Origin of the sequence: Janthinobacterium sp. SUN100 (assembly GCF_030397705.1) — a bacterium.
In the GTDB taxonomy this organism is placed as follows: Bacteria; Pseudomonadota; Gammaproteobacteria; order Burkholderiales; family Burkholderiaceae_D; genus Janthinobacterium; species Janthinobacterium kumbetense.
The window spans coordinates 850229-906495 of sequence record NZ_JAPUBU010000002.1 but is presented as its reverse complement, the minus strand read 5'-3'; the positions used below and the strand labels follow the sequence as shown (position 1 = coordinate 906495).

Genomic DNA, 56267 nt, shown 5'->3' with positions numbered 1-56267 from the left:
ATGCATAGCGCACGATGCCGTGCAGGTCGGCCACGGGCAGCGCGTAAGCCTGTTCTTCCCAGCGCATCAGCAGCAGGCGCGCAAAGGTGTGGCGGCCGCGCGCCGCCGGCGCGCCCTGTTCGTCGATGCCCAGCAAGTGTGCCAGCGACATGCACGGATACAGCTTGCCGCCGATATTGACGATGCCCGCCAGGCCGCGCCCGCCGCGGTGTGGCAGCACGTGCGGCTTGGCCTGCGGCGCCACGGAGTCGAACACGCGCGTGGGCAGCGCCAGCCATTCGCGGCCGATGCGAAATACCAGCGCAGAGCTGTCGCGCACTTCGCCGCCCGCATCGATCTGGCGGAAGTGGCTGGCCCAGTCGCGCTGGTAGTGTTCATCCACGGGCCGCTGCAGGTTGCGCTGGGCGGCGCCCGCATACACGTCGCAGTTACGGCAATGTACGTTGGCCGGCAGCCTGGGGCAGCTCTGGTCGCCGACCACGCCGATATGGTTCCAGCAGTCGTCGATGGCGTCGGGGGACTCGGTGGCGATGAGGTTGGTCATGCTTGCCCCTTAGTTGGACGCCTGGCGGCGCTGGTAGATGCGCGCCGCGCGCGCCTTCAGGGTGGCGGCGGCCGTGTGGTTGCCATTGCGTTCGGCCAGCAGCGACAGGTGGCACAGCGCCTCGTAATGGTCGGGCTGCAGGTAGATGCAGCGGCGCCAGTAATCGTCGGCCAGGTCCATCTTGCCGGCCAGTTCATTGATGATGCCCAGCATGAAATACGCTTCCGCTGCCTCGGGCACGCGCGCCAGGTGGGCGTGGCATTTTTCGCCCGCTTCGCGCAACTGGCCACGGTCGGCCAGCAGGCGCGCCTCGGCCAGCAAATCGGCTTGCGCGGCCGGCGCCGGCGACGGCACGGACACGGGGCGCGTGCGCGGCGCTGTCGCGGCGGCAGGGGCGGCTGCGGCGGCGCGCCTTGGCGCGGGCGGCACGCTGCGCAGGGGGCGCGCGGCCGGCAGCGGCGCCACCTGCACGGGGCTGGCCGGCGCCGCCGTTTCCTTCTTCAGGGCGAAGGCCTGGCGGAACTGCAGCGGCGCAAAGCCGTTCTGGCAGAACGACGGCACTTCCGCATAGCCGGCCAGCAGCATGCCGTCGTCGGCCAGCAGGGCGGACAGGTTGTGGATGGCCGCGCGCGTGGTCGGTTTGTCGAAGTAAATCAAGAGGTTGCGGCAAAAGATGACGTCGTAATGGCGGCTGTAGGTGGCGGTATCGAATTGCAGCAGATTGCCCTGCCTGAAGGTGACTTGCTCGCGCAAGGAGTCGATGATGCGGTAGGCGTCGTCGGCCACGTGCGTGAAATAGCGCTCGCGGAAGGCCACGTCCTGCGCGCGGAAGGCGTTGCGGCCATACACGCCGGCCTGCGCCCGCTCGATGCAGCCGGGGCTCAGGTCATACGCGTCGATGCTGAACGCCTGTTTCGGCACGCCGCCGTCGCGCAGCGCCATGGCCATCGAATACGGTTCCTCGCCGCCCGCGCACGGGATCGACAGGATGCGCGTGGCGCGCCCCCGCGCCCAGCGTTCCTGCACCAGTTCGACGGTGGCGTAGAACGCCTGCGGGTCGCGGAACAGCCACGATTCCGGCACCACCACCAGCTCGATCAATTGCGTCATTTCGGCCGGCGTGAGCGCTTGCAGATAGGCTTCGCTGTCGGTAAAACCCGTTTGCTCCATGCGCTGGCCGACGGCCCGTTCGGCCACGGCTTTGGAGACGGACAGGCCGGTCGCGCGGCGCAGGAGGGCTTGGGCCGTCATGCCGCGCCCGTGTCTTGAAACAGCAGCGCGCGCACGTCCGGCGGCAGCAGGTGTTCGAGTTCCACCAGCTGCACGATGCCGTCGGCGTCGCTGGCCACCTGACCCAGGAACGGCGCCGTCGCCACGCCGCTATCCTCGAGCTTGTCCGCCGCGATGTCGGCGATGCCGCGCACCTGCGTGGCCAGCAAGCCCAGCGCATGCGTGGCGCCGCCAGGCGCGCGGTAGTCGACGATGACGATGCGCGTGTCGAATTGCGCGGCGGCGGCAGGCAGCCCGGCCAGGCGCGACAGGTCGATCACGGGCACGGGCGTGCCGTGCAAGTCCATCAGGCCGGCCACGTAGTCTGGCGTGAGCGGCAACTGTTTGAGCTCCAGCAGCGGCAAGACGCGCACGATGCCGGCCAGGGGCAGGCCATAGCGGTCGCGTCCGATGTGAAAGAGCAGCACTTTCATGGGATCAGATGGTGACGGCGAAGGTCGACACGCTCGACTGCAGGTCGCCCGCCGCATATTGCAACTGGTGCACCGCTTCGCTGGTGGCCTTCAGCGACTCCACCGTCTGTTGCGTGGCGTCGTTGAGCTGCATCATGGTGTCGGAAATTTGCGACGCGCCGATCGCCTGCGACTGCATGCCTTGCAGCACGGCATCGAATTGCGGCGTGAGTTTTTGCACCTGGTCCATCACGGACGACAATTGTTCCGCCACTTGGCGTACCTCGCCCACGCTGCGGCGAATTTCTTCCGAGAATTTATCCATGCCCATCACGCTGGCGGACACGGCCGACTGCATTTCCTTGAGCATTTGCTCGATATCCCAGGTGGAGACGGACGTCTGGTCGGCCAGGCGGCGGATTTCCGTCGCCACGACGGAAAAGCCGCGGCCCGCTTCGCCCGCTTTTTCCGCCTCGATGGCGGCGTTCAGCGACAGGATGTTGGTCTGGTCGGCTACTTTCGTGATGGTGATCAGTACGCTATTGATATTGCTGGCTTTTTCCGACAGGGCCGCCAGCTTGGCGTTGATGGAATCGGTGGCCGAGACCATGTGCTGCATGGTCGAATCCATGCGCTTGAGGTTGTTTTGCGCTTCGGCCGTGGCATTCGTCGTGTAGTCGGCCACGGCGGTGGCGTCTTCCATGGTTTTCAGCAACTGGCTCGTGTTGGCCGAGATTTCCTTGGTGGTGCTGAGAATTTCCACGCTGGTTTGCGCTTGCTCAATACCCGTGGCTTCCTGCTGGCGCGCCGAGGCGGCGATTTCCGTGGCGGAGGTCGTCACCTGGATGCCGGCCTTTTGCACATTGTTGAGCAGGCTGCGCAGGTTTTCAAACATCTTCGCCAGGCCGTTGCCCAGCTGGCCGATGGCGTCGTTGCCCGTGATGCCGACCTTGCCCGTCAGGTCGCCCGAGGCCGCCTTCGACACCACTTCCAGCAGGGAATCGACCTTGGCGCGCAGGCTATTCGTGGCGGCCAGTTCATTGGCCTGGTTGTCCTGGATGGTTTGCGCCATGCGGTTGAACTCTTCCGTCACCTTGCCCAGCTCGTCGCGCGAAATGATGGCGGCGCGTGCGCCTTGCTCGCCGCCGGCGATGCGCCCGACGGCGTCCGTCAGGCTGTTCAGCGGGCCGAGGATGGCCTTGGCCAGGATGAAGGAAATGCCCAGCGCCAGCACCACGCACAGCACGCCGCCCAGCGCCAAGGTCAGCAGCATGGTTTCCTGCAGGCGACTTGACGTGGCCGTGCGCTCGGCCAGCAAGCGGTTTTCTTCGGCGGCGGCTTCGTCGAGCAGTTTGTTGGCTTGCACGATGCCGGGCGAGCCGGCCGGCGGAAGCAGGCGCGCCACCGTTTCCGTGGCGCCCGGCGCATTGCCCAGCGCGCGGCGTTTCTCGATCAGGGGGGTGATCCACTCCTTGACCCAGGTGCTGCTCAGCTGGTCGATCTTGCGGAAGCGTTCCGATTGCACCTTGTTGTCCACCGTCATGCTGATGGCTTTTTGCGTGTGCTGGCTCAGCACCCCTGTTTCATCGGTTTCCGGCGTCAGCGAAGCTTCGTTGCCGGTCAGGATGAAACCGCGCGCTTCCACCTGGATTTGCAGGATGGAATTGTGAATCTTGTCGATCTCGACCAGCACTTCCATCGTGTGCCGGTCCCATGCATTGGCTTCCGACAGCCGCGAAAAGCTGTTGTAGGCCACGCCCAGCAAGATCAGGATGATGGCCACGATGGAGCCGAAGCCCAGGTACAGTTTATTCTTGATACTCAGGTCTTTGAACATGGGAGGGCTCCGGAAGCAGGAAGGTCAGCACAATTGCACTGTAGCATTTTGCCATGAGGACAGCAAAATGGGGGCGATCTGGGTACGCGCGGGGCGGTAAATCGCTGCCGAGTGCGTTTCAAACGTAAAAAAGCCGCCCGGAGGCGGCTTTTGGCGGGTGCGGGAGGTAGTGCCTCCCAGTAACTAATTACTTCTGGCCGCGCTTTTCGCGGGCGATGGCGGCGATGCGCATGCGCAAGGCGTTCAGCTTGATGAAGCCGCCGGCGTCGGCCTGGTTGTAGGCGCCGCCGTCTTCGTCGAAGGTGGCGATGTTCATGTCGAACAGCGAATCGGTCTTCGAATCGCGCGACACGACGATGACATTGCCCTTGTACAGCTTGATGCGTACCCAGCCGTTCACGGTTTCCTGCGTGTGGTCGATCAGGGTCTGCAGGGCAACGCGCTCGGGCGCCCACCAGTAGCCGTTGTAGATCATCGACGCGTAGCGCGGCATCAGGTCATCTTTCAGATGGGCAACTTCGCGGTCCAGGGTGATCGATTCGATGGCGCGGTGGGCTTTCAGCATGATAGTGCCGCCCGGGGTTTCATAGCAGCCGCGCGACTTCATGCCGACGTAGCGGTTTTCCACCAGGTCCAGGCGTCCCACGCCATGCTTGCCGCCAACTTTGTTCAGTTCGGCCAGCACGGTGGCAGGCGACATGCGCACGCCGTTGATGGCGACGATATCGCCTTTTTCGTATTCGATGTCCAGGTATTCCGCTTCGTCCGGCGCTTTTTCAGGGCTGACGGTCCAGCGCCACATGGTTTCTTCCGCTTCGGCGCTCGGGTTTTCCAGGTGGCGGCCTTCAAAGCTGATGTGCAGCAAGTTGGCATCCATCGAATACGGCGCGCCGCCGTTCTTGTGCTTCATGTCGATTTCGATGCCGGCGTCTTCCGCGTACTTCAGCAGTTTTTCGCGCGACAGCAGATCCCACTCGCGCCATGGGGCGATGATTTTCACGCCTGGCTTCAGCGCGTAGGCGCCCAGCTCGAAACGCACCTGGTCGTTGCCCTTGCCGGTCGCGCCGTGCGAGATGGCGTCGGCGCCGGTGGCGTTGGCGATTTCGATCAGGCGCTTGGCGATCAGCGGACGGGCGATCGAGGTGCCCAGCAGGTATTCGCCTTCATACACGGTGTTGGCGCGGAACATCGGGAAGACGAAATCGCGCACGAATTCTTCGCGGACATCTTCGATATGGATGTTTTCCGGCTTGATGCCGAACTTGATGGCCTTGGCGCGCGCCGGTTCCAGTTCTTCGCCCTGGCCCAGGTCGGCCGTGAAGGTGACGATTTCGCACTGGTAGTTATCTTGCAGCCATTTCAGGATGACGGAGGTGTCGAGTCCGCCGGAATAGGCCAGGACTACTTTTTTAATGTCGCTCATATTGCTTCCAGTTGTCGTTGTCGATGTATGTATTGCGATACTGCCAGGAGTTATGCAGTGCCTGGCGAATTAGTTGATTTTACCGAGTAACAGGTATTCGATCAGCGCTTTTTGCACGTGCAAGCGGTTTTCCGCCTCGTCCCACACCACCGATTGCGGGCCGTCGATCACTTCGGCGGCCACTTCCTCGCCGCGGTGGGCGGGTAGGCAGTGCATGAACAGGGCGTCGGGCGCGGCGCGGGCCATCTTCGCGCCATCGACGATCCAGCCGTCGAAGGCGGCGATGCGGGCCGCGTTTTCCGCTTCGTAACCCATGCTGGTCCACACGTCCGTGTTGACCAGGTGCGCGCCTTCGCAGGCGTCCGATGGATTGGCGAAGAAGGTGTAGCGCTCGGTCTTGACTTGCGCCAGGTCAATGTCGTAACCCTTCGGCGTCGACACGTTCACATGGAAGCCGAACACTTCGGCCGCTTGCAGCCACGAGTACAGCATGTTGTTGGCGTCGCCGATCCAGGCGACCACCTTGCCGGCGATCGAGCCGCGGTGTTCGATGTAGGTGAAGATGTCGGCAAAGACCTGGCACGGGTGGTGTTCATTGGTCAGGCCATTGATCACCGGCACGCGCGAATTGGCGGCGAAGCGCTCGATGATTTCCTGGCCGAACGTGCGCACCATGATGATGTCGCACATGCGCGACATGACCTGGCCCGCGTCTTCCACCGGCTCGCCGCGGCCCAGCTGGGAATCGCGCGTGTTCAGGTAGATGGCGGCGCCGCCCAGCTGGTGCATGCCGGCTTCGAACGACAGGCGCGTGCGGGTCGAGTTCTTTTCAAAGACCATCACCAGGGTGCGGTCGATCAGTGGATGGTAGATTTCGTAGTTCTTGAACTTGCGCTTGATCAGATGGGCGCGTTCGATCACATATTCGTACTCTTCCAACGTGAAATCGGAGAACTGGAGGTAGTGCTTGATCGGTTTTTTTGTCGACATAATGACCACTTGAAGATGCGCAGGCCGCCGGCGGCGTGCCTTTCCCGCCGGGTTGCATCAGCGTACAACATCTCGTCTGATGACTGCCTCGCCCGGCGCGCTGCTGTGTTGATCGGTGCCAGCGCGACGCCTGTCGCGCGGTACGATGCGGTTTGCCAAGTTGAAAATAATGCAATGGCAAGTACTTCAGCCGTTCAATTATAAGGGTTTTGCTTTTAGATTGGAAAGACTGCCCGGGCGCGTACTTGTATAGGCAAGCCTGCGCCCGGGCAACGGGGCGGTGGATTAATAGATGCTGGCGGGCGCGGCGCCGTCCAGCTGGGGCGCCACCAGCGGCAAGTCCAGGGTGAAGCGCGTGCCGGCGGGGCTGCTGGCCACCTGGATGGTGCCGCCCAGCAGGGCCGTGACGATGTTGTAGCTGATCGACAAACCCAGGCCGCTGCCGCCCTGGCCCAGCTTGGTAGTAAAGAAGGGGTCGAAGATGCGCGACAAATGCTGTTCCGCGATGCCGCCGCCATTGTCTTCGAAGACGATCCGCACGCGCGCCGCGTCCGCCGTGGCGGACAGGCGCATGCAGCCCGTGCCGACGCCGCCATCGTTGGGCGCGGGGGCGAAGGCGTGCAGCAGGGCATTGTTGATCAGATTGGTGACCACCTGGCCGAACGGGCCGGGATAGCTGTCCATGGCGATGCCGAAGGCTATCTCCATTTCGATGCGGTGGCCCGAACTGCGGATGCGGTTCATGACGGTGGCGATGATTTCATTGCTGACTTGTTGCAAGTCAAAGCGGCGCCGCTGCTCGGTGGTGCGGTCGACGGCCACCTGCTTGAAGCTGTTGACCAGGTCGGCCGCGCTGCGCAGGCCGCGCATCACCAGCGCCGACGCCTTGCCCGCATCGTCGATGAAGGCGGCCAGGTCGGAGCGGCGCAGGCCGGGACCGTTCATCAGGCGTTCCACGTCTTCCGTCTTTTGCTGCATGGTGCTGGCGATCAACAGACTGTTGCCGATCGGGGTATTCAGTTCATGCGCCACGCCGGCCATCAGCGAACCGAGGGCGGCCAGTTTTTCCTGCGATACCAGTTGCGCCTGGGCATCTTGCAATTGCCGGTAGGCGCTGGCGTTGTCGAGCGCGATGGCGCCATACGCGCACAGGGTACGGAAGATCAGCCGCTCGCGTTCGCCGTATGCGTTGGCGTGGCAGGCCTGCACCGTCATCACGCCGAGCACGCGCTCGCCCACCATCAGCGGCACGTACAGCACGCTCTGGTTATGCAGGGTGCCGGGCACCGTGTAGGCGTGGCGGCGCGGCGGTACCTGGTCGATATACACTTCGCGCCGGCCCAGCAGACAGCGCACGGAGTAGGCGCGTGGATTGCTCAGTGGAATGGCGTTGTCGGACAGGGGCCGGCCCGCCTCCATGCCATGCGCGCGGCGCAGCGCCGTGCCTGCGGCGTCGAGCATGTAGACGGCGAAGGTGTTGACTGGCAGCAAGGCATGCACGTGGCGGTCGAGCACCTGGAACACGGCGCTGGCGTCGAGGTGGGTGGTGATTTCCTGGCCGATGGCCGACAGCCGTTCCAGGGTGTCGCTGGTCTGCTGCAATACTTCGGCGCGGCGCGCTTCGGAAGCGGCCAGTTCGCGGTGGTGATAGCCTTCCGAGCGCGCATGTTCCGTCTGGTGGTAGACCTGCATGGCCGTGGCGCGGTTGCTCGCTTGCTGGGTGTGGCTTTTTTCGCGCGCCATGCCCGCATCGAGGGCGATATCGTAGGCGCGCGCATAATCGCCCGCATGCGCGTATTCGCGCGCCAGTGCATCGAGCAGCTCGCCGGGCGGCGAATAGCCTTCGATGGAAGCTGCCACCTGTAGCGCCTGGTGCAGGAAATGCAGGGCGGGATTGCGTTCCAGCATGTCTGCGGGCGGCGGCAACTCATGGCGCGCATGCAACATCGACAAGACGCGCAGCGCCGCCACCTGGTGCATGGCGTCGCCCTGCGCGGTGGCCAGCTGGCAAGCCCGCTCGGCCGCCTGCAGCGCTTCGTCCGGGCGGTCCAGATAGGACAGCGCGTGGGCGCTGCCGCGCTGCGCCATGCTGCGGAAATCGGCCTGGCCCAGCGCTTCGGCGCGTTGCGCCAGCCGGCTGAAGGCGTCGAGCGCCGTGTCGTAGTCGCCCTTGTCCAGGCTCAGTTCGCCCAGGTGGAACAGGGCGTTGGCATAGGTGCGCGCGCCAGCCACGGGCGCCAGGATGAGCAGCGCCTGGCGCAGCAAGTTTTCGGCCGCGGCCAGGCGGCCCAGCTTGCGCATGGTTTCGGCCGTATGCGTCTGGCAAGCGCCGATGCTGCGCGGCCAGCCGGTGGGGCGCGCCAGGTCCAGCGCGCACTGCATCCACTCCAGGGCCGATTCGTTGTCGTTGAGGCTGGCGAAACAGTCGCCGATATTGATGGCGGCCGTGATGGCGCCGCGCAGCTGGCCGCTTTCCAGCGCCGCCTCGTAGCTTTGCATGTAGTGGCCGGCGGCCGCGCCCAGGTCGCGCGAGGTGTGCGCCAGCAAGCCGCGGAAGTCATGCACCCAGGCGGCCAGCGGCGCGGGCAGCTTGCCGCTGGCGCTGTCGGCCTGGAAATGACTGCCCCAGCGCGCCTGTGCGGCTGGCGCATCGCGCAGCACGGCCCAGCGCGCCGTGGCCGCGTCGGCCAGGCTGGCGCGCATCGCATCGCCGGCGCCGCGCGCTTGTTCGGCCGCGGCCAGCAGTTCCGCATCGCAGCGGGCATGGTCGCCCCGGTCGACGGCAATCGAGGACAACAGCCAGTGGGCGTCGGCGCAGGCGGCGCCGTCGCCATGCGCGCACAGGATGGCGTGCGCCGCCATGGCCAGGCTTTCGGCCGCATCGAGCGTGCCTTGCAGCCAAGTCACTTCCGCCTGCACCAGTTGCAAACGTGCCTGCGCGAGCGCCAGGGCGGGGGGCGGCAGCTGGGCCTGGGGCAGCAAGGCTGCCGCTTCGGCCGCATGGTGCAGCGCCTGTGCGCAGTTGCGCTGGCGCAAATGCCATGCCAGCAGCATCAGCAAGGGCAGGCGCTCCAGGGCGCGCAATGGCCGCAGTGTATCTTCCCACTGTGCAATGTCATGTTCGAGTGCGAACATTTCCATCCGAAATCTCCCGCAAGGCGATGGTGTTGGCCAGCGGCCAGTGACACCTTATTGGATCGCATTGTAAGCTGCATCGGATGCAGTTGTTTGGTCGACTCGACAGTATTTTTTTATGCCCGCCCTTTCAGGCTGCGCAAAGCAGGCGGGGCGTGCACCAGCCCCTGCCGGCTGATGCACATGGGCAGCCTGGCACGGCTTGCGGGCCGTTTGCCGTGCTGTACCGTGCCGCGTGTGCTAGCGGCCGGCGAAGTGCACGGTGCTGGCCATTTCGCCAGCCTTGGCGACGGCGCCCGGAATATTGTTCAGTCCGGTAATGGCGATGACGTCGCCATCGTTGCGAAATTCCATGCGGGTGCCGCTGGCCGTTTCAAAGACGCCAGGCGCGCGGCCGAACAGCTCCACTTCGGGCTGCCCCTTGATTTGCGTGAAATAGCGGTTGACTTGCTGGCGCAGCAGCAAGGTATCGCCCGTGTCGAGCTTGTAGCTGTTGCCGTATTGGCTGAATTCCTGCGGGGCCAGTTTATACACCTTGCCGGAGACCTGGACCTTGTCCTGTTCGCCGATTTCCAGCGCGCTGGCGCTGAGGCAAGACAGGCCGAGGACGAGTGCGGCGCTACCGAGGGCGAGGGTACGCGAGAACGATGCTTTCATGATTTTACCTTGTGATCGAGATGCTGGTTGGAGTTAGACCAATGTTGTCTCCAGCAGGTTCGCTGGCGGGGACAATGCCAAGGTAGCAAGCGGGCCGGCGCCATGCCAGCGCAAAGCGATGAAATGCAGGAATCCGGCGCTGAAATGCGAAATCAGGCGACGGATGGTTTTGGAATGAATGGGAGAAAGCGGGCTCTGCAGCAGAATTTAATTCTGTTTAATTCGTGGTGGTAAACTTTTTATCGGTTTGGCGCCCGCCTCGACGACGGGCGCCAGGCGCGTTCAATACAGCGTTTGCGCCGATTCGTGCAGCAGCTGGCCATACAGGGTATGGCGCATCTTGGCGATCTTGCCTTCAGACAAGGCTTGCAGGATGGCGCATTGCGGCTCGATCAGGTGGCGGCAGTTATAGAACTTGCAACCGCCCAGGTAGGGCTGGAATTCGCGGAAGGCCCGCTCCAGCATGCCCTCGGACAAGTGGTACAGGCCGAATTCCTGGAAGCCGGGCGAATCGATGATGGAACTGTTTGCGCCCAGCTCGTCGAGCTTGTACAGGCGCGTAAAGGTCGTCGTGTGCTTGCCCGTGTCGAGCGCGGCCGAGATTTCGCGCACGGCGATGTCGGCGTCCGGCACCAGCAGGTTGATCAATGACGACTTGCCCATGCCCGACTGGCCGATGAGGATCGACGATTGCCCCGCCAGCAGGGGCGCCAGGGTGGCCACCGCGTGCTCCGGTTCGGCGCGCGCCGATACTTCATCGACGGGATAGCCCATCGAGGAATACGGCAGCAGGCGTTCGCGGGCGCGCTCCAGCGAGGCGGTCACGTCCGTCTTGTTGAGGATGATGCGCGCCTCGATGCCGGCCGCGTCGGCCGCCACCAGCGAGCGCGAGATCAGGTCGTCGGCAAAGCCTGGCTCCGTCGCCACGACGATGAACAGCTGCGTCAGGTTGGCGGCCAGCAACTTCGATTTGTACTGGTCCGAGCGGTACAGCAGGGTCTTGCGTTCCTCGATGCGGTCGATGACGGCCTGGTCGTTGGAGGTGCGCGTCAGGTGCACGATGTCGCCCACGGCCACATTGGTTTTCTTGCCGCGCGTTACGCATTGCAGCTTGGCGCCATCCACGTCGGCCAGGTAGTGGCGGCCGTGGGCGGCGATGATGATGCCCGTCAACTTGCCTTCGCTCATGGGGCCACCTGGCTGCTCTGGTAGATGAGGTCGGCCTTGGCGGCGCAGATGAAGTCGTTTTCGGACAGGCCGCCGGCGCCCTGGTTGACCGAGTGCGTGTCGTAGCGGACGGCGCAGGTTTTGTAAGTAATGATGAGCTCCGGATGGTGGTCTTGCGTATGGGTCATATAGGCCAGGGCGTTCACGAACGCCAGGGTCTGGTAGTAATTCTTGAAGCCGAAGTCGCGGCACAGCTTGCCATTTTGCAAGCTCCATTGCGGCAGCAGGGCGTGCAGTGTGGCAATGTCCGTGTCGCCCAGCGCCTGCTGGCGCGGCGTGCAGGACAGTTGGGCCAGGTCTTGCGAAGTCGATGGCGTATTCATGTCGTAGCCCCTTTCAGGTGGCGGATGCGCACGCTGGCCGGCGGGTGGCTATCGTAGAAGGCCGAGTGCAGCGGGTCGGGCGTCAGGGTCGACGCATTGTCTTCATACATTTTGACGAGCGCCGAGACCAGGTCGTCCGCCTGCGTGTGCGTGGCGGCAAAGGCGTCCGCTTCGAATTCATGCTTGCGCGAGCTGAGCGAGGTTAACGGTCCCAGCAGGAAAGTAAAGACGGGCAAGGCCAGCATGAACAGCAGCAGCGCCAGCGCATCCGTCGGCTGGCTCGTCAGCGCCAGGGCGACAGGGTCGACGCCCAGGCCCGCGTAAAACCATGGCTGCGTCTTCAGGAAACCCAGCAGCGCCAAGAAGCCCAGCGAAATGACGAACATCATGGCGATGCGCTTGACGATGTGCTTGAGCTTGAAGTGGCCCAGTTCATGCGCCAGCACGGCTTCGATTTCCTGCGGCGCCAGGCGCGACAGCAAGGTGTCGAAGAAAACGATGCGCTTGTTGGCGCCAAAGCCCGAGAAATACGCATTGCCGTGGGCGCTGCGCTTCGAGCCATCCATGACGAACAAGCCTTTCGAGGCGAAGCCCACGCGCTGCATCAAGCCTTCGATGCGGCTTTTCAGCGCTTCGTCGGCCAGCGGCGTGAATTTGTTGAACAGGGGGGCGATGACGGTGGGAAACAGCACCATCATCAGCAACTGGAAGCCGCTCCAGACGAACCACGCGTACAGCCACCACAGGCCGCCCGACTTGGCCATCAGGGTCAGCACGACCCAGATCAGCGGCAGGCCGATGACGGCGCCCAGGCCCACGCCCTTGAGCATGTCCGTGAAGAACAGCTTGCGCGCCATGGTATTGAAGCCGAAGCGCTGCTCCAGCACGAACTGGCGGTAGTAATCGAAGGGCAGGTCGATCAGGCCGGAAATGGCGGCAAAGGCGGCGATCAGGCCGATCTGGTACAGCATGGGCGAGCCAGAGCCCATCCATTCATTCAGGTGCAGCGCCAGCCATTGCAAGCCGCCCAGCAAGGTAAAACCGATCAGCACGGCATAGTTGACCAGCAAGGTCAGCAAGCCGAACTTGGTCTTCGCCACCGTGTAGTCGGCCGCCTTCTGGTGCGCCGCCAGCGGGATCTTTTCCGCAAATTCGGCGGGCACGGCGGCGCGGTGGGCCAGCACGTGGCGAATCTGCCGCGAAGCGAGCCAGAAGCGCACGGCCAGGGTCAAAACGAGGACGGATACAAACAAAATCGAAAACGCGAGTGAATACATTCTGTGCCTGTGAGAAAATGGCTGATTATTTAGTTTGATTAGGCCAAGAGAGAATTATGTCACAAGCGACCGACTTAACTGCATCCACCCCCGCACCGATTGTTCCGGCACGTCCCAATGAGATGAATCTGGTCTGGGTCGACATGGAAATGACGGGCCTGGAGCCCGATACCGACCGCATCATCGAGGTGGCGGTGGTGGTGACGGACATGCACTTGAACCTGCTGGCCGAAGGCCCCGTGTTTGTGATTCATCAATCGGATGAAACCCTGAACAAGATGGATGCCTGGAACAAGGGCACGCACGGCCGCTCGGGCCTGATCGACAAGGTCAAGGCGTCGACCGTGACGGAAGCGCAGGCGGAAGCGGAATTGATCGCGTTCCTGAAGAAATACGTGCCAGCTGGCAAGTCGCCCATGTGCGGCAACACCATCGGCCAGGACCGCCGCTTCATGGTGCGCGGCATGCCGAAGCTGGAAGCGTTCTTCCACTATCGCAATGTTGACGTATCGACATTGAAGGAGCTGTGCAAGCGCTGGAAGCCGGAAATCGCCACCGGTTTCAAGAAGCACCAGAAGCACACGGCACTGGCCGATATCCTCGAGTCGATCGAAGAGCTGAAGTATTACCGCGAAAATTTCATCAAGTTATAACTTTTCGCATGTTCCAAAGGCGAGGGCGGACCAAGCGCCATCCTCGCCTTGCCATTCCAGCGCAAACGGTCCCGTTTGCCGCAAGCCCGTGATCCACACTGTCTCGCCAGGTTCGCGGAAATATGCCGCGCACTGGCCGAACGGCTGCCCCAGCCGGCACAGCACCAATCCTTCGCCCGCCACGGCGCACCATTGCTCATTGATATCGATCAAGGCCACGGCCGGGTCGCCATAGAACTCGCCTAGGCTGGCTTGCCGGCCATCGGCCGCCGTCACCTTGGCGTGTTCATATTCATGCTGGACAATAAATCGGGCGCTGCGCACCAGTTCCGTGTTTGTCATGCGCTCTCCACGGTGGGCCAGACGGTTTCCTGGTCGGCGCGCGCCTCGGCGATCAGCCATTCGCAGAAGGCGTGCACGAGGGGCCGCGTTTCCGCCTGGGGCGAGCGCAGCAGGTAATAGCAGTGGGGGCCGCGCACGGCGTGCTCGAACACGCGCACCAGGCGGCCCGAGCGCAAATCGTCGCCGATCAGGGGGCTGGCGGCGATGGCCACGCCCTGGCCGCTGGCGGCCGCGTCCAGGCATAAATACGTGTGCGAAAAGCGCGCGCCGCTGTTGCCGCTATTGCCGCTGTAATGCACGCCGCAGCTGTGCAGCCAGCGCGTCCAGTCGATTTCGCCGGGCAGGTGCACTTCCGGCTCGTCGTGCAGCAGCGGGTAGCGCAGCAGGTCGGCGGGCTGGCGCAGGCTGGCCGCGTTGGCGCGGAAATCGGGGCTGCAGACGGCGGAAAACCATTCTTCCATCAATAAATCCACTTTCAGGCCCGGATAGCGGCCCGGTCCCAGGCGGATGGCCACGTCCACGCCATCGCGCGCCAGGTCGACCGGGTGCATCGAGGCCAGCACGCGCAGCTCGATCTGCGGATAGCGGTCGCGCAGGCGGCCCAGGCGCGGCATCAGCCAGCGCGAGACGAGCGAACTGGTGGCCGTCACCGTCACCACCTTGTCGTCGCCCTGGCGCCGCGCCTGCTCGGAGACGTCGGCCAGCTGGTTGAGGATCGGCCCCAGCGAGGCCGCATAGCGCTGCCCGGCGCTGGTGAGCACCACGCCGCGCGGCATGCGCTGGAACAGCACGATGCCCAACCACGCTTCCAGCTGTTTTACGTGGTGGCCGATGGCGCCGGCCGAGACGTGCAATTCTTCGCCCGCGCGCTGGAAGCCTTCATGGCGGGCAGCCGCCTCGAAGGCGTGCAGGGCGGCGAGCGGGGGCAAGGGACGTGACATGGCAGTCTTCAAGTGAATTGAGCCTCAGTAATATTCGGCCTATCCGTGAAGAATATTGGTTTGTTTCATTTTGCGCAAGCGAATATGATGCCGTCTATGCGTGAAGTGACCCGCAATAGGATTCACGCATGTATTTCACGCACGCATCACCTTCCAGCCTTGCTTGGCATTAATATTTACAACGCCTGGGAAAACCGTCGCGAGCGGCAGTGATTTGTGGCTGAGAAGCGCAACCGTATTTCAGTACGGTGAGCATCGCAGGCCGCAAAGCGCGACGCGCAGCAGGTTTGCCCTGGCGTACTCAAAGAGGTTTAGTCATGTCTGATCGCCGCGCTGTTGCGCTGGTGTTGCTATCGGCCGCCGGTTTCGGCAGTTCCGCAGTGTTTGCCAAGGCGGCGTATGCGTCCGGGGTCAACCCGTCGACCATGCTGGCCTTGCGTTTCGTTATCGCCGCCATGCTGTTGCTGCCGCTCGTGTGGCTGGGCGGCTGGCGCTTGCCGCGCGGCCGCCTGCTGGCCGGCTACATGCTGATGGGCTTGATGTACACGGCCCAGTCGCAAGGCTATTTCAATGCCCTCATGTATGCCAGCAGCGGCCTGTGCGGCATGTTGCTGTATGTGTATCCCGTGCTGGTGACGATCCTGGCGCTGGCGCTGGGCTGGGAAAAGCTGGACCGCCGCATGCTGGTGCTGATGGCGCTGGCGATTGCCGGCATGGCCATCACCCTGGGCGGCAAGCTGCAGGGCCAGCCCATCGGCATCGCCCTGGCCTTGATGGCCGCCGGCGTGTACGCCGTGTACATTCTGTTTGGCAACAGCCTGTCGAAAAGCCGCGAGAATATTCACCCATTGGCCGCTTGCGTGGTGATCCTGGGAACGGCGGGCCTGTCGAACAGCGCGATTGCCTTGTGGCAAGGCGTGTCTTTGCCGGGCACGGCGACGGGCTGGCTGGCCGTCAGCGCCATCGCTCTGTTCTCGACGGCCATCGCGATTGCCGCCTTCTTTGCCGGCGTGGCGCAAATCGGCGCGGCCAAGGCATCCATCATTTCCACGTTCGAACCCGTCATCACGATGGCGTTCGGCGTGACCCTGCTGAAGGAATCCGTCAGCGGCACGCAATTGCTGGGCGGCGCCATGGTGCTGGCCGCCGTGGTATTGCTGGCGCAGCGCCCCACGGCGAAACCGGCATCCATGCCGGCGGTACAGGCCAGCGCCTGAGTTCAACGCTGATATTTTCTCAACACTGATCAGTTGTATCGATCGGTCTCCTTTGCGCTGCGACGGGTTTCCTGTCGCGGCGCTTTTTTTGCGCGTAATTTTTTTCACATAAATAAGCCTTGATTGCGAATGATTCTCATTTATAATTAACTTCAGGATTCCCCCACCACCAGCCAGCCCATGCCAGCCAGTGTTCGCCTTGAAAGGAGACACCGTGACGAGCATGCCCCCTATTTGCAACACCGAGCTGGTCGCCAGCGAATTTGCCCGCCTGCGCCGCGAGAAGAAAGCCCGCCACCGCGACATCGCCGAGGAACTGGCCATTTCCGAAGGCGAGTTGATCGCCGCGCACGCCGGCTTGTCGCTGGCAGATGGCGCCTTGCTGGTCGCCGAGCGCCTGCAGGCCGACTGGCCCGCCATCATCGCCGCGCTGGAACCGCTGGGCGAAGTCATGGCGCTGACGCGCAACGCTTCGTGCGTGCATGAAAAGACGGGTGTCTATCGAAAAGCCAGTCACAACAACCACGTGGGCCTGGTGCTCGGTGGCGACATCGACTTGCGCGTGTTTTATCGCCAGTGGGCGCATGGCTTTGCCGTGCGCGAGGTGAACGAAAAAGGGGGCGGGAAGGAAGTGCAGCGCAGCTTGCAATTTTTCGATGCTGCCGGCCACGCCGTGCACAAGATTTTCATGAAGCCGCAAAGCGACCTGGCCGCCTATGACGCGCTGGTGGCGCATTTTGCCGACGCGGACCAGGCGGCCGGCATCGCCGTGACGGCGCCGGTTGCGCCGCCGGCCGAACTGCCCGACGCGCAGATCGACGTGGCCGGCTTGCGCGCCGCCTGGGCCGATTTGCGCGACACGCATGAATTTTTCACCCTGCTGAAAAAATATTCGGTCTCGCGCCTGCAAGGCCTGCGCCTGGCCGAGGCGCGCTTCGTGCAGCAGCTCGACAAATCCTGCGTGCTCGATCTGCTCAACAGCGCCGCCCTCGAAAAAGTCGCCATCATGGCCTTCGTCGGCAATGCGGGCATGATCCAGATCCATTCGGGGCCCGTGCACAAGATCGCCGTGATGGGGCCGTGGATCAATGTCCTCGATGCGCGCTTCAACCTGCATTTGCGCGAAGACCATATCGCCAGTGCCTGGGTGGTGAAAAAACCCACGGTCGACGGCCTGGTGACGTCGGTGGAACTGTTCGACGCCAAGGGCGACACCATCGTCATGTTCTTCGGCGAACGCAAGCCGGGCGTGCATGAACTGTGCGAATGGCGCAACGTCGTCGAGCGCGTGCTGCAGGAGGGTGAACTATGCGCCGCATGATCGCCGCCAGCGTGGCGCGCCGCATCGCGCTGAAAAAAATGGGGGCGGGAGCCCTGGCTCTGGCCGCGCCGATGCAGGTGCTGGCGGCCGTCAGCGACGCCGGCAAGCCGCTTGTCAAGGCGCGGCGTATCGTCAGCGTGGGCGGCGCCCTGACGGAAATCGTCTACGCGCTCGAGGCGCAGGGCGAACTGGTGGGCGTCGATACCACTTCGCTGTATCCGGCCGTGGCGCAGCAGCTGCCGCAGGTCGGTTATGCGCGCACCTTGTCGGCCGAGGGCGTGCTGTCGCTGGCGCCCACGCAGCTGATCGCCACCGAGGAGGCGGGGCCGCAAACGGTGCTGCGCCAGGTGCGCGACGCGGGCGTGCCGGTGGCGGTACTGAATGCGAATAACAGATTCGAAGGCTTGCTCGAACGGGTAAAACAGGTGGGCCAGATCACGGGACGCGCCGACCCCGCCGCGCGCCTGGCGCAAGCCTTGCAACAGCAGTGGGACGGCGCCCTGGGCAAGGTGCGCCAGCGCAGCCAATCACCGGTACAATCAGCGGTGCGCGTGCTGTTCATCCTCGCCCATGCGCCGAACCAGGTGATGGTGGGCGGGCGCGAGACGGGCGCCGACGCCATGCTGGCGTATGCGGGCGCCGTCAACGTGATGGGCGGGCAGGGCGGATTTGCCGGCTACAAGCCGCTCACGCCGGAAGCCGTGATCGCCGCGCGGCCGGACCTGGTGCTCGTCACGGACCAGGGCTTGAAGGCCTCGGGCGGCGTGGACGGCATCTTGAAACTGCCAGGGCTGGCGCAGACGCCGGCCGGGCGCAAGCACCGCATCGTCTCGCTGGAAGCCATGCTGCTGCTGGGCTTTGGCCCGCGCATGCCGCAGGCGCTGGCCGAACTCGATGCAGCGTTTGCCAAAGCCATGGCCGCATGAACGTGGCCTCCCTGGTGTCCGTCACGCCCTGGCGCTGGCCGCGCTGGGGCGCTGGCGGGCTGCTGGCTGCCGCCCTGGCGTGCGGCTTGCTCATCGCCGTGCAGGCGGGCGCCGTGCCGGTGGCGCTGGCCGACTGGCTCACGCCCTTGCAGGCTGGCGACGAGGCGCTGTCCGGCGGCGCGTATGTGCTGTGGCATATCCGCCTGCCGCGCGCCCTGTTTGCCATCCTGATCGGCGCCGCGCTGGCGCTGGCCGGCGGCTTGACGCAAGGGCTGTTTCGCAATCCGCTGGCCGATCCTGGCCTGCTTGGCGTGAGCAGCGGCGCCGCCTGCGCGGGCGCGGCCACCATCGTCTTTGCCGCCAGCCTGCACGTGGCGCCCGAGCTGCGCGTGTGGCTGCTGCCGGCCGCCGCGTTCGCGGGCGCCATGCTCATCTGCGTGCTGCTCGACCGGGTCGCCCGCTGGGCCACGCCCGGCTCCATCGTCGGCCTGCTGCTGACGGGCGTGGCGCTGAACGCCATCACGGTGGCCGTCATGGGCCTGTGCATCTACCTGGCCAGCGACGACCAGTTGCGCACCCTGACTTTCTGGACATTGGGCTCGCTGTCGGCCGGCAGCTGGCGCCAGGTGGCGGCCTTGCTGGTGGTGCTGGCCGGCGCGCTGTGGGCCACGCGCTTCCTGATGCGCTCATTGAATGCGCTGGCGCTGGGCGAGGCGCAGGCCCTGCACGTGGGCATCGACGTAGGCCGGCTGCGCACGCAGGTGATCGTGCTGGTGGCCGTGCTGACGGGTTTTGCCGTCGCCTGGTGCGGCGGCATCGGCTTCATCGGCCTGATCGCGCCGCATCTGGTGCGCACCTGGCTGGGCGCCGACCAGCGCAAGGTATTGCCGCTGGCGATGCTGATGGGCGGCTTGCTGCTGCTGTTGGCCGACACCCTGGCGCGCACGGTGGCCATTCCGGCGGAAGTCCCCGTCGGCATTTTCACGGCCTTGCTGGGCGGGCCATTTTTCCTGATGCTGTTGCGGCGCTTCCGCCACGGCACCGCCTGAAAGGATGCGCATGACGCCCCTGCTGGAACTCTCCTTCGCCACCACGCAACTGGGCCAGCAGTATTTTGGTCCCTTCAATCTGCAGGTTGCACCGGGCGAGCGCGTCGCCATCCTCGGCCCCAGCGGCGCGGGCAAGTCGACCCTGCTCAAACTGATGGCGCGCGAACTGCCTCCGCAGGCGGGCCAGGTGGCGTTCGCGGGCCGGCCGCTGGCGCAGTGGCCGCTGGCCGAACTGGCCCGGCGCCGCGCCGTCCTGCCGCAAGGCTCGAACGTGGCGTTCGGATTGCAGTGCGAGCTGGTGATCGGCCTGGGGCGGGTGGCGCGCCTGGTCGACCCGCAATTGGAACAGATTGTGCAGGACGCGGCCGCCCTGGCGCACGCCGCGCATTTGCTGGGCCGCCGCCTGGACACCCTGTCCGGCGGCGAACAGGCGCGGGTGCAGCTGGCGCGCATCTTCGCGCAGATGTGGGATGTACACGATGGCTTGATACTCGTCGACGAACCGCTGGCGGCGCTCGATCCGGGCCTGCAGTTCGATTTGCTCGACAGCCTGCAGCAGTTTTGCGCCGCGCGCGGCCACGCTGTCGTCGCCATCCTGCACGACATCAATCACGCCTTGCTGGGCTTCGAGCGCCTGCTGCTGGTGCGTTCGGGGCAGCTGGTGGCCGATATCGCCAGCGATGCCGGCGCCGTGCCCGCCCTGGCGGCGCTGTACGGCATCGCCCTGACGACGGCGACCAGCAGCGATGGCGACGTGTGCGTCATCCCTGCCAGAAGCGCGGTGCGCAGGGCCGCCTGAGCGACTTACTCACTTACTCACTGAATCAATTCGTCACCACACATCCGTCGTGCGCGGCCGCGCCATCTGGCCGCTGCCCAGCAGCCACACCATCAGCGCGTCGGCCTGTTCGCGCGTGGCCACCACCTCCTGCAGGATGCCGAACGCCTTCATGGCGCCGGCCGCCATCGCCTGCAGGCGCGCGCGCTGTTGCGCGTCCGCCTCGACCGACACCAGGCCCCGGCACAGGGCGGCCAGCGCTGCCTTGTTGTGCTTGAGCCACAGGCCGCGCCGCTTGCGGTCGATGTGCGCTTCATCGCCGCGTTCCTCTTCGAACAGCATGACGAACGGTATGCCATGGCGCAGCAGGGCGTCCATGTCGTTTTCCCACAGCGGGGCATAGCCGGCGACGGCCGTTTCAGGGCGAAAGCGCACGACGGGAAAATCGCTGACGTCGTGGATGGAAAAATGTGCGGGATTCGGTTTCATGGCGTGCTTCCTTGCGATGGGGTTGAAAATGCCTGCCAGCCGCCGCCCAGCGCCTTGTAGACCTGGACCAGCGACAGCGAGGCGGTGGCGCGGCTGTCGACCAGCGCCGCTTCGTTGTTCAACAGCGTGTTTTGCACATGCAGCACGTTGATCAGGTCCGTGCCGCCCTGGCGGTACTGCAGTTCCGCGCTGCCCAGCGCCCGGCGTCCCTGTTTGACGGCTTCATCGAGGCTGGCCTGGCGGCGAGCGTTGGCCTGGTAGCCAGAGAGCGCGTCTTCCACCTCGTGCCAGGCGGCCAGCACTGTCTGGCGGTAGGCGATGGCCGCTTCCTGCTGCTGCGCTTCGCGCAATTGCAGGTTGCCGCGCAGGCGGCCGCCATCGAACAGGGGCACGCTGAAACCGGGGCCGAAGGCGAAGCGCTTGGCGTCCCAGCCGATGTCGGATAGCTGCATCGCCTGCAGGCCGACGCTGCCCGACAAGGTGATGCGCGGATAAAAGTCGCCTTGCGCGACGCCGATGCTGGCCGTGGCCGCGTGCAGCTGCGCCTCGGCGCGGCGGATGTCGGGACGCCGCTCGGCCAGGCTGCTCGGCACGCCCAGCTGCACTTGCAGGGCCACGTCCGGAATGTCCTTGCCCGCTGCCAGTTCCGCCTGCAAGGCTTGCGGCGGCAGCGCCAGCAAGAGGGCGAGGGCATTGCCCAGGCGCGCTTCGCGCTGCTGCAGCGGCGGCAGGCGCGCTTCGATGGTGGCCACGTGGGCCGCCGCCTCGGCCTCGTCGAGTTGCGTCGCCGCGCCTTCGCGCAGGCGGATGCGCGTCAGGTCCAAGGTATGGCGGGCGATATCGAGCAGTTGCTGCGTGATGGCCAAGGTCTGCTGCGCGCCGCGCAACTCGATGTAGTCGCGCGCCGTCTCGGCCAGCACGGCCAGCAGCACGCCGCGCTGCGTTTCCACGGCCATGTCGACGCGCGCGTCGGCCGCTTCCACTTCGCGCCGCACGCGGCCCCACAAGTCCAGCTCCCAGGCCGCATCGAGATTGCCTTGCCACAGGCTGTAGGCGGACTGGCCGTTGTGGCGCGACGGGTCGCTCAAGCCTTGTTCGCTGTTGCGCGCGCGGCCATAGCTGCCATTCGCGCCCAGGGACGGGCCTTGCGCGGCGCCGGCCACGCCGCGCGCGGCGCGGCTCTGTTCCAGGCGGCTGCCTGCCGCCAGCACGTCGAGGTTGGCGCCGGCGGCGCGCTGCAGCAGGGAAGACAGGGTGGCGTCGCCAAAGCTGTCCCACCAGCGCTGTTCGATGGCGCCATCCTGGCTGGCGGCGAAACGGGCATCTTCCGCCTGGCGCCATTGCTGTCCCAGATCATGGGGCGGGCGCTGGAAGTCGCTGCCGACGCTGCCGCAGCCGGCCAGGCCAAGGGCCGTGAAGAGTATCAGTGCTTTCATCGCGCGCTCACCTGTTGCAGCTGTGGACGGCGCATGGCCGTATCGATGCGCACTTCGGCCGACATGCCCACGCGCAGGCGGGCGTCGCCATCCTGGCCGGGATCGAGCGCGATCCGGACGGGGATGCGCTGCACCACCTTGGTGAAGTTGCCGGTGGCGTTTTCCGGCGCGATGGCGGCAAACGTGACGCCCGTGGCGGGCGCGATGCTGTGCACCGTGCCGTACAGGAGCACGCCCGGATAGGCGTCGACGGCGATGCTGGCGCGCTGGCCCTGGCGCACGTGGGTCAGCTGGGTTTCCTGCAGGTTGGCGACGACGAAGCTGCGGTTCAATGGCACCACGGCCATCAGGCTGGCGCCGGGCGCCACCAGGGCGCCGACGCGCACGGCGCGGCGTCCGACGATGCCGTCGATGGGCGCGCGCAGCTGCGTATGCGACAGGTCAAGTTCGGCCCGTTGCAGGCTGGCGCGGGCGCGCAGCAGGGCCGCTTCGGCCGCGCCTTGCTGCGCCTGCAGAATGTCCGTCTGCTTGCGGGTGGCGACGAGGGCGGCGCGGTTTTGCGCCAGGCGCGCGCGGCTCACGTCGAAGCGCGATTGCGCCTGCTGCGCATTCTGCACGCTGCCCGCGCCCTGGCCGGCCAGGTGCTGCGAGCGGGCCAGCTCCTGCTGCGCCAGTTTGTCTTCCGCCTGGTTGGCGTCGACCAGGGTGCTGGCCTGGTCGATCACCGATTGCTGGCGCTGCAAGGTGGCGCGGGCGTTGGCCAGTTGCGCTTCGGCGCCGGCTACCTCGGCGCGGGCCGAGGCGGCGGCGGCCTGGTAGTCGCGCTCGTCGATGCGCGCCAGCAGCTGACCCGCCTTGACAGTCTGGTTGTCTTCCACCAGCACTTCCCGCACGATGCCGCCCACCTTGGGGGAGAGCACGGTGTAGTCGGCGCTGACGAAGGCGTCGTCGGTGGCTTGTTCGTCGCCACGGGCGAACAGCAGTTGCCAGGCGCAAAAGGCGAGGGCGCAGGCCAGCAAGGCCAGGCCGAGAAGAAATGCGCGCGAGCGCAGTATGGGTTTTTGCATGGTGAAGCTCTTTCGTAAAAATGGAAATCAGGCTGCGCGCGGCGGATAGACGCGCGTCGGCAGGATGGGAATGATCAGGATCATGGCCAGCGCGATGGCGGCGACAATGAGGTACAGGTCGGACGAGGTCAGGGTGACGACTTGCGCATGCATGCGCGCACCCAGGCCCGCCACGTCCACGCCGGTCGGCAGGTTGCCCAGGCGTTCGCTGAGCACCGTCGAATGAAAATGGTTGCGGCGCGTGATCAGCGCATCGAGCACGCCGGTGGCGACGACGGCCGACATGCCCTTGATGGTGTTGAACCAGGCGGAGGCGAAAGGGCCATCCTGCGGCGCCAGGCCCGTGGTGGCCAGCAGCAGCAAGGGAATCACGGCCATCGGTTGCGCAAAGATCTGTACCGCTTGCAGCAGGTAGAAATGCGTGCGGATCCAGTCCGGCGACATGCGCGCGCCGAGCACGCAGGACAGGGCCAGCAGGGCCAGGCCGATGGCCAGCACCCAGCGGCAGTCGACGGCGCGGATATTGCACAGGGCGGCCACGAGCGGCAGGGCGATCAATTGCGGCAGCGCCACCATCAGCATCACGGGCGCCGTTTGCAGCGGGCGGTAAGCGTGCACCTGCGCCAGGTAGGACGAGGGAATCAGGATCACGGCCAGCAGCACGAACAGCACGCCGCCCAGGGTCAGCAGGGCGTGGCTGAGGTTGCGCCGCGACAGCAGCTGCAGCTTGAAAAACGGCAGCGGATGCGACCATTCGTTGATGAAGAACAAGACGAGCAGCAGCAGGCCGCCGCCCAGCAGCACGCAGATCAGCGGCGAGGCGAACCACGCCAGGCGCTCGCCCTGCAGCAATCCCACCACCAGCATGCTGATGGCGGGCAAGCCAAGCAGCAAGCCGCGCCAGTCGAACTGGCGCAAGCGCTCCAGGCGCAGCGGGTCTTGCGGCAAGCCCCAGGACACCATCAGCAGGGCGACGATGCTGCCCGGGACGATTTGCCAGAACGCCCATTGCCAGCCCAGGTATTCCGTCCAGAAGGCGGCCAGCGGCGTGCCCAGGCTGGGACCGAAGGTGGCGCTCAGCGCATAGCCGCCCAGGCCATACAGCTTGATGTTCGGCGGCAGGAAGCGCAGCGCCACCGTCATCAGCATGGGCGGCAGGGAGCCGCCGGCCGCGCCCTGCACCACGCGCAGGAGTATCAATACGGACAGGTTCGGCGCGAACGGGCAGAGCACGCCGGCGGCCATGCAGACGAGGATGGCGGCGGCCGTCAGGCGCCGCAGCGAAAAGGTGACGGAGCACCACGGCGCGAACGCCATGGCCGACACCGAGGCGGCCGCATACAGGGCGACGAGCCAGCTGGCGTCGTCGCGCGCGATGCCCATGGCGCCGCGGATGTCGGCCAGCGCGACCTTGGTGATGTTTTCATTCAGGCCGGATACCAGCACGGCCAGCAGCACGCCGGCCAGGCCCGTGGCCAGGCGCAGGCCAAAAACGGGGGGCGCGGGCGGCGCGGCCGCGGGGACGGCGCCGGGAAGGGGTGCAGCGGACACAGGGAACTCCGTGGATGAGGATCAGTCCACGCAGTATAGGTAGCCGTTAATCTTGTGAAAATTGATAATTAATGAAGTCTGAATTGCGTCTGGTGCAATGATTGTGTGCTCAGACCTAAGCGTCCGGCGGCGTGCTGCCGCACAGCTCCTTGATCATGCGGCGCAGCCAGCGGTGCGCATGGTCGTGGTCCAGGCGCGGGTGCCAGGCCTGGAAGACTTCCACGCTGTCGACGGGAATGGGGAGCGTGAATGTACGCAGCCTCAAGCCCAGGCGCTCGACGATGGCCAGCAGGGGCGTGGGCATCAGCGGCAGCAGCAGGCGCGAATCGGCCACGGCGAAGATGGCGGACTGGAAGTTGGGGCTGATCAGCGAAACCCGGCGCGTGTAGCCCCGTTCGGCCAGGGCCGTGTCGAACGGGCCGCGCGCCAGGCCGCGCCGCGAGACGCTGATATGTTCGTACTCGGTAAAGCTGTCCAGGTTGACGGGGCCGTCGAAGATCGGGTGGTCGCTGCGGGCGATGCCGACAAAGCCGGTGGTAAACAGATGCTGCAGCTTGATGTCGGGCGCAAAGGCGCGCCGCGCGCTGATGTACAGGTCGACGCGGCCCGCGTGCAGGGCGTCGTTTTCCGTGGCGCCGTCGCCTTCTGGCACGAAGCGCAGCACCGTGTGCGGCGCATGGCTGGCCAGCAGGTCGCGCAGCTTGCCGCCGTAGGCGCCGACAAACACGTCGTTGGCGCACAGGCTGAAGGTGCGTTCCAGGGTGCGCAAGTCCACCTCGCGGCCGGACGTGAAGATGGCGTGCGCCTGCTCCACCACGCCGCGCACCTGTTCGCGCAATTCCAGCGCGCGCGGGGTGGGCGTCAGGCCGCGCCCGGAGCGCACGAAGACAGGGTCACCGATGGCGTCGCGGATGCGCGCCAGGGTGCGGCTCATGGCCGGCGCGCTCAAATTCATGCGCCGCGCCGCGGCCACGGCGCTGCCTTCCTCGAGCAGGATGTCGAGGGCGACGAGCAGGTTCAGGTCGGGGAGTTTCATGCGGCGATTATAGCCCGGGGGCCAATGCCAGCGCTGCGCCGGCAGGACGCCGGCGCATCAGGGGATGCTACTGCGGGATTACTCGGCTGCCGGCTCGGCGCCGCAGCATTTCTTGAACTTCTTGCCGCTGCCGCAAGGGCAGTCGTCGTTGCGGCCCACTTTCGGCTCTTCGCGCTTCATGGTTTGCACGGGGGCCTTGCGGCGGGGTACCCAGAAACGGTGGATGGCCGGCAGGTTCGCTTCCAGTTCCTGCGCCAGCTTGTGCGCCTTGACCGGGTCTTCCACCAGTTTCAGCTCTTCTTCCTTGATTTCGTCGGCGCCCAGCAGGTAGATAGGCTGCATCAGCTCGGCCACTTCGGAATCCCAGATTTCGTTCCACGAACCGGGACGCAGTTCCATGCCGTCCCAGAAGCCCCAGCACCAGGCTTCGGCGTCGATCAGGGTCTGGCCTTCGTAGTCGTGTTCGACGAACAGGGCTTCGAACTCCTTCGGCGCCACTTCAAACGTCACCAGCACTTCGTTCATGAAGCGCATGATCAGGTTGACGATGCGTTCTTCTTCCTTGCTGTTCTTGAATTTCGGCGCATCTTCGGCATCTTCGCCCCACACGCGCGGCAACCATTCGGCCGGCATGATCGGTTCCGGGCCGATGGCGACGGCCGTCAGATAGCCGTGCAGCATATCCATGGTCATCGCGTCTTCGGAGCAGCGCTCCGACAACAGGAATTGGTCTAATTCGTCGAATTCTTTTTCTGATAATGGCTGTTCGAGTTGCATGGCTTGCTCTTTGTATTGAATATAAGCCGCCAGTATACGCCTTGCGGCGCTTCATCACCGAAGTGTTTGCACCGGCGGCCCGCGCGCGCCTTACAATGTCGCTTATGTACAATGAAAACCAGCCGCACGAGGACGACCGGCCCGTCCATCCTTTTTCCGCCCTGAGCCCCGATTGCGTGCTCGACGCCCTCGACAGCGTGGGCTTGCGCGGCGATGGCCGCCTGCTGGCCCTGAACAGCTATGAAAACCGCGTCTACCAGGTCGGCATCGAAGACAGTGCCCCCCTGGTGGCCAAGTTTTACCGTCCCGCGCGCTGGAGCGATACGGCCATCCTGGAAGAACACGCGTTCGTGTCCGAACTGGTCGAGCGCGAAATCCAGGTGGTGCCGGCGCTGGAAATCAACGGCAGCACCCTGCACCAGTACCAGGGCTTCCGCTTTGCCGTCTTCCCGCGCCACGGCGGCCGCGCGCCCGAGCTGGGCGACCCGGCGACCCTGGAATGGATAGGGCGCTTCATCGGCCGCATCCACGCCGTCGGCGCGCTGTCCACCTACAAGGAGCGGCCGGCGCTCGATCACCAGACGTTCGGCGTCGAACCTCGCGAATTCTTGCTGGAAGGTAATTTCTTGCCGCCCGAATTGCTGGCTGCGTATTCCAGCGTGGCGCAGCAGGCGCTCGACGGCGTCAAGCGCTGCTATGACCGCGCGGGCGACGTGGCCGTGCTGCGCACGCATGGCGATTGTCATGGCGGCAACGTGCTGTGGACGGATGCGGGCCCCCATTTCGTCGATTTCGACGACAGCCGCATGGGCCCGGCCATCCAGGACCTGTGGATGATGCTGTCGGGCGAGCGGGGCGACATGGTGCGCCAGATGAGCGACATCCTGGCCGGCTACGAGGATTTTTGCGATTTCGACCCGCGCCAGCTATACCTGGTCGAAGCGCTGCGCACCCTGCGCCTGATCCATTATTCGGCCTGGCTGGCGCGCCGTTGGGACGATCCCGCCTTCCCCGTCGCCTTCCCGTGGTTTAACACGCAGCGCTACTGGCAGGACCGCATCCTGGAACTCAGGGAGCAGGTTGCCTTGATGGATGAAGCGCCATTGTGGCCTGTTTAAGCGCGCGATAAAACGCCCATGGCGGCGTTGCATTGCCTAGGCGTACTATTCGTACTGCCGTCGGCAATGCGCCTTGCCCTGAGCATTTTCTCGGACGCTTAAATCCCTGGCAAATCCTGAAAAGAGCGGTAAAACAGGCTCTTCTTGCCGCGCTGATTTGTGCATGCCTGTTCGATAATGGTGGTAATAAATTCCCATAAGCAACGGAATTCACCCGAATAAGCGAGAAATCATGCAAGCACAGCAAAATCAGCGCCAGGCCGCCTCCCTCACCGTCGCGTATTCCGCCGACGACGAGTTCGACCAGGACAGCATGGTCTCGCTGCATGATTTCAAGGACCTGGAGCGCAAGACCGAGGCGCCCGTGCCTGCTGCGCCAGTCACCGCTGAGCTCCCTGCGCCCCAGCCGCCAGCCGAACCGGCAGCGGAAACCGACGCCAAGGCGCCCGCCGCCGAACGCCAGAAAATGGAATTGAAAGCCATCCACGAGGCGATTGCCCGCGTGGAAGCGGAAGCGAAGGCCACCTGCGCCGCCGAAAGCCGCGCGCTGGCCGAGGCGCGCGTGCGCTCGCTGGCCGAGGACCGCGCCGCCATCGACGCCGCCGCTGCCGCCGCCGCACAGCAAAATGCGCAGGCAGCCGAAGAGGCGATTGCCGCCAACCGCGAACGTCTCGACACCATGCGCGCCGCCGCGCAAGCCAGCGTGGCCCGCCTGGAAGCCGTCAAGCAGGAAACGGCCGAATTGCGCGCCCGCGTGGAATCCGACAATGAAATCCGCCTGGCCGCCGAACAGCGTGCGCGCGCCGAACAGGAAAGCCGCTTGCGCGCCAGCGAGCAAGTGGCCGTGCAGTCGGAACTGGCCGAACAGGCCGCCCGCGCCGCTGAGGAATTGCAAGTGCAGACGGAGCAGGCGCGCCTGCAGGCCGTCGAGCGCGTCGCCGCCGTGCAGGCGGCCAAGGAAGAAATGGTGGGCATCGCCTCGGCCGACGCCAGAGTCGCCGTGCTGGCCCGCGAGCGCGAACGCCATGCGCACGGTGCGCGCCAGACGGCGCAGATGCTGGCCGAAGCGGAAAGCGAAGCGCTGGACTTGACGGTGCAGCGCGAGCGCGCCGACCAGATCGCGCTGGAATCGGCCTTCAACCGCGCCGCCGCCGAAGTGCGCGCCCTGGAAGAAGCGCGCGCGCTGGCGCACCTGGAGCAGGAACGCGAAGCCATCGCCCTGGCGCAGGCGGAATCGGAACGCCACGCGGCGCAATCCCTGCGTTTGCGCCTGCAGACGGAAAAGGAATTGCGCGACGCGGCCATCCACCGCGAGCGCCTGGAAATGGTCGCCGTGGCCAGCGCGCAGGCGCGCCGCGATGCCGACGTGCGCATCCTGGCCGCCACCGAGGCGCGCATCGAGGTGGACCGCCAGCTGCGCGCCGTGGCGCTGGCCCGCGTCACCGCGGAACAGGATGCGGAAATCGCCGGCCATGCCAAGCTGGAGGCGGAAACGGCCGCACTGGAACAGACCAAGGCACGCGAAGCGGCCGAGCAGGCCGCCGCCGTCGCGGCGGCCCGCGAACTGGAAGAGCAGCAGCGCGCCGCCAGCCTGGCGCATGAACGGGCCGAACTGGCGCGCCAGGCGGCGGAACTGGCCGCCAGCCAGAACGACGCCGAGCAGGCCGAGGTCGATGCCGGGAAAGCAACTTTAGCCGCGCAGGAACAGGCAGCGCAACTGGCGCAGGAAAAAGCCTTGCAGGCCGAGCAGCTGCTGCAGGCCGAGCAGGAACGCCTGGCCGCCGAACAAGCCGCCATCGCCGCCTTGAAAGAAAAACTGGAAGCGGAAGCGCTGGCGTGCAACGCGGCGCAGGAACGCATCGCCGCCGAAGGCGCGCAGGCGGAACTGCTGCGCGGCCAGCATGCGGCCGAACAAGCCTTGCGGGAAGCGGCGCAAAAAGAAGCCGACGCGATCCGCATCCTGATGGACCAGGCGCTGGTCGAAGGCGAGCAGAAAGCCGCCGCCGCGCAAGCCGTGCAGGCGCAGGCGCGCCTGGCCGTGGAACTGGGGCAAGTGCACAGCGAGCGCGCCCGCGTGGAAGAAGACAAGGCGCAAGCCGCCGAAGCGCTGCTGGCGTCCGAGCGCGATTTCGTCGCGGCCGAACGCGAGTCGCTGGCGCTGATTGCGCAAAAATTGGCGCAGCAGCGCCAGACCAGCAGCGCCGAAGAGCGCGCCTCGCAAGCGATTGCCGGCCGCCTGGAAGCGGAAAAGCAGGCGACGGCGGCAGCCGAAGCGCGCGCCGCGATGGAGCAGCAGGCGCTGGACGCCATGCGCCAGCGCGAGCAGCTGGAACTGGCCGCGCAGCAGGCCGCCAGCGAGAAGCTTGCTGCGCAGCAAACTTTGCTGGCCAGCGCCCAGGCCCACGCCGCCCTGCAGCGCAAGGCGGCCGAGACGACGCGCGCGATGGCCGAGGCCAAGCAGCAATTGCTGGAGATGGAAACGGCGCGCGCGCAGCAGCAGGAGCGCGAACTGGCCGCCCTGCGCGCCAGCCTGGAGCAGCCGCAAAGCGCGTTTTCCAGCTCCTTGAGCGCCGCCCGCGCGAAAGCCGAACAAGTCAGCTCGGCCAGCTTGACGCGCGAAGTGATCGAGCGCCTGACGCAGCCGAATGACGCGGGAGCCGTCTGGCGCTCGCGCTAGGCAGGATACCGAAGCAAACCTACTGCGCGGCGCGCTTTGCGGCTGGCGATGCTCACCGTACTAGAAGTACGGTTGCGCTTCTCAGCCACAAATCACTGCCGCTCGCTACGGTTTTGTTCGATATCGTTACTTTAGTGGAAGAGAAGTTTTTTACGTTTTTCCATCAGAATTTTCTCCCCATCCCCACCAGTAGCACATCCGCATCGCGGTGATAATCGCTCACAACCCGGTTCCACGCCACTTGCGCCACCCAGCGGCGGTCGACGTGGTAGCGGGCCACGGCCGACAGCAAGCCTGTCAGGCGCGTGCCGTGGCCCTGGCTGTCGCGCCCGTCCCACGCCACGTAGGGGCCGCCGCCCATGCCGAATTCCACCTTTTCATTGAGCGAGCGGATCAGCCACAGCTGGGCGGCCATGCCGCGCCGGTGCGCCAGGTCGGTGTTGCCTTCATCGAGGGCGGTGACGGTCCAGTCCACGTATTTTCCCGCCGCGCGCCGGTATTCCAGGGTGAACGGGCGTGAGGACTCGGAGCGCAGGCTGTTGACGATGGTGTGGCCCGTCGCCAAGGTCAAGGTGTCGTCGTGCGCCCAGTTCTGCAAGTGCAGCTTGGCACCGGGCACGCCGTCGTAGCGGTAGCCGGCGCCGATCAGCAGGTGCGTGGTGTTGTCCTTGCCGTCGGGCTTGATGCGGTTGAGCTGCGCTTGCGCATACCAGCGGTTGTCGAATTGCCAGCGTGCCTGCAGGCTGACGATGGAGCCCCAGCCGTGGTCATTGTCGAAGTTATGCAGGCCGTCGTCGGTCCTGGCCGTGTCGAAGAAGAAGTAGCGGCCCACGCCGGCGCCCAGCATCAGGCCTTGCTCCACTTTTTTCGTGCGCAGCCAGGCCTGGCCCGCCATGCCGTCGCGGTGATGGTCTTGCGGATGGCCCTCGTTGATGTAGGACAGGCTGACGGCATTGTAGTTGCCCACCGGCTGCGTGTAGCTGATGGCGGCCACAAAGGTGCGCTCACTGGTCGAGCTGACTTTCAGGGCGCCGGCCATGCCGGACAAGTCCTGTGCCTGGGCGGACAGGGGGTGCGAGGCGGCCAGCAGCGCCAGGACGATGAATGGTATGCGCATGACGTTTCCAGTGGCGGGTGAATACACGCTAACGATCGGCTGGCGGAGCGACATGCGATGGCACAAGAATCTTGCACATTGACTACATTTGTAAACTGTTCAGCCAGAAATTGTCACAAGTGTACAAGAAAGTGGGAATGTGTGAGGCACCGGCCTGGTAAGGCTGGCCGGCGCGGGACTGCGAAATTACGGTATTACTGGCTCAATACGACTTTATCGGCAAAATATTCCGTCTCGCCGAAGCATTGCGTGGGCACGCCCTTGTGCTGGCTGTAGGTGACGAGGATGCGCTTGCCGGCTGCGGCCGTCAATTGCTTCGCCACTTCTTCATCGCGCACGCTGAACTGGAATTTTTCCGGGATGGTGCCCGGCAGCGCCGTCAGCAGCAATTCACCTTCCCATGTCTTGCAGATCCAGCCCCGCTTGGAGAACTTTTGCAGGTAGCCCGCCCGTTCGCCTTCCGAGTACGAGAAGCTGAGGGCCATCCACGTGTAGGCTGCCAGCAGCAGGAAGCCGGCCACGAGGAAGATGGCGAAGGCGAAGGTGACTTTTTTGGTCGTTGGGGTCATGTTAGGAGGTGAATTGTTTAATTGGAGAAAGAATTAATCTTTCCGTCCGGCTTTCCAGTTGAGACCAAAGTTGTAGCGCTCGTCCATCGCCTGGTGCGCCGTGATTTTACCTTGGCCGCCGAAGTATTCCACCAATTTTGTCACCTGCAGGTTGCCGCCGTGGTTTTCCAGCATGGCGATGGCGCACATGGCGTGCTGGCTGTCGCTGTCGAGGCGCACTTCCACGGTCGGCTGGCCGGGAATTTCGATCGTCACGACGCCATCCGTGGCGGCCCAGTTCGGCACGCCTTCGTAGATGAACGCGTACACGAGCACGCGCTTGATCTGGTCGAAATGGGTGCCGTTGATGAAAATGTTTTCGCCGCTGCTGACGCTGCCCGTGCGGTCGTCGCCTTCCAGGTGGATGTACGGCGGACGGTCGTATGCGCCCCAGCTGTTGCCCAGCGCCTGCACGGCGCTCTTGGCGCCGCCGCTCATTTCGAACAGGCAGCCAATGTCGAGGTCGATGCCGCCCGCACGGCCGGCCGGCTTGTTGAACAGCTTGCCGAGGAAGCCCGTGTCCAGTTTCGAGGCGGGCGCCTGGCCTTGCGACGCGTTCTGGTTCCAGTTCAGGTTGACGCGGATGCGGCCATAGCCGCCGCTGTCGCGCTTGTCGAGCGAAATCTTGTCGCCGCGCTTTTCCAGGCGGATCTTCGACAGCGAGATTTTATTCGCCGCCGGCGGGGCTGCCGGCGTGGGCACGGGAACGGGAGCCGGCGCCGGGGACGATTGCGCCGCCTCGCTGCCGCCGAAGTGCTTCAGCAGCGCCGCCAGGCCGCCCGCGAAACCCTGGCCCACGGCGCCGAAGCGCCAGCTGCCGTCGCGGCGATACAGTTCGCCGATGATGACGGCTTTCTCGTCCTGGAAGTCATTGCCTGTGAAGGCAAACGTGGCCGCCTGGCCCAGCGCCATGCTGGAATTGCCCAGCGCGCGCATGCTGCCCTGTTCCGTCGCCGCCGTGAAGACCAGCTTGTCGATGGAGGCGGGCAGGCGGGAAAGGTCGACCTGGAAGGTGGAGCGGGGGCCGTTCAGCTCCACCGTGATGGCGTTGTCCGGCGCGCTTTTCTGGTTGAAGAACACCATGTAGCGGTCGTCCGACAGCTTGCCGGCCGCATCGACGCCGAAGCAGCTGACGTCCACTTCCATCGAACCCGATACGATATCGAGCGTGACGGCAAACGGGCCATTCAAGCCCAGGTCAGCCAGTTTGCCTTTTTGTCCGCGTGTGAAATTGGTCATGGTCGTGCAATCCCTTCGTCGCTTGAGAGTTGAGTCAATGAGGTAGTCGGTGCGTGCGCCGGCGCCGTGTCGGCTGCATGGCGGATGCCGAACAGGCGCGCCTGCTCGATGATGCGCTGCGCCCAGCTGCTGTGCGTGGCCACTTCGCACATCGATTCCTGCATGCGGAACACGGCCGGGCTGTCCGGATCGATGATGCGCAGCGCCAGTTCGATGTCCGACTGCGCCACCTGGTAGTGGCGTTCGATCTGCGGCACCTGGTCCGGATGGATGGCCGTCTTGGCGATCATGCCGTGGGCCATGTCCTGCGCCACTTCCGCGTCCAGCCAGCTGCCTTGCGACAGGTGTTCGAAGACGGGCGCCGTCAGCTGGAAGCCGTGCGGCTTGAAGATGGTCACGAGGCGGCCGATGACCTGTCCCAGCGGGGTTGAATAGATGGTGCCGCTGGTAGGGCGGCGCAGGCCCAGCAGGGCCAGCAGATCGTTGCCGCCGATGCGCAGGGCCAGGATGCGGCGGCGTACTTCCGGCGCCGACAGGAGGAGGCGGAACTGCTTCATTTCCTCGTCGTCGAACACTTCCGCCGTTTCCAAGGTCGGCATCAGCAAATGGTGCGTGTGGCGCACCAGCTCGAAATACGCGGCGAAGTTGTGGCGCGTGGACTTGGGCAGCACGAAGCCGCTCAATTTGTCGGCGCCGGGCATGGACAGTACGCGCGCCAGCACTTCGAGATTACGCACGCGCACGAAGCGCAAGGTATCCGATTCGGCACCCATGTTTTGCAGCGCCAGCGACAAATTGAACAGCGCGTAACTGAGATCGCGTTCCGCGATGGCGTCTTCGGTGCAAAGTATGACCGAACGCAAATGGCTGAATTTGTCGCCATTGGCGATCGCCAGCAAATCCTTGTGCGTGGTCGGCACATACATGGAGGCGCCCAGCGCCGCCTTGTGTTCGCTTTGTGGGTGTAGGGAGTTGTTATCCATCGACTGCGCTCCTGATAAGGGCGACCGCCTGGTAAGGCAGCGCCGGTTCTACTGTGACGGGTATGGCTTTTTCCTGCGCCAAAAGCAGCAAATGTGCCACGTCCGGCGCATTCGTGTCGCGCACGATCAGGCGCTCGGGCACGCGGCGCAGCAGCACGCGGGTCGCTTCGCCGATGCCTGGCTTGATCAGGTTGATGTCGCTGATGCCGTATTCCTGCTGCGCCGCGGCCATGTAGGCTTGCGAGCGGGCCGCCATGGCTGGCGCATCGCTCGCTTCGGCCAGCGGGATGCCGCTGCTGGCGGCAATCGCCATGGCGTCGGCCACGAGGCCGTCGGCGAAAGCGCGCGACTGGTCGTGCTGTTCGAACTGCGCGTAATACACGCAGCCGTGGAAGTCGTCCGGGCCGATGGCTTCATTCAACACGGAGCGGCTGACCAGGCCCGAGACGGTGGCGTTCAGGATGCTCGACGGGATCAGGTAGTCGTTGGACGAGGCGGCGCAGGCGGCCGTGCCGGCCAGGTCGGACAGCACGAACAGGCCGCCGTCGATCGCCGTGCCATTGGCGGCGTTGAAGTCGTTGACGGTCTGGCGCAGTTCGCGCGAAATCACGCCCTTGCCCGTCCAGCCATCGACGAAGACGAGGGAGGCGTCACCATGGCCCTGCGCCAGGATGTGCTGCAAGGCTTTCGCGTCGATGCCGCGGTCGCGGATGATGGAGACGGAATAATGCTGGCACTCGCGCTGGAACACCTGGCGCAGCAAATGGCCCAGGATGACGCCCACTGGCGTGCCGGCGCGCGCCAGCGACACCAGCGTGATGGGACCCGCGCGGCGCGCCGCGATCAGGGCCGCCAGGCGCAGGCAGTCGCGCGCCATCTGCAGGCGGTTGGCCGCGAACGCGCTCTGGAACAGGGCCAGGTAGGCGGGCGAGGGCAGGGATTCCGGCGACAGCATTTCGCTGTAGTGGCGCTGGCCCGACTGGATCAGCCGCTCTTTTTCGGCCAGGTCGAGGATGGGTTCGAGCGCCATCGGCGTGAGCAGGAACTCCACGTCTTCCTGGCGGTAGCTGCCGCTGAAATGCTGCTTGTTCATAGCGCCGCCACCGTGAGTGCCGCCAGCTGGGTGCCGTTGGGAATGATGGCGTAGTCGCAGGCGGCCATGAAGCGGGCGTCCGAACGGCTGTCGCCCATGCCGAAGCTGACGATGGGGCCGTGTTCGGCTTCCAGTTCCGCGCGCAGGTAAGCCACGGCGCGCGCCTTGTTCAAGGTCTTCGGCAGCACGGCCAGGTTGTTGCCGTTGCGGTGGATGAAGTAGTCGCTGCCTTCCGTGGCGATCCACTGCTGCAGCACCTGCTCTTCGATGTCGGCCAGGCGCTCGCCGCGCGCTTCATGGTCCTTGACGACGATGTAGAACGGCGTGTTGTAGTCCTCGATCAGGCGCGCGCGCGAGGGCATGCCCGTTTTGGCCTGGAAATCGTCGATGATGCGCATGGCGTCCCTCAGGCCGGGCAAGGCCGTCTGCATGTCATCCTGCATCAGGGACAGCCAGCCCGCATCGAGCGCGCCGCCCGGCTGCAGCACGATGCCGCCGTAATCGAGCACGCTGTAGCTGGTAAACGGCAGGTCGACCCGGCGGAAGGCGTCGCCATTTCTCGCCGTGGCGGGAATCAGGGTCATGCCGCTTTGCGCAAAGTCAAAGAAGGCGCGCTGGCGCGCCGTCGTAAACGAGCAGGCGTCGCCATTTTTCAGATAGGCGGCTGGCTGCAGGTCGGTCTCGCCGGGGCATTTTTTCGGGGTCTGGAACAGTGTGTCGTCCAGATCAACAAACAGGAATTTCTTCAATTTTGGTCTCTGACTGAAAGTGGAACAGGCGGCCATTGAGCTGGCCGGCGAGTTGCATGAGGGCCGGGCTGGCCGGGGTTTCATGGCAGATGAAAACGTGCTGGTACTGGCCGGGCGCCACGTTGTACAGGTAATTGGCGATGCCTTCGCCGTAATTGTCGTCGCAGCGGACGATGTGGCCGACGGAACCCCACGACAGGATGGGGGAGCGCGTGGTCGATTGCACCACCACGTTCTTGCCCAGGCTTTCCAATTCGCGCGCGAGCAGGAACGACGGATGCATGAATTCGCCCGTGCCCAGCACCAGCACGGAGTCGCCGGCGCCGATTTCCTGCGCCAGCTGCACCGCCAGGCCTTGCGGCGGATTCAAGGCGCGTCCCACGCCGATGCGGCCGAACGCGGGGCTGGCGCCCCGTTCCGCATTCGCCTCGAAGCGCTGCGCGCTGGCCGCCACGGGCGCCGGCGCATCGCCTGCCTGGAATGCGTACTGGCCGGACAAGGCTGCGCCGATGCTGGTGGGCAGGCCGAAACGCTCGCTCAAGCCCGCGTTGGCTGCCTGGCCCATGAAATTGGTGATCACGCCCAGGTGCAGCTTTTCCAGCTGCGGATAGCGCGCGCGGCACACTTGCACCAGGTTGGCGAAGGTGTTGCCGGTCGACGCTTCATCGTCGATCAGCACCAGGCTGCGTGCGGTGGAAAACAGGGCGCTGGCCGCGTCCGACAAATGCAGGAACTGGCGCGGCGCGTGGCTGTGCGATTCCTCGAATTCGAAGAAAGGCACGCTGCCCACGCGGTAGCGTGAGCTGTGCAAGAACAGGGCCTTGCCATTCGGGTTCGCGCGCAGCCACGCCTCGAACACGCCCTGGCCCAGGCCGACGGCCGTTTCCGCCATGGCGATGAAGACCACGGGACCGGGCAGGCTGGGGGGAATCTGCGCGGCCAGGTCGTCGTGGATGGTTTGCATGGCGCGCGGCGTGACGGGCCAGTGCTTGCCCAGCACCTTGGACAGGAACAAAAAGCCCCGCTTGGCGTTGGCGCGCGCGGCAAAGCCGATCAGCCAATCCAGCGGAAAGCGCGCCTCGTCCACCTTCAGGGTCAGTTCGCCCGTGGGCATCTGCTGCTTGACGAGGTTCATGGCAGCTCCACGGCGTAGGCGGCTTCGCCCACGCGCATGCCTTCCTGGATGGCGGGCACGGTGAGCTTGTCAAAGCCCTGGTCGAAACCGGCCAGCGCCAGGTAGGGCAGGTTGGGACCGGCCGCGCACGCCATGCCGATGCCGCCCGACATGCGCGGATTGATCTCCAACAAGGCCAGGCCATTCGCGCCTTCGCGGAACTGGATGTTGAAGACGCCATTCAGGCGGTAGTCGCGCGCCAGTTTGTCGCAGGCCGCCAGCAAGTCGGCGCGCAGCTCGATCAGCTGGCTGCTGCCGCCCCCGTGCAGCTTCTTGCGCGGCACGGCGCAAATGAGCTTGCCCTGGTCGGCGACGCAGTCGGCGCTGTATTCGTGGCCATCGAGGTATTCCATCAGCAGCAGGGTCTTGAACGTTTCCATCTGCGCCAGGCCGTTGCGCAGCTCTTGCGCATTGATCTGGTAGGCGGCGCCGGCCAGCAGCAGCTGGGCGCTGGTGCGCTCTTCATCAAGGATGGCAAAGCCCAGGGCATACACGGATTCGGACGGCTTGATGCACAGCTTGCGGTGCAGCGGGCGCAGTTCGGCGCACGCTGCGTCGTATTCGGCGATGTTTGTGACGGCGCGGTAGTCGGCCGGGCGCGCCATGGGCAGATCGAGGCCGTCGCAGAAGCGCGCCTTGTCATGCATCAGGGTCAAGGTCTCTTCGCTGGCCACGCTGAGCACGCGCGTGCCGATGGCGGCGAAGCGCGCGCTGGCGCTGCCGATCAGGCCTGCTTCCTTGCCGGGCCAGAAAATCGTGATGCCCCGGTCGCGGCAAAATTCCAGGCACCACTCGACATAATCGAGACCCGTGAGGCCGGACGGTTCGACCGCGTATTCGTGGGCCGCCAGGAAGGCGGCCGCGTGCGCGTTCGTATTGCTGCATACGAGGTGATAGCGGGGCGCACCGTTTGTCGCGGCCATATCGGCCTCGCGGATCAGGCGCATGGCCGTGCCGACGGAGGAAAATGTTTTGTTGAACCAGACTCTTTGCATGTACGGGGACCGGGTGGAAATAGGGGGAAGCCGCGCGCAGGTGCGCGCGCGGGGATTCTAAGCGGCCAGACTTAACCTGGCCTTATAGAGGAGGGGGAATCAGCCGGCTTTGCCGCTGGCCGTCCACTTCAGGAAGGCGTCGCGGTTGCGCGAACAGATGAATACCTTGCCCGAGCCGGAAAAGCGCAGCACGATGCCTTCGCCGCTGGTCACGCTGTTGACGATATTGCCGAGGAAGCCGCCGATGCCGCCGCCGCCCGTGGTCACGGAAATCTCGTATTTCAGGCTATTGTCCCAGCACACGACGTGGGAATTGTCGATCACGACATCCTTGCCCGGCTCGACGTCGAGCTGGAACATGGAGCCGAAGCCCGACACCACCACTTGCCCCGTGCCGGCCGTCTCCATGACGAAGAAGCCGCCCGACTGGGCGAACAATGCGTTGCCGATGCTTTGCGTGCGCACCTTCATTTCCGTGCCCGAGGTGGCGGCGACAAAGGCGCCGTCGTTGAGCAGGTACTGGCGCGCGCCCACGTCGACCACTTCGATGGCGCCCGGCAGGGTGGGCGAGAGCAGGCAATCGCCGCTGCCGCGCACCGCTTCGATGTGCTGCTGGAAGAACGATTCGCCGTTGGCGAAGCGGCGCATGATGGCGCTGCCCAGGCCGCCCGTCATCTTGCCTTTCAAGTCCAGCGCCGTCTCCATCATCACCATCGCATCGGATTCGCAATAGATGGTTTCGCCCTGTTTCATGCTGACGTGGAGGAAAGGATCGACGTCGCCCGTGACACTAAATACTGGCATGATAAATCTCCAAAAAAAAAGCCGCCTGAACTGTGCAGGCGGCAGTAATGATATGACACTAGTCCAATTCATCGCAGAAAGCCAGGCAGGCTTTCTGCGTGTGAATTTTAGGCATTGACGCCGAACGAGCGGGCCAGTGGGCCCAGGCCGCCGTTGAAGCCCTGGCCGATGGCCTTGAACTTCCATTCGCCGTTGTAGCGGTAGATTTCGCCAAAGATCATCGCCGTTTCCGTCGAGCTGTCTTCGGACAGGTCGTAGCGGGCGATTTCTTTTTCGCCTTCCGCGTTCAGGCAGCGGATGAAGGCTTTCGAGACCATGCCGAAGTTCTGGCGGCGCGCGTCGGCGTCGTGAATGGTGACGGTGATGCTGATGCGGTCGATGTCGTTTGGCACGCGGGTCAGGTCGATTTCGATGCGCTCATCGTCGCCTTCGCCTTCGCCCGTCTGGTTGTCGCCCGTGTGGACGACGGAACCGTCGGTCGACTTCAGGTTGTTGTAGAAAATGAAGTCAGAGTCGCCACGGACTTTGCCGTCGCTTTTCAGGAGGAAAGCGCTACCGTCAAGGTCGAAGGTGGCGCCGTCCGTCGAACGAGGATCCCAGCCGAGGCCGACGATGATCTTCTTCAGGTTCGGTGCTTCCTTGCTCAGGTTGACGTTGCCGCCTTTTTGCAAACTGATTGCCATGTGGTGCTCCTTTTCAGTAATTAACTCAAAACGCCAATCAAAACCTACTGCGCGTCGTAATTTGCGGCCTGCGATGCTCACTGTACCTTCGTACAGTTGCGCTTCTCTGCCACAACTTCCTTCCGCTCGCTACGGTTTTGTCAGGTGTTGTTAAACATGCCTTCATGGGATGAGCGCAAGGCGCTCGTGCCATTACTTCCTCAAATGGGGGCGGAACCCCCGATTTCAAGCTTGTGCCGCGTGCCGTTTGCGATAACGCAAGGATGACCACAGCGAGACCAGGATGAAGGCCACGCCCGACAGGCCCGTGAACCACTCCGGAATATGGTACTTGACGGACGCCAGCATGATCAAGGCGAGGATGCCGATCGCATAGTGGGCGCCGTGCTCGAGGTAGACGAATTCGTCCAGGGTGCCCTTGTGCACCAGGTATACCGTCATCGAGCGCACGAACATGGCGCCGATGGCCAGGCCCAGCATGATGATGACGACGTCGTTGGTGATGGCGAACGCGCCGATCACGCCGTCAAAGCTGAACGAGGCGTCCAGCACTTCCAGGTACAGGAAGCCGCCGATGCTGCCGCGCGCTACCGTTTTTACCAGGTCGCCATTGCCGTTCCTGGCCGGCGCGGCGCTTTCTTCTGCGTCATCCTGCAAGTCCGGTTCGCCTTCTTCCAGCAAGCCGCTGATCCAGTTCACGCCGATGTAGACGGCGATGCCGACGATGCCCGACGCGAGCACGCTGTATTTTTGTTCCACGGGGCCCATCGCCACGCAGGCAGCCACGGCGCCCATGGTGATCAGCACGGCCAGGCTTTCGGTGCCCAGGGCGTTGACTTTTTCCTCGGCCCAGCCCAGCCAGTGCAATTCCTTCTCGTCGTCGAACAGGAAGTTCAGGAACACCAGCAGCAGGAAGGCGCCGCCGAAGGCCGCCACTTGCGCATGGTTGTCCGTCAGGTGCTTGGCGTACACATCGGGCGTCGTGGTGGCCATGGTCCACACGTCGACGAGGCCCAGGCCCGTGGCGACGGAAACGATGACCAATGGAAACAGCAGCCGCATGCCGAAGACGGCCACGAGGATACCTACCGTCAAGAACAGTTTTTGCCAGAATTCATTCCAGTGACGCAAGACTGAGGCATTCACCACGGCATTGTCGAACGACAGCGACACTTCCATGATGCCCAGCACGCCCGTGATCCACAGCGCCTGGATCAGGCCCGGCATGCCACTATGGCTGTAACCCCACCAGCCTGATACTGCCATCAGGATAAAAGTGACTAAAAAGGAAATTCTGAAATGCCGCATGAGTACCCCGTTGCAAATATGAAGACGTTTGATTATCCGCGCCGCTGTACGCGCCGCACTCGGTGTTGATATACGTCAATTGTTGTATATGCCATGATTTTATATTAGTTGCCGCGGGGGGCGGCGTTTTATAGGCCGACGGAAGACAGTTCTGCTGGCGCGGCCGATCTGCGATAATTGCGGCGCGCCAGTCTGGCTGCCGCAGCCCCTGACACATTCTCTACATATATATAAGAAGGAATACCCCGTGGATATCGCTTACCTCGTCACGCCCCTGATCACCTGGATCCTGGTCGGACCGATCAAATTCCTGATCAACAGTGTCCGCACGCGGCAATGGGCGTTCGGCCTGGTCGGCAATGGCGGCTTTCCCAGCAACCATAGCGCCGTCGTGTCCAGCATGGCGACCCTGATCGCCTTGCGTGAAGGCATCGGCCATCCCGCCTTCGGCGTGGCAGTGACCCTGGCCTTCATCGTCATCATCGACGCCAACAGCCTGCGCCAGCACGTGGGCAAGCAGGCGGCCGCCATCAACCGCCTGGCCAGGGAAGCGGCCAGCCCCGCGCATACCTGGTTGCGCGAGCGCATGGGTCATACCCTGGTGGAAATCGCCGGCGGTTTGTGCACGGGCGTGGCCATCGGTTTCCTGATCAACTATGTTTTCGGCCGCTAAGTTCGCTTCCCCTGAAACGCAAAACCCCGCTTCAAGGCGGGGTTTTGCGTTTCAGGGCGTAAAAACTACGTTTCATCCATTGATTAAAGCATTACAGGAAACCGCCGATTGACATGCCCGGACGCGCTCATGGATACTTTGGCGCTTGTGGTTTTAATAAAAATATTATGCCTGCTATCGCTCGCAGCCCTATCCGGGCCGCGGGAACGGTAGTGGTGCTATCTATCCGGAGAATTACCCATGTTGCGCAAAACCCTGTTTGTTCTGGCAATCGCTTCTGCCCTGGCCGCCTGCGGCAAAGAGTCCAAAGATCCCGGCAAGGGCGGCAAGAATGCCAAGGAACAGGCGGGCGCTGCCGCCAATTTGCTCGTGTCCCCGGAAGACTTGCTGACCATCCAGAGCAATGCGCTGGCGTCGGGGCCGGTCATCACCGGCTCCGTGCAGCCCGAGCGCAACGCGGACTTGCGCGCCGAAGTGTCGGCCGTGGTGATCCAGGTCATGAAGGAAAATGGTGAAATCGTCAAGCGGGGCGACGTGCTGGTGCGCCTGGACGAAACGTCCATCCGCGACGGCCTCAATTCGGCCGAGGAAGCCAGCCGCGCCGCCGGCCAGGTACTGGAGCAGTCCGAACGCATGTTCCAGCGCATGAAAACCCTGCGCGCTTCGGGCATGACGTCGACGCAGGCGTTGGAAGACGCGGAAATCCGCCGCAACAATGCGCAAAGCGATCTGTCCGCTGCGAAAAGCCGCGCCGTGCAAGCGCGCCAGCAGTTGCAGCGCACCCTCGTGCGCGCGCCGTTCGACGGCATCGTGAGCGAGCGCAAGGTATCGAATGGCGATACGGCGCAAATCGGCAAGGAATTGATCAAGGTCATCGATCCAACCAGCATGCGCCTGGAAGGCCTGGTATCGGCCGACAAGATCGGCGTCGTCAAGGTGGGCCAGCCCGTATTGTTCCGCATCAATGGCTATCCGGGACAGGATTTCGCTGGCAAGGTGCGACGCGTCGATCCGGCCGCCAACGCCATCACGCGCCAGGTGGCCGTGCTCGTCGATTTCAATGACAAGGAACAACCGCGCGTGGCCGGCCTGTATGCGGAAGGCCGTATCGAGACGGAAACCGTCAGCGCGCTGATGATCCCCGACTCGGCCCTGGTGAAGGCGGGCGACGTCACGTACACGTGGAAAGTCAAGGACAAGGCCTTGCATAAAGTCAACTTGCGCATCGGCGCGCGCGACGTGCGCACGGGCCAGTGGGAAGTGCAAAGCGGCCTGGCCAGCGGCGATACCGTGCTGCGCACGCCGGGCTCGACCTTCAAGGATGGCCAGAAAGTGGAATTGACGGCCGCCAAGGCCGTGCCAGCCGCCGCCGTGGCCAGCAGCAGCACCGCCGTTGCCGGTAAAGGAAACTAAGCCATGTTCCTTTCCGATTTCAGTATCAAGCGGCCCACCGCCACCATCGTCCTGATCCTGGCAATGATGTGCGTCGGCTTGCTGGCGCTCAAGAAATTGCGCGTCAACCAGAACCCGGACGTCGAGGTACCGTTCATCGTCGTCAGCATTCCTTATCCTGGCGCGTCGCCCGACACGGTCGAGCGGGAAGTGGTGAACCGCCTGGAAAAGTCCTTGCAAAGCATTTCCGGCGTGACCGAAGTCAACAGCGATTCGAATGAAGGTTCGGCCAGCATCTTCCTGAAGTTTTCCTTCAATACCAATTTGATCGAAGCGTCCGACAATATCCGCAATGCGATTGCCGCCGTGCGCTACAAGTTGCCGACGGAAATGCGCGAACCTATCCTGCAGCGCATCGATCCGGCTGCAGAGCCCATCATGCAGCTGGCCCTGTCGTCGAATACGCAAAGCCATGCGGAAATTTCGCGCCTGGCCGAGGACGTGCTGTCGGACCGCTTCCGCACCGTCGATGGCGTGGCGCTGGTCAACGTGGGCGGTTCGCTCAAGCGCGAACTGTCCGTGCTGCTGCGGGCGGAAAAGTTGCGTGAATACAATGTTTCCGTCAGCGATGTCGTCACCGCCTTGCGCAACCAGAACACGAATGCGCCCGTGGGCAAGGTGCGCGGCACCCTGGACGAGAAAAGCATCCGTCTGGTGGGCCGCATCGAGTCGCCAAGCGACTTCGAAAAAGTGGTGATCAAGCGCCGCGGCGAGGAAATCGTGCGCCTGGCGCAAGTGGCCACCATCGAAGATGGCTTTGCCGAAGTCAACAGCCTGAGCATGCGCAGCGGCAAGCCCAACGTGGGCATTTCGATCACCCGCGTGCGCGACGCTTCCACCGTCAGCGTGGCCAACAAGATCCGCGACATGGTGGCGGAAATCAACAAGACCTTGCCGAAAGGCACGATCCTGCAAGTGACGCGCGACGGCGGCGAAAACGCCCAGCATAGCTTGAACAATGTGATCGAATCGCTGGTGCTGGGCGCCGTGCTGACGATTTTCGTCGTCTACGCCTTCCTGAACTCGTGGCGTTCGACCCTGATCACGGCGCTGAGCCTGCCTACGTCCGTGATTGCCGCCTTCATTGCCGTGTGGCTATGCGGCTTTACCCTGAACTTCATGACCTTGCTGGGCTTGTCGCTGGCCATTGGCGTGCTGATCGATGATGCCATCGTGGTGCGTGAAAACATCGTGCGTCACATGCAGATGGGCAAGGACCGCCGCACGGCCGCGCTGGAAGGCACGGCCGAGATCGGCATGGCCGTGGCCGCCACGACCTTCTCCATCATCGCCGTCTTCATTCCCGTCGCGTTCATGCCGGGCATTTCCGGCGAATGGTTCCGTCCGTTTGCCTTGACGGTGACGTGCTCGGTGCTCGTCAGCCTGGGCATCTCGTTTACGCTCGACCCGATGTTGTCTGCCTACTGGGGCGACCCGGTCGAGGAACACTCGGCGCCGAAAAAAGGCATCGGCCGCGTACTGGAAAAATTCAACCACTGGTTCGACCACCAGGCCGACCGCTACGGCCGCGTGATCGCCTGGGCACTGCATCACCGCCGCTGGATGGCCGTGATCGCCTTCGGCAGCCTGGTGGGCGCCATCGCCCTGCACGCTACCCATGGCGGCACGAGTTTCCTGCCAGCATCCGATTCGGGCAACTTGATGATCAATGTGCGCACGCCATCGTCGAGCAGCATCGAGTATTCGCGTTTGAAACTGGAAGCGGCCGCCGTGCTGGCGCGTACCTTGCCTGAAACCAAGGATACCAACAGTTCCATCAATGCGGGCGGCGGAAGAGTTTATGTCGACATCGGCAAGCGCAATACCCGCAAGCGTTCGGCCAAGGAAATCGCCGTCGAGCTGCGCGAAAAGATGTCGCGCCTGGTGGGGGCCGAATACGTGGTGCAGGATGACTTGAGCAACGGTTCGCAAAAACCGATCCAGGTGGAATTCACGGGCCCGGATTCGCGCAAATTGATGGAAATCACGAATGCCTACATGGACAAGCTGCGCACGATTCCCGGCGCCGTCGACGTGGGCCTGTCCGAGCAAGACCCGAAGAACGAGCTGCAGATCGAGCTCAACCGTGGCCTGGCCAACTCGATGGGCATTTCCGTCAATGACGCGGCGCAATCGTTGCGCGTGGCCTTTGCCGGAGTGGAAGTGGGCGACTGGGTCGATCCGACGGGCGAAACGCGCGACGTGGCCGTGCGCCTGCATCCTGATGACCGCGTGGCGTCGGAAAACATCGAGCGTCTGCCGATCAGCGTGACGGGGACTTCGCAAATGGTCCCGCTCGACCAGATCGCCACCATCACCATGGGCAAAGGTCCGTCCGGCATCGAGCACAAGAATGGCAAGCGTACGATTACCGTGTCGGCCAATGCGCAAGGCCGCTCGAATGGCGAAGTGACGAGCGACGCCATGAAGCTGGCCAATTCCATCGACTTCCCGCCCGGCTACGGCCTGGCGCTCGGTGGCGCCGGCCAGGACCAGCAAGAGCTGTTCACGGAAATGCTGATCGCGCTGGTGATGGGTATCGGCCTGATGTATTTGATCCTGGTCATGCAGTTTGGTTCATTTACCGCGCCGGTGGCCGTGATGATGTCCTTGCCGCTCAGTCTGATCGGCGTGGTGGTGGCGCTGGTGATCACGAATAACACGCTCAACCTGATGAGCTTTATCGGCATCATCATGCTGATGGGCCTGGTCGCCAAGAACGCCATCCTGTTGCTGGACGCGGCGCGCAAGCGCGAGGAAGAGGGCCATGGCCGCGAGGACGCGCTGATGTACGCGGGCCGCATGCGTCTGCGCCCCATCCTGATGACGACGTTCGCGCTGATCGCCGGCATGTTCCCCGTGGCGCTGGGCCTGGGCGAGGGCGGCGAGTTCTACCGTCCATTGGCGATCGCCATCATCGGCGGCACCATCACTTCGACGATTCTGACCTTGCTGGTCGTGCCGACCTTCTATGACAGCATCGAAATCGCCCGCGACGGCGCCGTGGCCAAGTTCCACCGCCGCGCCGCGCGCATGCCCGTGGCCGTAGCCATGATCTTGACCTTGATCGAGTGCGTGCTGACCCTGCTGCTGGTGCGCTTCGCCTACCGCATGCTGAAAAAGGCCGTGCTGTTCCTGATGGGACGCCGCACGCCGAAGGCGGCGTCGGTCAGCCTGCAAAAGTAAAACCGGGCCAAGGCCAGCTTGCGCTGCGTCGTGGTATTTCAAGAGCCTTCCGCGGAAGGCTCTTTTTTTGCCTGCCCGGTTGGCCAGGATGCAGCGCGCTAGCTGTTGCGCGGTGGTGGCGTGGTTCCTGTACCCGTGCCGGTTCCCGGTGTCGTGCCGTTGTTAGGCGGCGTGGTGGAGGGCGGGGTGGTCGTGCCATCGGGGGTGGTGGTGGTACCCGGTGCCATGCCTGGCGTGGTGGCGTCCGGATTGGTCGTGCCCGTGGTGCCGGACGTGCCGCTGGTGGCGGGCGGCGTTGCCGGCGCGGTGGCGGCGGGCGTGGCGGTGGTGCTGGTATCGTTGCGCTTGTTGCAACCGCCCAGCAGCGCACAGACGATGGCGCTGCCGAGGACGAGCTTGCTGGTGGTCAGGAGTGGAGCCGTCATGATTGTTCCTTTTCAGTGAAAGACTGTCGTGGAAACGCATGCCTCGCCAGATTGCGCATCTGGAACAAGGCTGGCATCGCTTGCAAGGTTTAGAGTAGGCGGGCCGGTACAGGTTCACCGGACTTGCACAGGCGCGATGCTGGCGGAGACGGGGAGCGCGCTGCGTTTGACGCAGCGCAAATCCGCAAGGGATATGGGGTGGACCAGGACAGGACGTCCTGGCCGCGCAAGACGATTTATTTGGCGGCAGGGGCCTTGCTCACTTCCACTTCCCAATCCACGCCCGACTCGACGTGGTGCTTGGCTGCAAAGTCGCCCTGGCTGATGGCGACGGCCACGTCGAGCAGGCTGTTCAGGTAGACGAGGGGCTTGCCCTTGGCGACGCCGCCAAACGTGTGCTCGAACGGCGCCGTGACCTTGGCCACTTGCTTGCCTTTGTGCAAGATGCGTACTTGCAGCGGGTCGTGCAGTTTTACCTGCAATTCATCGAGCAGGGATTTCGGGATATTCGTCCATACATTCCCGTATTTCACATCCAGCACGGGCACGATGCCGCGAATCGTGTTGCCATCGCGTACAGGCTTTTGATACGCGATCTTCACCACGGATTCGCTCGGCAATTGAGGACCCACCTGTTCATAGCTGATGGCGCCCGACGCCAGGCGCGCACCCACGTACGCGTACACGTCGCGGCCATGGAAGGTGTACGACTCGCTTGATCCCGCCAGGCGGTTGACCTTTTCATCGATTTCGCGCAGTTCGGCCACGCCGTCGCGCTCGGCGATCAGGGTGAACAGGCCATTGTCCGGCCCCACGAAGTAGCGCCCGCCCTTGGTTTTCAGCACTACCGACTTGCGCGCCGTGCCCACGCCCGGATCGATGACGGAAACGAATACCGTGCCTTGCGGCCAGTAATTGGCCGTCTGGTACAAGCGGTAGGCGCCCAGCCAGATGTCGTAGTCGGGAATCTGGTGCGTCAGGTCCGAAATGGTCAGCTGCGGATCGACGCCATAGGCCACGCCATGCATGGCCGACACGGCGCCATCGGCCGTGCCGAAGTCCGTCATCAGCACCAGCGGCGCGCCGGCCTGGGCGGACGACAGCAGGAGGGCGCTCAGGCAGGTGCCGGCGACGAGGTGGGAGAGGCGTTTGATGATCATGATTTCCTTTGTATCCAGTGTCAGAACGTGTAGCTTAATTTAGCGTAAAAGTACGCGCCATTGACGCCGATGGGGTTGATGAAATTGTAGGGCAGGGCGCCGCCATACGTGGCGTTATTCGTTTCCCGCACGCGCTGCGGATAGCGGTCGAGGATGTTGTTGCCGCCTACGCTCAAGGTCAGTTGCTTGCTCAGTTTCAATTGGCCTTCCAGGTCCAGCGACCAGACGGCGCCGAAGCGCTGGGCGGGGATGCCGTCGATCAAGGGGGCATCGCTGTCGTACGAAAAATCTTTCAGCTCGCCAAAGCGCGTGGCGCGCGCCTGCACGCCCCAGCCGGCTGCCTGCCAGTCGGCGCCGAGGATTAATTTGCTGGACGGTGACGCATGTTTGATGCGGAACAAACTCGTCTCCGTCAGCAGGGTCAGACTGGGATCGATGTTGGCCAGCGCAGCGGAACTCTGGCGTACCTTGTCAAGGCTGGTCTTGTTCAGGTTCAGCGCCGCATTCAGGTTCAGCTTGCCTGAGGTGAACGCCAGGTCGTGGTTCAGCACCACGTCCAGGCCCTTGGTTCGGGTGTCGAGCAGGTTGGCCAGGTAGGCCACGGACTGGATGTCGCTGCGGTCATTCGCGGCCAGGTAGGCCGTGACGGCGTCGCTTTGCAAGTCGCTCGAACGCGTGATGCGGTCGCGGATGCGGATCACGTAGGCGTCTACCGTCACGCTGGTGGTGGCGGCCGGTTTCCAGGCCAGGCCCAGCGAGACGTTGGTCGATTTTTCAGGTTTCAGCTGTTGCGCGCCGAAGCTGCGTGCCAGCGGGTCGCTGGCCGGCAGCAGGGCCGCCGTTTGCAGGGCCGTGCCATCGGCGTTGAAGTTCAGGGTGGCGAAGCGGAAACCCGTCTGCACGAGGGCCGGCGCGCGGAAACTGTTCGACAGCGAACCGCGCAGGAGGAAGTTGTCCGTCACTTTATAACGCGTCGACAGCTTGCCCGTGCTGGCGCTGCCGAAGTCGCTGTAATCGGAATAGCGGGCGGCGGCGCCTACCAGCAGGCGCGGCGTGAGGTCGCTTTCCACGTCCGCATACACGGAGCGGATTTGCCGGCTGCCGTCGTAGGCGTCCGATGGGCGCAAGCCTGGCCCCGCCTGCGCGCCCGGCGGCGCATCGGTAAAGCTGCCGGCCGCATACGAGGCAGGGTCGCCAGCCGAGCTGGTGTAGGTTTCGCGCATCCATTCGGCGCCCACCGCCAGGTTCAAGGGGGCGGGCAAGCCGATGTCGATGCTGCGCGTGGCATCGAGATTCAAGGCCTTCTGGCGGAAGTCGAAGCCGGCCAGGTTGAAACGCGTGGGGCTGGCAGCGCCCAGCGAAGCGTTGACGGAGTGGTTCACGCCGTAGTCAAAGCGGTCGCTGCCGTGGCGCGCGCTGGCGTCCCAGTTCCACTCGCCCCAGCTGCCGCGCACGCCGGCCACGATGCTGAGGTCGCGCTTGTCGCCGTTGGTGACGGGACGGTAGCCGTTCGGATACAGGGCCAGTACATTCGACGGGTCGCCCGGATAGCGGAAGTAGGCGCTGCCATCTGATGTGCGCTCGTTGAGGGTGGCAAACGAATACAGGTCCAGGCCGTTATCCAGGGTGAGCTGGGTGTTGTAGAACAGATAGTGGTTGTGCTGGCGCGAGTCGCCCGACTTGAACACCACCTTGCCGTCGAGCGCCTGGTCGGCGGGCGTGAAGTTGTAGGAAGTCCAGCCCGCGTCGCTGGGGCCGGCACGTTCCGTGGGCGAGCGGCGCCGCGTTTCCGCACCGAAGCGGAAGAAGCCCGCCTCGCCCAGCGGTACGCCATAGTCGGCGTTGACGATGACGGTCTGGCCATCCGTCAGGGTTTGGTCGGTCGGGTCGAAATGCGTGTGGTTGGCGCCATAGCTGACGGAAGCGGCGCCGCCCGTACGGGCCTTCTTCAGCACGATGTTGATTACACCCGCCACGGCATCGCTGCCGTACTGGGCGCCGGCGCCGTCGCGCAGGATTTCGATATGGTCGATGGCGTTCGGCGGAATGGCGTTGATGTCCACCGGCACGGTGCCGGCAAAGCTGCTTTCCGTGTCGAGCACGGCGCTCGTGTGGCGGCGCTTGCCGTTGATCAATACCAGCACCTGGTCGGGCGCCAGTCCCCGCAACTGGATGCCGCGCACGGAGTCCGACGCGCCGCTAGACTCGATGCGGGGGAAGTTGATCGAGGGCGACAGGTTTTGCAGGGCCGCGCCCACGTCGCCCGTCGCCAGCGCATTGCTCACTTCGCGCGCGCCGAAGCGGTCGATGGGCACGCTGCTGTCGAACACCGTGCGGTTGCGCGCGCGCGAGCCGACGACCGTGACCTGGTCGATGCCGGCGCCGGCCGTGTCAGCGGCAGCGCCTGTGCCGGCGGTGGCTTGCGCGTCCTGGGCCCAGGCGGACGGTGCGCCCAGCATGGCGCAGGCCAGCACGATGGCGCGCAGCGGCGTGGCGGGAAGGGAGGCGGGGGCGGATGAATGGCGCGGATGCAAGGCGGTGTCCTTTGGGCTCGATTAGTGTCGGTGTGGAAACAGTTGCCATGAGCTTAAGGGAGGCGCCCGCCGGCGCTAACGATTCTTTCTGGATATGCTTATGCTGTTGTTTTTATGCCGTTATGACCCCGCGCTCAGGATTTCGGCGCGGCCGGCATGTCGGGCTGGGCCGTGACTTGTGTGCCGGCCGCTTCCAGCGGTCGAGGATGCCGAACTCCCTTTCACGCAGGCGCTCGTCGGCTACCACGCAGGGGAGGCTGTCCGCACCGATGCGCGCCAGCACGGCTTGTGCTGTCCGCCAGGCTCGCACGTAGGGCGAATTCAGCACGACGGTTGCTTGTTGTTCAGGGGGGAGGGGGCGAACCAGTCGCCCAGGGCTTGCGCCTGGCGCGCGCCCAGTTTGGCGAGGGGGACATCGGCATCGCGCTCGGCGATGGCGATCGATAGCTGTTTTTCTACTTCGGCGGCATCGCGCGCCACGTTGCCAGTAATTTGGCCGTGGCGCACGATCCAGATGTGCCGCGGCCATTTCTGTTTCATCGCCTTGCGCCTTCCTCCATGTTTATTGTCAATCAACATAGAGGGAAGCGGCAAGGCGCGGCGCGCCGCTGGATACGTTCCTAGGCGGCGTGTTCCGCTTCGTCCAAGTCGGGCGCGTCGTCGCTGTTGTAGACGGCCAGGTCGGTTTGCCCCATGACCCGGCTGGTGACGGTGCCCGCCGTGATCGAACCGCTCACGTTCAGGGCCGTGCGGCCCATGTCTATCAGCGGTTCGACGGAGATCAGCAAGCCGGCCAGCGCGACGGGCAAGTCCATCGCCGACAGCACGATCAGGGCGGCAAACGTGGCGCCGCCGCCCACGCCGGCCACGCCGACGGAACCGATGGTGATGATGGCCAGCAATGGCAGCAGGAAGCTGATCGTGAATGGGTCGACGCCGACGGTGGGGGCGATCATGACGGCCAGCATGGCGGGATAGATGCCGGCGCAGCCGTTCTGGCCGATGGTGGAACCGAACGAGGCGGCGAAGTTGGCGATGCCTTCCGGTGTGCCCAGACGCTGGGTTTGCGTCTGCACGCTCATCGGGATCGAACCGGCGCTGGTGCGCGAGGTGAACGCGAAGGCCAGCACGGGGAAGACTTTTTTCACGAAGCGCAGCGGGTTCAGGCCCACGCCGGCGATGATGGCCAGGTGCACGAGAAACATCAAGATCAGCGCGCTGTACGAGGCGACGACGAAGTTGATCAATTTCAAGATGTCCGTGTAGCTCGACGAGGCCACCACTTCAAACATCAGTGCGAACACGCCGTACGGCGTCAGGCGCAACACCAGGGTGACCATGCGCATGACGATGGCGTGCGCCACTTTCATGAAGTTTTCGAAGGATGCGAAAATTTCCGGCTTCTTGGCGGCGATGCCCGTGGCCGAGATGCCGATGAAGATGGAAAACACGACCACGGCGATGGTCGACGTCTTGCGCGCGCCCGTCATGTCGAGGAAGGGGTTGGTCGGCACGAAGCTGACCAGCAGTTTCGGCAGGGACAGGGCCTTTGCCGTTTCCAGCGAGCCTTGCAGCTGCACGCCGCGCGCCACTTCGGCGGCGCTCGACGTCAGGCCGACAGCCGTCAGGCCGAACAGCTTGGCCATCAAAATGCCCAGCGCAGCGGCGACCGTGGTGGTGATGAGCAGGGTGCCGATGGTCAGCGCGCTGATCTTGCCCAGGGAACTCGCGTCCTTGAGTTTCAATATGGCGGAGATGATGGACACCATGATCAGCGGCATGATGATCATTTGCAGCAATTTCACATAGCCGCTGCCGACGATGTCGATGTATTCATTGGTGCCGGCGATGATGGGCGAGCCGGCGCCGTACAGCCACTGTACGGCCGCACCGAGCAGCACTCCCAGGCCCAGGCCCGTGAAGACGCGCACGGTAAACGTCGCGTGTTTGCGTTGCTGGTGGAACATGAAGGCGAAGACGATCAGCGCAACGAGCAGGTTCAAAATGATGTTAATTGCCATAAGTGGGCCTTATCTTGGTTTTATTCGAGACTGCGGAGAGCACGTGGAACTTTGCTACCAGTAACTTTCGCTCTTGCCCCGGGCGAAAGGGCAAGCACTGTACAGTACTATGGTGGCGTTTTGCGCAATACCGCTGCGAATATTACGCTATATGAATATGCTCCACAGGCATAAGTCTTCCGGCGGATTGTGAAAAACACGATTTCATGCCAGCATGGTTTGCCTATTTATTAATATCGTGCCAATTATTTCAAGGAAAAAGATGAATGCTTTAACGGAAGTGCAGGTACTCGATGCGGAAGAACGCTTGCGCCTGGCCATGATGGCCTCCGACGTGGCTGTACTGAAAGATTTGCTGGCCGATGACTTGTTGTTTACCAATCACCTGGGGCATTTGCTGAGCAAGCATGCGGACCTGGCCGCGCACGAGCAGCGCTTGCTGACCATCACGGACTTGCGCGCGTCCGAGCGCCATGTGCGCGTCAACGGCCACGTGGCCGTGGTTTCCGTGCGCATGCAACTGACGGGCAGCTATCACGACGTGGAAACGCATGGCGACTTCCGTTTTACGCGCGTCTGGGCGCAGGATGCGGCCGGCGCGCTGCAAGTGATCGCCGCCCATTCCGGCGTCGTGGCTTGAGGAGCAAGAGTTAGTGGATCATCGTTCCAAAGGACAGCTGCTGGAAGCTGTCATCGCCGCCGGCCCGGCCACCCTGGCCATCACGGCCGGCTATCCCGTGCTGCTGTACAACCTGGTGCGCACCTGGTCCGACGCCCCCGGCGCCAATGCGCTGGCCGCGTTGCTGCTGACGGGCGGCCTGTGGGCCTTGCTGGAATTCTGGCGCATCGCCCTGGCGACGGTGGCGCGCAAGGCATACGCGTTCAACTGGCGCTTCTGGCTGGCCATCGCCAGTTTTCTCGCCTGCTTCGTGCGTTTCGTGCCGGACATGCCGGCCGGACTGATGTTGTTGCTGATGGTATTGCCGGCGCTGGCGTGGACGCATTTCATCTTGTTGCAGATCAAACGTCCGCGCAAGGCTTGATTGCCGGAAGTGTCGTAGCGGGAGCGATATAGCATGAGTGAAATCCAAAAACTGGGCGAGCAATTCCACGCGATAGCGTCGAAATCCGACTTGTTCATGGCGACGTATGTGGATGCCGTCAAACTGCGCGTGGCGCGAACGCAGATCAGCAAAGGGCCGTTATGTAACGTCAGGCCATTCGATGCCCAAAGGGCCGGCTTCAAGCCGGGAAAAGAGCTGAAGTCGCTGCCCGCGACGCTGAAAGATACCCATGTCTACCATTTCGATGGGGAAGGCAGGGTCATCCTGGTGGAAAGCTATGGCGGATCTGCTGCCATCATCAACAGGAGTTTCTATTTTCATGAACGCGGCGAACTGAAAAGCGTGCATTTCAATGCGGGAGGGAGCTTGAGGAATGTCATGCTCAGTTTTCTTGACGGGGCACGCATCGCGCAGGACCTCAATTTCGGAAAATTTGGCGAAGGGAGCTACGTTTACCGGTATGAAGATGATCGCCTCCATTCCATCATGGTCCGGCAGAGAGAGCATGGCCAGGAAAACCATACCGGATATCAGATTCTGTTCGGCTATGTGGACGGACAGATGGAGAATATTTCCCATGTGTTTACGAATGGATATCAGGAGCAGCGCTATCCATGACGATGGTGGTTTTCAAGGCAAGGCCATGAAAAAACATATGTGGCATCTGTATTATGGTGGGACAGATGTGGTGGACGCCAATGCAGCGTGGGCGAGCGGGCATGCCGGTGCGGGCATTTGTACAGATTGCGGAAATTACATGCCCGGGAATGAAGGCGATTTCGCCGTGGTGGTGGATCAGCGTATTCCTGCACAAGCGGATATGTTTTCCATGGGGCGCTTGTCGCCGTCCATCATGTCCGCCAGGCTGCACCAGTTGATTATGGCTGGCCCTCGTCATCCTGCGCGTCCAGCCACTGTATCCGTCCATTCCCCGCCTCCAGCAGGTGGGCGAGCAGGGCGGTGGCGGCCGTTTCAGGCAGGCTGAAGTCGAACAGTACGTCTGCGCCGTGTTCCACGTTCAGCAGGGTGGCGCCGGCGCCATCGAGCTCGCGGCGCAGCATGCCTTCCATCGCATACGGCACCGTGCAGCGCAGGGTACGCTGGCGCACGATGGCCGTCTTTTCTGCCTGCAACAACGCTTGCGCCACGCTGTCCGTGTAGGCGCGCACGAGGCCGCCTGCACCCAGCTTGATCCCGCCAAAGTAGCGCACGACGGTCGCCAGCACGCCTACCAGGTCCTGGTGGCGCAGCACGTCGAGCATGGGCCGCCCGGCCGTGCCGCTCGGCTCGCCATCGTCGACGGCCGCCGATTGCCCGCCCGCCAGCAGCGCCCAGCACACATGGCAGGCGCCCGGATGCTGCGCTTTTAAATCGTTGACCACCTGCTGCGCGCTGGCGCGGTCCGTCATCGGTTGCACGCAACCGATGAAACGGCTTTTCTTGATGATCAGTTCGCTGTGGACGGGGGCGGCAATGGTAAACGGCATGGCGGGTGCGAAGGCGGGCAAAGCAGCATGATAGAGGAAATGCGCGCCCGCGACGAGCCAGTGCCGCCTACGCGGCCGATGGCGATACCAGTTCGCGCAGCGCGGCATCGCGCACTTGCACGATGTCGAATAGCCCCAGCGCGTGCAGGGCGGGTAGCGCGTCGAGGATGTCGCGTTCGGCGATGGCTTTTTCGGCGCTGCTGCTCGTGTCGTCCAGCCATAGCCGGGCATTCGCGAGGAAGGCGCCCACCGTGCCCTTGCGCACGGTGACGCCATTGAACTGGCCCTGGTTTTGTTGATCCGGTAACACGTCTTCTGCTCGCATGGTGCACTCCTGAATATCGAAAGACTCCACTGTATGATGGCGGGATTGTCTTGCCTGCGTTGTTTATGACTATCGATACGTCAAATCCGCCAATCTTGCCGCCGACGCTGCTGGCGCCGCTGCGCGCCATGCGCATGTCCCAGCCGCAGGAACGGGTGACGGCGGCGCACCGCCATGCCAGCGGCCAGCTGTTCGGCGCCGAGCGGGGCTTGCTCTCCGTGGCTGCCGACCGCGGGCAGTGGGTGGTGCCGGCCAGCCATTGCGTGTGGATGCCGCCCCATCACGTCCATGCGCTGCGTTCGCATGGACCGTTTGCGGGCTGGAGCGTGTATGTGGACGAGGCCAGTTGCGACGGTCTGCCCGCCGCACCGTGCGTGATGCGCGTTTCGGGCTTGCTGCGCGAAGCGGTGGGCCGCGCCAGCGCCTGGGACGACGGTGCGCTGGACGCGCGCCAGGCCCGGGTGGCGGGCGTGATCCTCGACGAGATCGCCGCGGCGCCGCACGAGCCGTTCGGTTTGCCGCTACCCACGGACCCGCGCCTGCTGCGCGTGGCGCGCGCCGTGCTCGATGACCTGGCCGACGAGCGGGGCGTGGAAGTGCTGGCCGCCTGGGCCGGCGTCTCGCCGCGCACCCTGGCGCGCCGATTCACGATCGAGACGGGCTTTACGCCCTCGGCCTGGCGCCAGCGCGCCCGCATCCTGCGCGCCCTGGAGT

General features: G+C 64.1%; 53 protein-coding genes (2 of these 53 running past the window's edge). 15 read left to right on the top strand and 38 right to left on the bottom strand.

Annotated elements, in window-relative coordinates; translation table 11 throughout:
* The 11 genes from O0881_RS16420 to O0881_RS16370 form a co-directional block, all read right to left on the bottom strand.
* On the bottom strand, window positions 1–544 hold the 5' portion of the coding sequence (locus O0881_RS16420; protein ID WP_099665022.1) for a chemotaxis protein CheW. Its footprint begins 143 nt before the window's first position; only the first 544 of its 687 coding nucleotides appear in the window; it begins with the start codon at window positions 542–544; its stop codon lies beyond the left edge, outside the window.
* A gap of 9 nt (window positions 545–553) precedes the next feature.
* Complete coding sequence (locus O0881_RS16415) at window positions 554–1795, bottom strand: protein-glutamate O-methyltransferase CheR (RefSeq protein ID WP_289912215.1); 1242 nt, start codon at window positions 1793–1795, stop codon at window positions 554–556.
* Complete coding sequence (locus O0881_RS16410) at window positions 1792–2247, bottom strand: chemotaxis protein CheW (protein ID WP_289912214.1); 456 nt, start codon at window positions 2245–2247, stop codon at window positions 1792–1794. Before O0881_RS16410 ends, O0881_RS16415 begins: the two co-directional genes overlap by 4 nt.
* A 4-nt stretch (window positions 2248–2251) precedes the next feature.
* Window positions 2252–4063: a methyl-accepting chemotaxis protein gene (locus tag O0881_RS16405; RefSeq protein ID WP_289912213.1), complete on the bottom strand. Its 1812-nt coding sequence runs from the start codon at window positions 4061–4063 to the stop codon at window positions 2252–2254.
* A 187-nt stretch (window positions 4064–4250) separates the two neighbouring features.
* Window positions 4251–5486 (bottom strand): argininosuccinate synthase, encoded by a 1236-nt coding sequence (locus tag O0881_RS16400; protein ID WP_034759383.1) that lies wholly within the window; start codon window positions 5484–5486, stop codon window positions 4251–4253.
* Window positions 5487–5555: 69 nt separating this feature from the next.
* Complete coding sequence (gene argF, locus O0881_RS16395) at window positions 5556–6476, bottom strand: ornithine carbamoyltransferase (RefSeq protein WP_077401165.1); 921 nt, start codon at window positions 6474–6476, stop codon at window positions 5556–5558.
* A 285-nt stretch (window positions 6477–6761) separates the two neighbouring features.
* Complete coding sequence (locus O0881_RS16390; protein ID WP_289912212.1) at window positions 6762–9611, bottom strand: ATP-binding protein; 2850 nt, start codon at window positions 9609–9611, stop codon at window positions 6762–6764.
* Between the two features lie 240 nt (window positions 9612–9851).
* Complete coding sequence (locus tag O0881_RS16385) at window positions 9852–10268, bottom strand: hypothetical protein (RefSeq protein ID WP_289912211.1); 417 nt, start codon at window positions 10266–10268, stop codon at window positions 9852–9854.
* Window positions 10269–10550: 282 nt separating this feature from the next.
* Window positions 10551–11456, bottom strand: coding sequence for a ribosome small subunit-dependent GTPase A (gene rsgA, locus O0881_RS16380; RefSeq protein WP_099665016.1), 906 nt, complete (start codon window positions 11454–11456; stop codon window positions 10551–10553).
* Complete coding sequence (locus O0881_RS16375; protein ID WP_289912210.1) at window positions 11453–11818, bottom strand: 4a-hydroxytetrahydrobiopterin dehydratase; 366 nt, start codon at window positions 11816–11818, stop codon at window positions 11453–11455. The genes rsgA and O0881_RS16375 overlap by 4 nt, the downstream gene beginning before the upstream one ends.
* Window positions 11815–13095, bottom strand: coding sequence for a M48 family metallopeptidase (locus O0881_RS16370; RefSeq protein WP_289912209.1), 1281 nt, complete (start codon window positions 13093–13095; stop codon window positions 11815–11817). Before O0881_RS16370 ends, O0881_RS16375 begins: the two co-directional genes overlap by 4 nt.
* A 56-nt stretch (window positions 13096–13151) precedes the next feature.
* Here O0881_RS16370 and orn point away from each other — a divergent pair, with 56 nt between their 5' ends.
* Complete coding sequence (orn, locus tag O0881_RS16365) at window positions 13152–13748, top strand: oligoribonuclease (protein ID WP_180278604.1); 597 nt, start codon at window positions 13152–13154, stop codon at window positions 13746–13748.
* Here orn and O0881_RS16360 read toward each other — a convergent pair.
* Together O0881_RS16360 and gcvA are read right to left on the bottom strand one after the other, a co-directional pair.
* Window positions 13743–14090: a hypothetical protein gene (locus O0881_RS16360; RefSeq protein ID WP_289912208.1), complete on the bottom strand. Its 348-nt coding sequence runs from the start codon at window positions 14088–14090 to the stop codon at window positions 13743–13745. The two genes, orn and O0881_RS16360, sit on opposite strands and share 6 nt — an antisense overlap.
* A complete protein-coding gene (gene gcvA, locus O0881_RS16355; RefSeq protein ID WP_289899339.1) occupies window positions 14087–15031 on the bottom strand; it encodes a transcriptional regulator GcvA in 945 nt (314 codons plus the stop codon). Before gcvA ends, O0881_RS16360 begins: the two co-directional genes overlap by 4 nt.
* Before the next feature lie 317 nt (window positions 15032–15348).
* On the opposite strand from gcvA, the gene O0881_RS16350 reads away from it, so the two are divergent.
* The 5 genes from O0881_RS16350 to O0881_RS16330 all read left to right on the top strand — a co-directional run bounded on the left by O0881_RS16350 (window position 15349) and on the right by O0881_RS16330 (window position 20343).
* On the top strand, window positions 15349–16248 hold the full coding sequence (locus O0881_RS16350) for a DMT family transporter (protein WP_077401189.1): 900 nt from the start codon (window positions 15349–15351) through the stop codon (window positions 16246–16248).
* A gap of 223 nt (window positions 16249–16471) precedes the next feature.
* Window positions 16472–17569, top strand: a complete 1098-nt coding sequence (locus O0881_RS16345) for a ChuX/HutX family heme-like substrate-binding protein (RefSeq protein WP_289912245.1) — start codon at window positions 16472–16474, stop codon at window positions 17567–17569.
* Window positions 17557–18495 carry an ABC transporter substrate-binding protein gene (locus O0881_RS16340; protein WP_289912207.1) on the top strand — a complete coding sequence of 313 codons (939 nt, stop codon included), beginning with the start codon at window positions 17557–17559 and terminating at the stop codon, window positions 18493–18495. Before O0881_RS16345 ends, O0881_RS16340 begins: the two co-directional genes overlap by 13 nt.
* A complete protein-coding gene (locus tag O0881_RS16335; RefSeq protein WP_289912206.1) occupies window positions 18492–19544 on the top strand; it encodes an iron ABC transporter permease in 1053 nt (350 codons plus the stop codon). The genes O0881_RS16340 and O0881_RS16335 overlap by 4 nt, the downstream gene beginning before the upstream one ends.
* Before the next feature lie 10 nt (window positions 19545–19554).
* The gene (locus O0881_RS16330) at window positions 19555–20343 is read left to right on the top strand and encodes an ATP-binding cassette domain-containing protein (protein ID WP_289912205.1); all 789 of its coding nucleotides are present in this window, start codon (window positions 19555–19557) and stop codon (window positions 20341–20343) included.
* A 33-nt stretch (window positions 20344–20376) separates the two neighbouring features.
* On the opposite strand, the gene O0881_RS16325 is transcribed toward O0881_RS16330, so the two are convergent.
* The 6 genes from O0881_RS16325 to O0881_RS16300 form a co-directional block, all read right to left on the bottom strand.
* Entirely contained in the window at window positions 20377–20811 is a 435-nt protein-coding gene (locus O0881_RS16325) for a hypothetical protein (protein WP_289912204.1), read from the bottom strand.
* Complete coding sequence (locus O0881_RS16320; RefSeq protein WP_289912203.1) at window positions 20808–22247, bottom strand: efflux transporter outer membrane subunit; 1440 nt, start codon at window positions 22245–22247, stop codon at window positions 20808–20810. Before O0881_RS16320 ends, O0881_RS16325 begins: the two co-directional genes overlap by 4 nt.
* Window positions 22244–23314, bottom strand: coding sequence for an HlyD family secretion protein (locus O0881_RS16315; protein WP_289912202.1), 1071 nt, complete (start codon window positions 23312–23314; stop codon window positions 22244–22246). The genes O0881_RS16320 and O0881_RS16315 overlap by 4 nt, the downstream gene beginning before the upstream one ends.
* A gap of 27 nt (window positions 23315–23341) precedes the next feature.
* Complete coding sequence (locus tag O0881_RS16310) at window positions 23342–24865, bottom strand: MFS transporter (RefSeq protein WP_289912201.1); 1524 nt, start codon at window positions 24863–24865, stop codon at window positions 23342–23344.
* Window positions 24866–24980: 115 nt separating this feature from the next.
* On the bottom strand, window positions 24981–25901 hold the full coding sequence (locus tag O0881_RS16305) for a LysR family transcriptional regulator (protein ID WP_289912200.1): 921 nt from the start codon (window positions 25899–25901) through the stop codon (window positions 24981–24983).
* A 78-nt stretch (window positions 25902–25979) separates the two neighbouring features.
* Window positions 25980–26678 carry a UPF0149 family protein gene (locus O0881_RS16300; RefSeq protein ID WP_034785080.1) on the bottom strand — a complete coding sequence of 233 codons (699 nt, stop codon included), beginning with the start codon at window positions 26676–26678 and terminating at the stop codon, window positions 25980–25982.
* Between the two features lie 104 nt (window positions 26679–26782).
* On the opposite strand from O0881_RS16300, the gene O0881_RS16295 reads away from it, so the two are divergent.
* On the top strand, window positions 26783–27796 hold the full coding sequence (locus O0881_RS16295) for a serine/threonine protein kinase (protein WP_289912199.1): 1014 nt from the start codon (window positions 26783–26785) through the stop codon (window positions 27794–27796).
* Between the two features lie 232 nt (window positions 27797–28028).
* Entirely contained in the window at window positions 28029–30473 is a 2445-nt protein-coding gene (locus tag O0881_RS16290) for a hypothetical protein (protein ID WP_289912198.1), read from the top strand.
* Window positions 30474–30636: 163 nt separating this feature from the next.
* Here the strand turns inward: O0881_RS16290 and O0881_RS16285 are convergent, their stop codons facing one another.
* The 11 genes from O0881_RS16285 to O0881_RS16235 all read right to left on the bottom strand — a co-directional run bounded on the left by O0881_RS16285 (window position 30637) and on the right by O0881_RS16235 (window position 41226).
* On the bottom strand, window positions 30637–31590 hold the full coding sequence (locus O0881_RS16285; RefSeq protein WP_289912197.1) for a hypothetical protein: 954 nt from the start codon (window positions 31588–31590) through the stop codon (window positions 30637–30639).
* Between the two features lie 194 nt (window positions 31591–31784).
* Window positions 31785–32159: a hypothetical protein gene (locus O0881_RS16280; RefSeq protein ID WP_046682297.1), complete on the bottom strand. Its 375-nt coding sequence runs from the start codon at window positions 32157–32159 to the stop codon at window positions 31785–31787.
* A 33-nt stretch (window positions 32160–32192) separates the two neighbouring features.
* Window positions 32193–33437: a TerD family protein gene (locus tag O0881_RS16275; RefSeq protein ID WP_289912196.1), complete on the bottom strand. Its 1245-nt coding sequence runs from the start codon at window positions 33435–33437 to the stop codon at window positions 32193–32195.
* Window positions 33434–34420, bottom strand: coding sequence for an HpcH/HpaI aldolase/citrate lyase family protein (locus O0881_RS16270; RefSeq protein WP_289899329.1), 987 nt, complete (start codon window positions 34418–34420; stop codon window positions 33434–33436). Before O0881_RS16270 ends, O0881_RS16275 begins: the two co-directional genes overlap by 4 nt.
* Window positions 34413–35513 carry a cysteine protease StiP family protein gene (locus O0881_RS16265; protein ID WP_289912195.1) on the bottom strand — a complete coding sequence of 367 codons (1101 nt, stop codon included), beginning with the start codon at window positions 35511–35513 and terminating at the stop codon, window positions 34413–34415. The genes O0881_RS16270 and O0881_RS16265 overlap by 8 nt, the downstream gene beginning before the upstream one ends.
* Complete coding sequence (locus O0881_RS16260; protein WP_099664997.1) at window positions 35510–36262, bottom strand: HAD family hydrolase; 753 nt, start codon at window positions 36260–36262, stop codon at window positions 35510–35512. The genes O0881_RS16265 and O0881_RS16260 overlap by 4 nt, the downstream gene beginning before the upstream one ends.
* The gene (locus tag O0881_RS16255) at window positions 36240–37397 is read right to left on the bottom strand and encodes a phosphoribosyltransferase domain-containing protein (protein ID WP_289912193.1); all 1158 of its coding nucleotides are present in this window, start codon (window positions 37395–37397) and stop codon (window positions 36240–36242) included. The genes O0881_RS16260 and O0881_RS16255 overlap by 23 nt, the downstream gene beginning before the upstream one ends.
* Entirely contained in the window at window positions 37394–38431 is a 1038-nt protein-coding gene (locus tag O0881_RS16250) for an ATP-grasp domain-containing protein (RefSeq protein WP_289912192.1), read from the bottom strand. The genes O0881_RS16255 and O0881_RS16250 overlap by 4 nt, the downstream gene beginning before the upstream one ends.
* A gap of 99 nt (window positions 38432–38530) precedes the next feature.
* On the bottom strand, window positions 38531–39235 hold the full coding sequence (locus O0881_RS16245; protein ID WP_289912191.1) for a TIGR00266 family protein: 705 nt from the start codon (window positions 39233–39235) through the stop codon (window positions 38531–38533).
* A 107-nt stretch (window positions 39236–39342) separates the two neighbouring features.
* Entirely contained in the window at window positions 39343–39918 is a 576-nt protein-coding gene (locus tag O0881_RS16240; protein WP_099664994.1) for a TerD family protein, read from the bottom strand.
* A gap of 225 nt (window positions 39919–40143) precedes the next feature.
* Window positions 40144–41226: a DUF475 domain-containing protein gene (locus O0881_RS16235; protein ID WP_289912190.1), complete on the bottom strand. Its 1083-nt coding sequence runs from the start codon at window positions 41224–41226 to the stop codon at window positions 40144–40146.
* 247 nt (window positions 41227–41473) lie between these two features.
* On the opposite strand from O0881_RS16235, the gene O0881_RS16230 reads away from it, so the two are divergent.
* The 3 genes from O0881_RS16230 (at window position 41474) to O0881_RS16220 (ending at window position 46537) form a co-directional block, all read left to right on the top strand.
* The gene (locus O0881_RS16230) at window positions 41474–41899 is read left to right on the top strand and encodes a divergent PAP2 family protein (protein WP_289912189.1); all 426 of its coding nucleotides are present in this window, start codon (window positions 41474–41476) and stop codon (window positions 41897–41899) included.
* A gap of 240 nt (window positions 41900–42139) precedes the next feature.
* A complete protein-coding gene (locus O0881_RS16225; protein WP_289912188.1) occupies window positions 42140–43312 on the top strand; it encodes an efflux RND transporter periplasmic adaptor subunit in 1173 nt (390 codons plus the stop codon).
* 3 nt (window positions 43313–43315) lie between these two features.
* Window positions 43316–46537 carry an efflux RND transporter permease subunit gene (locus tag O0881_RS16220; protein WP_289912186.1) on the top strand — a complete coding sequence of 1074 codons (3222 nt, stop codon included), beginning with the start codon at window positions 43316–43318 and terminating at the stop codon, window positions 46535–46537.
* Window positions 46538–46635: 98 nt separating this feature from the next.
* On the opposite strand, the gene O0881_RS16215 is transcribed toward O0881_RS16220, so the two are convergent.
* The 6 genes from O0881_RS16215 to O0881_RS16190 all read right to left on the bottom strand — a co-directional run bounded on the left by O0881_RS16215 (window position 46636) and on the right by O0881_RS16190 (window position 52677).
* Complete coding sequence (locus O0881_RS16215; protein WP_289912184.1) at window positions 46636–46962, bottom strand: hypothetical protein; 327 nt, start codon at window positions 46960–46962, stop codon at window positions 46636–46638.
* Window positions 46963–47198: 236 nt separating this feature from the next.
* On the bottom strand, window positions 47199–48122 hold the full coding sequence (locus tag O0881_RS16210) for an S-adenosyl-l-methionine hydroxide adenosyltransferase family protein (protein WP_289912182.1): 924 nt from the start codon (window positions 48120–48122) through the stop codon (window positions 47199–47201).
* 20 nt (window positions 48123–48142) lie between these two features.
* A complete protein-coding gene (locus O0881_RS16205; protein WP_289912180.1) occupies window positions 48143–50656 on the bottom strand; it encodes a TonB-dependent receptor in 2514 nt (837 codons plus the stop codon).
* A gap of 112 nt (window positions 50657–50768) precedes the next feature.
* The gene (locus tag O0881_RS16200; RefSeq protein WP_289912244.1) at window positions 50769–50939 is read right to left on the bottom strand and encodes a hypothetical protein; all 171 of its coding nucleotides are present in this window, start codon (window positions 50937–50939) and stop codon (window positions 50769–50771) included.
* 38 nt (window positions 50940–50977) lie between these two features.
* On the bottom strand, window positions 50978–51196 hold the full coding sequence (locus O0881_RS16195) for a histidine phosphatase family protein (protein ID WP_289912179.1): 219 nt from the start codon (window positions 51194–51196) through the stop codon (window positions 50978–50980).
* Window positions 51197–51276: 80 nt separating this feature from the next.
* A complete protein-coding gene (locus O0881_RS16190; protein ID WP_251350914.1) occupies window positions 51277–52677 on the bottom strand; it encodes a cation:dicarboxylase symporter family transporter in 1401 nt (466 codons plus the stop codon).
* A 262-nt stretch (window positions 52678–52939) separates the two neighbouring features.
* Here O0881_RS16190 and O0881_RS16185 point away from each other — a divergent pair, with 262 nt between their 5' ends.
* Genes O0881_RS16185 through O0881_RS16175 form a run of 3 tightly spaced genes read left to right on the top strand, consistent with a single transcriptional unit; the run spans window position 52940 to window position 54359 of the window.
* Window positions 52940–53317: a nuclear transport factor 2 family protein gene (locus O0881_RS16185; protein ID WP_251350913.1), complete on the top strand. Its 378-nt coding sequence runs from the start codon at window positions 52940–52942 to the stop codon at window positions 53315–53317.
* A gap of 13 nt (window positions 53318–53330) precedes the next feature.
* Window positions 53331–53720 (top strand): hypothetical protein, encoded by a 390-nt coding sequence (locus tag O0881_RS16180; RefSeq protein ID WP_289899322.1) that lies wholly within the window; start codon window positions 53331–53333, stop codon window positions 53718–53720.
* 33 nt (window positions 53721–53753) lie between these two features.
* Window positions 53754–54359, top strand: a complete 606-nt coding sequence (locus O0881_RS16175; protein ID WP_289912178.1) for a hypothetical protein — start codon at window positions 53754–53756, stop codon at window positions 54357–54359.
* Between the two features lie 260 nt (window positions 54360–54619).
* Here O0881_RS16175 and O0881_RS16170 read toward each other — a convergent pair whose 3' ends face one another.
* Together O0881_RS16170 and O0881_RS16165 are read right to left on the bottom strand one after the other, a co-directional pair.
* Window positions 54620–55228 (bottom strand): YigZ family protein, encoded by a 609-nt coding sequence (locus tag O0881_RS16170; protein ID WP_289912177.1) that lies wholly within the window; start codon window positions 55226–55228, stop codon window positions 54620–54622.
* A 67-nt stretch (window positions 55229–55295) separates the two neighbouring features.
* On the bottom strand, window positions 55296–55553 hold the full coding sequence (locus tag O0881_RS16165; RefSeq protein ID WP_099664983.1) for a hypothetical protein: 258 nt from the start codon (window positions 55551–55553) through the stop codon (window positions 55296–55298).
* A 65-nt stretch (window positions 55554–55618) separates the two neighbouring features.
* Between O0881_RS16165 and O0881_RS16160 the strand changes: the two genes are divergently transcribed.
* Window positions 55619–56267, top strand: the 5' portion of a protein-coding gene (locus tag O0881_RS16160; protein WP_289912175.1) for a helix-turn-helix transcriptional regulator. It continues 131 nt past the right edge of the window; 649 of the gene's 780 nt are visible here — the first part of the coding sequence; it begins with the start codon at window positions 55619–55621; its stop codon lies off the right edge, out of view.

Coding starts and splice junctions, on each gene's coding strand:
- O0881_RS16415 (WP_289912215.1), bottom strand. CDS start 1,795: ATGACGGCCCAAGCCCTCCTGCGCCGCGCGACCGGCCTGTCCGTCTCC.
- O0881_RS16410 (WP_289912214.1), bottom strand. CDS start 2,247: ATGAAAGTGCTGCTCTTTCACATCGGACGCGACCGCTATGGCCTGCCC.
- O0881_RS16405 (WP_289912213.1), bottom strand. CDS start 4,063: ATGTTCAAAGACCTGAGTATCAAGAATAAACTGTACCTGGGCTTCGGC.
- O0881_RS16400 (WP_034759383.1), bottom strand. CDS start 5,486: ATGAGCGACATTAAAAAAGTAGTCCTGGCCTATTCCGGCGGACTCGAC.
- argF (WP_077401165.1), bottom strand. CDS start 6,476: ATGTCGACAAAAAAACCGATCAAGCACTACCTCCAGTTCTCCGATTTC.
- O0881_RS16390 (WP_289912212.1), bottom strand. CDS start 9,611: ATGTTCGCACTCGAACATGACATTGCACAGTGGGAAGATACACTGCGG.
- O0881_RS16385 (WP_289912211.1), bottom strand. CDS start 10,268: ATGAAAGCATCGTTCTCGCGTACCCTCGCCCTCGGTAGCGCCGCACTC.
- rsgA (WP_099665016.1), bottom strand. CDS start 11,456: ATGAGCGAAGGCAAGTTGACGGGCATCATCATCGCCGCCCACGGCCGC.
- O0881_RS16375 (WP_289912210.1), bottom strand. CDS start 11,818: ATGAATACGCCATCGACTTCGCAAGACCTGGCCCAACTGTCCTGCACG.
- O0881_RS16370 (WP_289912209.1), bottom strand. CDS start 13,095: ATGTATTCACTCGCGTTTTCGATTTTGTTTGTATCCGTCCTCGTTTTG.
- orn (WP_180278604.1), top strand. CDS start 13,152: ATGTCACAAGCGACCGACTTAACTGCATCCACCCCCGCACCGATTGTT.
- O0881_RS16360 (WP_289912208.1), bottom strand. CDS start 14,090: ATGACAAACACGGAACTGGTGCGCAGCGCCCGATTTATTGTCCAGCAT.
- gcvA (WP_289899339.1), bottom strand. CDS start 15,031: ATGTCACGTCCCTTGCCCCCGCTCGCCGCCCTGCACGCCTTCGAGGCG.
- O0881_RS16350 (WP_077401189.1), top strand. CDS start 15,349: ATGTCTGATCGCCGCGCTGTTGCGCTGGTGTTGCTATCGGCCGCCGGT.
- O0881_RS16345 (WP_289912245.1), top strand. CDS start 16,472: ATGCCCCCTATTTGCAACACCGAGCTGGTCGCCAGCGAATTTGCCCGC.
- O0881_RS16340 (WP_289912207.1), top strand. CDS start 17,557: ATGCGCCGCATGATCGCCGCCAGCGTGGCGCGCCGCATCGCGCTGAAA.
- O0881_RS16335 (WP_289912206.1), top strand. CDS start 18,492: ATGAACGTGGCCTCCCTGGTGTCCGTCACGCCCTGGCGCTGGCCGCGC.
- O0881_RS16330 (WP_289912205.1), top strand. CDS start 19,555: ATGACGCCCCTGCTGGAACTCTCCTTCGCCACCACGCAACTGGGCCAG.
- O0881_RS16325 (WP_289912204.1), bottom strand. CDS start 20,811: ATGAAACCGAATCCCGCACATTTTTCCATCCACGACGTCAGCGATTTT.
- O0881_RS16320 (WP_289912203.1), bottom strand. CDS start 22,247: ATGAAAGCACTGATACTCTTCACGGCCCTTGGCCTGGCCGGCTGCGGC.
- O0881_RS16315 (WP_289912202.1), bottom strand. CDS start 23,314: ATGCAAAAACCCATACTGCGCTCGCGCGCATTTCTTCTCGGCCTGGCC.
- O0881_RS16305 (WP_289912200.1), bottom strand. CDS start 25,901: ATGAAACTCCCCGACCTGAACCTGCTCGTCGCCCTCGACATCCTGCTC.
- O0881_RS16300 (WP_034785080.1), bottom strand. CDS start 26,678: ATGCAACTCGAACAGCCATTATCAGAAAAAGAATTCGACGAATTAGAC.
- O0881_RS16295 (WP_289912199.1), top strand. CDS start 26,783: ATGTACAATGAAAACCAGCCGCACGAGGACGACCGGCCCGTCCATCCT.
- O0881_RS16290 (WP_289912198.1), top strand. CDS start 28,029: ATGCAAGCACAGCAAAATCAGCGCCAGGCCGCCTCCCTCACCGTCGCG.
- O0881_RS16285 (WP_289912197.1), bottom strand. CDS start 31,590: ATGCGCATACCATTCATCGTCCTGGCGCTGCTGGCCGCCTCGCACCCC.
- O0881_RS16280 (WP_046682297.1), bottom strand. CDS start 32,159: ATGACCCCAACGACCAAAAAAGTCACCTTCGCCTTCGCCATCTTCCTC.
- O0881_RS16275 (WP_289912196.1), bottom strand. CDS start 33,437: ATGACCAATTTCACACGCGGACAAAAAGGCAAACTGGCTGACCTGGGC.
- O0881_RS16270 (WP_289899329.1), bottom strand. CDS start 34,420: ATGGATAACAACTCCCTACACCCACAAAGCGAACACAAGGCGGCGCTG.
- O0881_RS16265 (WP_289912195.1), bottom strand. CDS start 35,513: ATGAACAAGCAGCATTTCAGCGGCAGCTACCGCCAGGAAGACGTGGAG.
- O0881_RS16255 (WP_289912193.1), bottom strand. CDS start 37,397: ATGAACCTCGTCAAGCAGCAGATGCCCACGGGCGAACTGACCCTGAAG.
- O0881_RS16250 (WP_289912192.1), bottom strand. CDS start 38,431: ATGCAAAGAGTCTGGTTCAACAAAACATTTTCCTCCGTCGGCACGGCC.
- O0881_RS16245 (WP_289912191.1), bottom strand. CDS start 39,235: ATGCCAGTATTTAGTGTCACGGGCGACGTCGATCCTTTCCTCCACGTC.
- O0881_RS16240 (WP_099664994.1), bottom strand. CDS start 39,918: ATGGCAATCAGTTTGCAAAAAGGCGGCAACGTCAACCTGAGCAAGGAA.
- O0881_RS16235 (WP_289912190.1), bottom strand. CDS start 41,226: ATGCGGCATTTCAGAATTTCCTTTTTAGTCACTTTTATCCTGATGGCA.
- O0881_RS16225 (WP_289912188.1), top strand. CDS start 42,140: ATGTTGCGCAAAACCCTGTTTGTTCTGGCAATCGCTTCTGCCCTGGCC.
- O0881_RS16220 (WP_289912186.1), top strand. CDS start 43,316: ATGTTCCTTTCCGATTTCAGTATCAAGCGGCCCACCGCCACCATCGTC.
- O0881_RS16215 (WP_289912184.1), bottom strand. CDS start 46,962: ATGACGGCTCCACTCCTGACCACCAGCAAGCTCGTCCTCGGCAGCGCC.
- O0881_RS16210 (WP_289912182.1), bottom strand. CDS start 48,122: ATGATCATCAAACGCCTCTCCCACCTCGTCGCCGGCACCTGCCTGAGC.
- O0881_RS16195 (WP_289912179.1), bottom strand. CDS start 51,196: ATGAAACAGAAATGGCCGCGGCACATCTGGATCGTGCGCCACGGCCAA.
- O0881_RS16190 (WP_251350914.1), bottom strand. CDS start 52,677: ATGGCAATTAACATCATTTTGAACCTGCTCGTTGCGCTGATCGTCTTC.
- O0881_RS16185 (WP_251350913.1), top strand. CDS start 52,940: ATGAATGCTTTAACGGAAGTGCAGGTACTCGATGCGGAAGAACGCTTG.
- O0881_RS16175 (WP_289912178.1), top strand. CDS start 53,754: ATGAGTGAAATCCAAAAACTGGGCGAGCAATTCCACGCGATAGCGTCG.
- O0881_RS16170 (WP_289912177.1), bottom strand. CDS start 55,228: ATGCCGTTTACCATTGCCGCCCCCGTCCACAGCGAACTGATCATCAAG.
- O0881_RS16165 (WP_099664983.1), bottom strand. CDS start 55,553: ATGCGAGCAGAAGACGTGTTACCGGATCAACAAAACCAGGGCCAGTTC.